This window comes from Cellulomonas cellasea (assembly GCF_006538745.1).
GTDB classification, from domain to species: Bacteria; Actinomycetota; Actinomycetes; order Actinomycetales; family Cellulomonadaceae; genus Cellulomonas_A; species Cellulomonas_A cellasea.
Window position 1 is genome coordinate 1 of sequence record NZ_BJLR01000017.1, and the last position, 55,497, is coordinate 55,497.

Consider the following 55,497-nt stretch of genomic DNA (forward strand, 5'->3'; position numbering starts at 1 on the left):
CCGGCTCCCGAACTGCGACTGCCCTCCGCCGCCGGGCTGCCCGCCGAACTGCGACTGTCCGCCGAGCTGGGACTGTCCGCCGAACTGCGACTGCGCGCCGAGTCCCGGCTGCGCGCCGAACTGCGACTGCCCGCCGGGGGCTGGCTGGTCACCGAAGCCGGGCTGCCTGCCGAAGCCAGGCTGCCCGCTGAGCTGCGAGTGCCCACCCGGCGCACCCGTCGCGCCGCTGCCCGAGCCGGAGGACCTCCGCGCGGCGGGGTCGTCGAGAGGGGCGAACCCGGGGTCGGGCGCGGTGACGCCCGCGGGCTCCGGCGGCGCGCTCACGTGCTCGGTCCACCCGTGGCCGTCCCACCACCGGACGCCGCTGCCGGCGGGGTCGGGGTCGGGGTACCAGCCGGGCTCGGGCGTGGTGACGCTCGCCGCGCTTTCCGTGCCGTGCATCGACATCCCTGAGCCCTCCGCCGCCGTCCTGCGTACGCAGGTTCTTCGGCGCGTGCGGCTCCCCGCTTGAGCATCGCCCGGAGGGTGAGTGCAGGACGGCGCCCGCGGGCCCCCGACCGAGGTGCTCGGGCGGGGGCCTGCCGGTGCGCCGAGTCAGAGCGGCCGGACCGACCCCGTGAGGTGCACCTTGCCGCTCCGCGGGTGCCAGCCCGCGTACGTCCAGCCGCCGCCGGGTCCGTCGTCCGCGGCGACCCGCACCGCGACCGAGCCCGGCAGCAGCACGGGCTTGGCGAACTCGACGGACCAGGTGAAGGCGTCGCCCCGCTCGGCACCGACCGTCGCGAGCGCGCGCGCCGCGGTGTCCATCCCGTGGGCGATCGCGCGCGGGAAGCCGAGCGCCTTCGCGGAGACCGCGGAGAGGTGGATCGGGTTGCGGTCCCCCGAGACGGCCGCATACCGGCGCCCGGTGCCGGCGTCGAGCTCCCAGCGGGCGGTCGGCACCGGCGCCACGAACGCCGGCCGGGCACCGGACCCGCTGCCGCTACGCCCGTCGGCCCCGCCGGTCCCCTCGACCCCGTCGGCCACTCCCGCGCCGCCGTCGTCCCCCGCGCCCCCGCGCACGAGGTGCGTGCCCTTCGCGAGGTACGTCGAGACCCCACGCCACGCGACCGGACCCTCGCGCAGCTCGCGCGCCGGGCCGGCGAGCCGGACCTCGGTCACGAGCTCGACGGTCGTCCCGGTGCGGTGCGCCGCGAGCCCCTGGGCCCACGCCCGCACGTCGACGGCCTGCCCGAGCCGCAGCGGCACGTGCTGGGTGATCTCGTTCGCGAGGTGCACGAGCCCGGCGAGCGGCAGCGGGAAGTCGGGCCGGGCCATGACCGCGGTCGCGACGGGGAACGCGAGCACGTGCACGAACCCGGCCGGCAGCACGTCCGACGCGGTCTCGCCGAGCAGGTGCTGGTAGGCGGTGAGGTGCGCCGCGTCGGCCTGGACTCCGGCGACGACGTACGCGACCTCGGGCAGGTCGACCGGGCCGCGCCCGAACCGCCGCGCGAGCACGAGCCGCCCGGACGCCGCGGCGCCGCGCGCGTAGAGCCGCCCGAGCGACGGCACCCCCGGGAGCACGACCTCCTCGCGGCGCAGGTCCGCGACGCCCGGGGAGGTCCCGCCCGCAGCGGTCACTGGCCCACCAGGTTCTGCCCGCACACCCGCAGGGTGCGCCCGACGACCCCGCCGGCCTGCGGCGACGCGAGGAACGCGACGGTCTCCGCGACGTCGACGGGCTGGCCGCCCTGCTGCAGCGAGTTGAGCCGCCGCGCGACCTGCCGCGTGACGGCCGGGATCTTCGCCGTCATGTCCGTCTCGATGAACCCGGGTGCGACGGCGTTGGCCGTCCCCCCGAACGCCGTCAGCAGGGGAGCGGTGGCGCGGACCATGCCGACGACGCCGCCCTTGGACGCCGCGTAGTTCGTCTGGCCGCGGTTGCCCGCGATGCCGGACGTCGACGCGAGCGCGACGATCCGCGGCTCGGCCGTGAAGTCGCCGGACGTGAGCAGCTGCTCGTTGATCCGCAGCTGCGCGGCGATGTTGACCGCGATGATCGGGTCCCACCGGTCGGGCGTCATGTTGACCAGGAGCTTGTCGCGCGTGATGCCGGCGTTGTGGACGACGATGTCGAGCCGCCCGTGCCGGGCCTGCGCGTGCTCGAGGATGCGCGTCCCGGCGTCCTCGGCGGTCACGTCGAGCTGCAGCGCGGTGCCGCGGACCTTGTTGGCGACGGCCGCGAGCTGCTCGCCCGCCGCGGGGATGTCGACCGCGACGACGGTCGCGCCGTCACGCGCGAGAGTCTCGGCGATGGCCGCGCCGATGCCGCGCGCGGCGCCGGTCACGACCGCGACCTTGCCGTCGAGCGGCCGGTCCCAGTCGAGCGGCAGCGACCCGCCGTCGCTGTCGACGGCGAGCAGCTGGCCGTCGACGAACGCCGAGCGGGCCGACAGAAAGAAGCGCAGCGCGCCGAGGACGCTCGGTGCGGTGACCGGGACGCCGTCCGCGACCACCACGCCGTTGCCCGTCGCCCCGGTGCGGAGCTCCTTGGCGACCGAGCGCAGGATCCCGTCGACGCCCTGGCGCGCGGCGGCGACCGCGGGGCCGTCGTCGGGCGTCGCGGGCCGCGAGACCGTGACGACGCGCGCGTGCGGCGCGAGGGCCTTGAGCGTCGACCCGAGCGCGAGCACGGGTGCGGCGAGCTCGTCGGGGTGCGTGAGCTCGGTCAGCACGAGCACGACGGCGGCGTACCGCTCGCCCTGCGCGGCGTGGCGGCGCACGTCGAGGTCCCAGCCGGGCGCGAGCAGCGTCGCGTCGGCTGCCCTGGCGTCCGTTGCGGCGGAGGACGCCGTGCCCGCGAGCACGTGCGCGACCGTGTCGGCGTCCTGCCCGGTGCCGAGCACGAGGACCGGGCCGTCGACGAGCGGTCGGCCGGGCTGGTGGCGCCGCAGCGGCACGGGCCGGGGCAGCCCGAGCTGCTTCGCGATCTTCTTCGTGAACCCCGAGTTGACGAGGTTCAGGTAGGTGTCGGTCACGCTGCCTCCAGGATCGCGGTCACGCCGATGCCGCCCGCGGCGCACACCGAGATGAGGGCCCGCACGGGCCGGTCGTCGCCGTTCGCGGCCTTGCGACGCGCGAGCTCCTTGGAGACCGTCGCGACGATGCGGCCGCCGGTCGCGGCGAACGGGTGCCCGGCGGCGAGCGACGACCCGTGCACGTTGACGCGGCTGCGGTCGACCTTGCCGAGCGGGCCGTCGAGGCCCAGGCGGGTGCGGCAGAACTCGTCGGACTCCCACGCACCGAGCGTCACCGCGACGGTCGCGGCGAACGCCTCGTGGATCTCGACGTAGTCCATGTCGTCGAGCGTGAGCCCGTGGCGCGCCAGCAGTCGCGGCGCGGCGAACACCCCGGCGGTGAGCAGCCCGTCGACGCCGTGCACGAAGTCGACGGCCGCGGTCTCGGCGTCGACGACGCTCGCGAGCGGCGTGAGGTCGTGCGCGTCGGCCCACTCCTGCGAGCCGAGCAGCACGGTCGACGCGCCGTCGGTCAGCGGCGTGGAGTTGCCGGCGGTCATGGTCGCGGGCGTGTCGAGCGTCAGCCCGAACGTCGGCTTCAGCGTCGCGAGCTTCTCGAGCGAGGTGTCGGCGCGCAGGTTCGCGTCGCGCGTGAGCCCGCGGTACGGGGTCACGAGGTCGTCGAAGAACCCGGCGTCCCACGCGGCGGCGAGGCGCTGGTGGCTGAGCAGCGCGATCTCGTCCTGCGCCTCGCGCGTGATGCCCCACTCGGCGGTCGTGAGCGCCTGGTGCTCGCCCATCGACAGCCCGGTGCGCGGCTCGGACGTGCGGGGGACCGACGGCGCGAGGTCGCCGGGGCGCAGCCGGGCGAGCGCCGCGAGCTTCTGCTGGGGGCTCTTGGCGCGCGACAGGTCGAGCAGCACGCGGCGCAGGCGGTCGCTCACGGCGATCGGGGCGTCCGACGTGGAGTCGACGCCGCCGGCGATCCCGGACTCGATCTGCCCGAGGCGGATCTTGTTGGCGAGCAGCACCACGGTCTCGAGCCCCGTCGCGCACGCCTGCTGGAGGTCGAACGCCGGGGTCTCGTTGGACAGCGCGGAGCCGAGCACCGACTCGCGCGTGAGGTTGAAGTCGCGGCTGTGCTTGAGCACGGCGCCCGCGGCGACCTCGCCGACGCGCTCGCCCTGCAGCCCGTACCGGGCGACGAGCCCGTCGAGCGCGGCCGTGAGCATGTCCTGGTTGCTCGCGCGGACGTACTTGCCGCCGGCCCGCGCGAACGGGATGCGGTTGCCGCCGAGCACGAGCGCGCGGCGGGGGGAGGCGTCGGTCCTGGGGGTGGGGGCCGGGGAGCCGGTGGCTGCCATGGCGTTCCTCTCGCGTCGTCGCTGAGTCGGTCTCGGGTCGTGCGGTCGTGCGGTCGTGCGTCGAGCCGCGTGCGGAGCTGCGTGGTGCAGCGCTCCGGTTGCAGTACCTCGGTGCCGTGCCCCGCGCCCCGTGAGGCCCGCGGGACGTCGGTCCCGGGTCCCGCGGGACGCGCCGTGCTATGTCCAGAACCCACAGTACCTGATACCGTCGGTTTCGTGAGCCCGGTCACACCCGACCCGTCGACGCCGACGGACCGCCGCGCACCGTCGTCCCCGACGGTGCGCGAGCCGCGTCCCCTCGGCGCGAACCCCCTGCGCACCGTCCGCCCCGGCCAGCAGCCGCAGCGCCCCGCGTCGGCCCCGCCCGAGGCCGACCGCTACCGCCGCGCCGACGAGTCCGTGCGCCCGGTCCTCGGCGGCGAGCCCGCGCCCGACGGTCGCTCGACCCGCTGGGCCGACCACCGCGAGGCCCGCCGCGCGGAGCTCGTGCGCGTCGCGCGCCGCACCGTCCACCACCAGGGGCCCGACGTCTCGATGGAGGAGATCGCTGCCGCCGCGGGCACCTCGAAGTCGATCGTCTACCGCTACTTCAGCGACAAGACCGGGCTGCAGATCGCCGTCGCCGAGGCCGTCGTTCTGCAGATCCAGGGCGCGCTCGAGGCCGTGCTGCGGATCGCCCCGACCCCGCGCGACGGGCTGCGCGGCATGGTCGCCGTCTACCTCGAGATGATCGAGCACTCCCCGCACGTCTACGCGTTCGTGACGCGCGACGGCTCGGTCGAGTCCGGCGGCCCGCTGGGGCACTTCCTCGACTCCGTGACCGCGCTCGTCGCCGCCCCGTTCGCCCGGGCGCTCGCGGACGACGACGGCGGCCCCGACCCCGCGCAGCTCGCGCTCGCCGAGGCGTGGGCCGCGGGTGCCGTCGGGTTCGTGCGCGGCGCGGGCGAGCGCTGGCTCGCGCACCGCGGCACGCCGGGCTCCCCGACGCGCGAGGTGCTCACCGCGTCCGTCGCCGCGTGGCTGTGGGCCGGTCCCGTCGGCCTGCTCGCCCGGGAGCGGACGCGCGCCCCCGACCGCCCGTCCGCCGCCGAGCCCGCCCCCGACCCCGACGGCCCGACGGCGCCCGACGGCACCGCAGCACCCGACGGCACCACAGCGCCCGACAGCACCACCGCAACGAGCACCCCAGCGCCCGACGCCACCATCCCCGACGCCGGCCCCGCGCCCGCACCTCACACCCCGACCGAGGAGTCCCGATGACCGCCACGACCGACCGCCCGGCCGCCCGCCCCGCCCGCCCGGCCGGCCCTCAGCCCGCCGCCACGCCGGCCGTCGACGTCGCCGCGCTCGGCGAGCAGCTCCTGGGCCGGTACGCCGAGCTGCGCCGTGGTGCGCGCGCGGTCGCCGCCGACCCGCGGTTCCACCGCATCGAGGGCCAGTCGATGGCCGAGCACCGCGAGCGGGTCCTGGGCCAGCTCAGGCTGCTCGCGGCCGAGGCGGACGTGCTGCGCGCGTTCCCCGAGGTGCTCGGCGGCCGGTCGGACCACGGCGGGAGCCTGTCGCGGTTCGAGGAGCTCGTGGTCGCGGACCCGTCGCTGCAGATCAAGGCCGGCGTCCAGTGGGGGCTGTTCGCGTCCGCGATCATGCACCTGGGCACGGCCGACCACCACGCGCGCCTGCTGCCCGGCGCCATGTCGGTCGACGTCCCGGGCGCGTTCGCGATGACCGAGACGGGGCACGGCTCGGACGTCGCCTCGATCGGCACGACGGCGACGTACGACCCGGCCACGCAGGAGTTCGACCTGCACACCCCGTTCCGCGCGGCGTGGAAGGACTACCTGGGCAACGCCGCGCAGCACGGCACCGCGGCGGTCGTGTTCGCGCAGCTGATCACGCCCGACGGCGAGGGTGGCCGGCCCGTGAACCGCGGCGTGCACGCGCTGTACGTGCCGATCCGCGACCCGCAGACCGGTGAGTTCCTGCCGGGCGTCGGGGGCGAGGACGACGGGCTCAAGGGCGGCCTCAACGGCATCGACAACGGGCGCCTGCACTTCACGCACGTGCGCGTCCCGCGCGCGAACCTGCTCAACCGCTACGGCGACGTCGCGGAGGACGGCACCTACTCCTCGCCGATCGCGAGCCCCGGCCGCCGGTTCTTCACGATGCTCGGCACGCTCGTGCAGGGGCGCGTGTCGCTCGACGGCGCGGCGGTCAACGTCGCGAAGGTCGCCCTGATCACCGCGGTCACGTACGGCAACCAGCGCCGGCAGTTCACGGGGGCCTCGGACACCGAGGAGACCGTGCTGCTCGACTACGCGGAGCACCAGCGCCGGCTGCTGCCGCTGCTCGCGGAGACGTACGCGTCGGCGTTCGCGCACGAGCACCTGCTGAGCGCGTTCGACGACGTGTTCTCGGGTCGCGAGGACACCGAGGAGAAGCGCCAGGACCTCGAGACCCTCGCGGCGGCGCTCAAGCCGAAGTCGACGTGGCTCGCGCTCGACGCGCTGCAGACGGCGCGCGAGGCGTGCGGCGGTGCGGGCTTCCTCACCGAGAACCGGCTCGTGTCGCTGCGCGCCGACATGGACGTCTACGTGACGTTCGAGGGCGACAACACGGTCCTGCTCCAGCTCGTCGCGAAGCGCCTGCTCGCGGACTACGCCAAGGCGTTCAAGGACGTCGACGCGAGCGCCGTCGCCCGGTACGTCGCGGGCCGCGCCGCCGACGCCGCGCTGCACCGCACGCCGCTGCTGCGCGCGGTCCAGACGCTGACCGACGCCGGCGACGCCCGCCGGTCCGCGGGGCAGCTGCGCGAGACCGCGACGCAGCGCGAGCTGCTCACGGACCGCGTCGAGACGATGGTGGCGGACCTCGCGCAGGCGCTGCGCCCCGCGTCGCGCTCGTCGCGCCAGGACGCTGCGGCGCTGTTCAACGCCCACCAGCACGAGCTCATCGAGACCGCGCGGGCGCACGCCGAGCTCATCCAGTGGGAGGCGTTCACGACGGCGGTCGCGCGCACGCAGGACCCGGGCACGCGCCAGGTGCTCACGTGGCTGCGCGACCTGTTCGGGCTGAGCCTCGTCGAGCGCAACCTCGCCTGGTACCTCATCAACGGCCGGATGTCGGCCGGCCGGGCGCGGACCGTGACGTCGTACATCGACCGCCTGCTCGCGCGGCTCCGGCCGCACGCGCAGGACCTCGTCGACGCGTTCGGGTACGGGCCGGAGCACGTGCGCGCGGCGATCGCGTCGGGCGCCGAGCGGGAGCGGCAGGACGAGGCGCGCGCGCACTACCGGGTCCAGCGCGCGTCGGGCGACGCCCCCGTGCCGGAGAAGCAGCTGCCCGCGGGCTCGGTCGCCCGCCAGACGCCGACGACCGGGCCGGTCACGGGCGACCCGGCCGCGGGCGACGAGCCGGCACCGACCGAGGACTCGGGCGTCGCGGCGGTCGGCTCGCCCGCCTGACGCACCCCCGGACACCGACCCGCAGCGCGGTCGCCCCCAGCCCGGGCGGCCGCGCTGCGGCGCGTCACGGCCGCGACGGCGGCGCGTCACGGGCCCGACGGCCGGGTGGCACAGGCCCGACGGCCGGGTGGCACGGGTGAGATCGCCGCTTCACCCCCGACCCGGGACGTCGAGCCCTTGAACTTCCCCGGCCGGGGCCGATGGGCCTGGCGCGATGGAGACCACCGGAGAGCGCGAGACGTCAGGCGGGACGACGACCCTGCTGTTCCGGCACGTCCGCGCGCAGGGCGGTGACGCCGCGGTGCAGGAGGTCCTCGAGCGCGCGGGCGTCCCCGAGCTCGCGGCGCACGTCGGCGACATGGGGCACTGGATCAGCTACGAGACGCGGATCCGGCTGTTCCACGCCGCGGTCGACGTGCTCGGCGACCCGCGCACGATGTTCGACGTCGGCGCCACGGCCATCGCCAACGGCCTCGACCACGCGCTCGTGCTGCTCCTGCGCACGCTCGGCAGCCCGCGCGAGGTGTACCGCCAGCTGCCCCGCGCCGTCTCGAAGTTCACGTCGACCTCGACGATGCGGATCGTCCGTCTCGACGCGACGTCCGCCACGGTCCACTACCGGCTGCACGACGGCTACGCGCACTCGCGCCTCGACTGCGACTACGCGCGGGGGCTCATCTCGTCGGTGCCGCGCCTGTTCGACCTGCCCGCGGCCGCCGTCGGGCACCCCGCGTGCCAGTCGGACGGGCACCCGCACTGCGTCTACACGATCCGCTGGCCCCGCTACCGGCGGTTCGCGCCGCTCCGGCGGCGCGGTCAGGAGAGCGTCGAGCTCGGCGCGCTGCGGGCCCAGCTCGAGGACCTCCAGCTCGCGGCGTCGGACCTCGTCAGCAGCGACGACGTCGGCGCGGTGCTCGAGCGGATCACGGACCGGGCCGCGAGCGCGCTGCTCGCGCCGGCGTACCTCCTTGTCGTCGAGGGGCGGGACGGCGACGAGCCGGTGGTGCGCTCGAGCGGCCTCGACCCGGACGAGGCGCGGGACCTCGCGGAGGCGATGCGCCGCGGGGACGACCTCGGGGCGCGGGCGGTCGTCGTCGACGTCGCCTCGACGCGCCACGCGCACGGGAAGCTCGCGGCGGTGTTCGGGCCCGGGCAGCGCGCGCTCGACCAGGACCGGCACCTGCTCGAGGCCTACGCCCGGCACGCCGCCGCGGCGCTCGACCTGCTGACCGCGCTCGAGGACAGCCGCCGGGAGGCCAGGCGCGCCACCGCGCTGCTGGCCCTGGCGCACGCGCTCGCCGGCGCCCGGGACACCCTCGCCGCCGCGACGGTCGTCGCGCAGGCGATGCCGGGCATCGTGGGGTGCCGGGGTGCGGGCGTCATGCTGTGGGACGCCGCGACCGGGTCGCTGCGATCCGTCGCCTCGCACGGGCACGAGCCGCACGAGTCCCAGGTGCTCGCGAACGCCACGATCCACATGGACAACGTCCCGGAGCTCGCCGGCCTCATCACGCGCCGCGAGCCGATGGTGCTCGACGTCGCCACCGCGAGCCCCGTCGTCGCGGGCCTGCTGCGCGGCGTCGGCGCCCGGTCCGCGATCGTCGTGCCGCTGCTCGCGGGCGACTCGCTCATGGGCATCGCGACCGCGAGCTGGCCGCGGTCCATGGTCGGGACGCCCGGGCTCGCCGAGGCGCTGACCCGGCTCGAGGGCCTGAGCGACCAGGCGGCGACCGCGCTCGAGAACGCCCGGCTGCTCGCGACCGTGCACCACCAGTCGCAGCACGACGCGCTCACGGGCCTGCCGAACCGCGTGCTGTTCGCCCGTGCGCTGGACGACTGCCTGCGCGCGACCCCCGAGGACCGGACCGTCGCGGTGCTGTTCTGCGACCTCGACCGGTTCAAGTACGTCAACGACGGGTTCGGCCACGCCGCGGGCGACGAGCTCCTGCGGCAGGTCGGCGCGCGGCTGCGCGAGCGGGTGCGCGACGGCGACGTGCTCGGGCGGCTGAGCGGCGACGAGTTCGCCGTCGTCCTCCCGAGCGTCTCGGGCGAGGACCACGCGGTCGGGATCGCGCTCGACATCATCGAGTCGCTCGACAAGCCGTTCCGCATCGACGGCCGGGAGCTGCGGATCACCGCGAGCATCGGCATCTCGCTGCACACCGGGCCCGACGGGCGCGGCGACAAGCTCCTCGCGTCCGCCGACTCCGCGATGTACCAGGCGAAGCAGCGCGGGCGGAACCAGGTCGCGGTCGCCGGGGGGCTGGTCAAGCGCGGCGTCGTCCCCTCGCTCGAGGCCGAGCTGTCCAGCGCGATCACCAACGACCAGCTCCGGCTGTTCTTCCAGCCCGTCGTCGACGTGTCGGGGCCGTCCGAGGCGGGCGACGTCGTCGGCGGCGAGGCGCTGCTGCGGTGGGCCCACCCGCGCCTCGGGCTGCTCGCGCCCGGTGCGTTCCTGCCGCTCGCGGAGGAGGCCGGCCTCGTGACCGACCTGGACCTGTGGGCGCTCGGCGCCGCGTGCCGCACGCTCGCGGGCTGGTGCGAGGAGTCGGGCCGCCCGATGCACGTCGCGGTGAACCTCGCCGGGGCGACCCTCGTCGACCCGCGCCTCCTGCCTGCGGTGCGCAGCGCGCTGACCGCGAACGAGATCACCCCGGACCAGCTCCACCTCGAGATCGTCGAGAGCCGCTCGCTCGTCGACATCCCCGGCGCGGTCGAGCGGCTCGGCGAGCTGCGGCAGATGGGCGTGAAGATCTCCCTGGACGACTTCGGCACCGGCTACTCGACGCTCGCGTGGATCCAGGCGCTGCCCGTCGACCAGATCAAGATCGACCGCACGTTCATCATGGCGCTGCCCGACGACGACGCGTCGCTCGCCGTCGTGCGCGCGGTCCTCTCGCTCGCGAGCGACCTGGGGATCGGCGTCGTCGCGGAGGGCGTCGAGGAGATCGAGCAGCTCGCGGCGCTGCGCGAGGTCGGCTGCGGGCTCGTGCAGGGCTACCTGCTCGGGCGTCCGCAGCCCGAGCTCGAGATGGGTCTCTGACCCCACGGTCGCCCTCGTCCCGCCCCGGTTCGCGCCGGCGGCCGGACCAGGGGCGGCGCCGGGGGTCGGTGCCGCCGCCGGTACCCTGGCGGTCATGGCCAGAGCAGCTGTTCCCGCACGCGGCATGCGTGACGTCCTGCCCGCGGAGAAGGAGAAGCGGGAGCGCGTCCTCGGCTCGATCCGCTCGACGTACCGCCGGTTCGGGTTCACCGAGATCGAGACCCCCGCGGTCGAGCCCATCGAGCGGCTGCGCTCGAACCAGGGCGGCGAGAACGAGTCGATGCTCTTCCAGATCATGAAGCGCGGCCTCGAGCCCGGCACCCCCGTGAACCCCGCCGAGGCGGTCGACCTCGCTCTGCGCTACGACCTCACCGTGCCGCTGACCCGGTTCTACGCGTCGCACGCCGCCGAGCTGCCAGCCGTGTTCCGCGCGCTGCAGACCGGCCCGGTGTGGCGCGCCGAGCGCCCGCAGAAGGGCCGCTACCGCCAGTTCACGCAGGTCGACATCGACATCATCGGCGAGCCCGGCACGATCGCCGAGATGGACCTCATCGTCGCGACGCTCGCCGCGTTCGAGGACCTCGGGCTCGCCGAGGGCATCACGCTGCGCATCAACGACCGGCGCATCCTGCTCGACCTGCTCGCGGCCGTCGGCATCGCGCCCGAGCGGTCCGCCGAGACGCTCATCGCGCTCGACAAGCTCGACAAGATCGGGGCCTCGGGCGTCGCCGCCGAGATCGAGGGCCGCGGGCTCGCCTCCGGGGAGACCGTCGAGCGGCTCCTCGCGTCGGTCACCGCGCTGCAGGCCCAGACCGGGCTCGACGACGCCCCGCTGCGCGACGGCACGTTCACGGTCGACGGCACCGACGTCCAGGTCAGCCTCTACGACCTCCCGGAGATCGTGGCGACCGTCGCGAAGCTCGCGCCGTGGGCCGACGTCGCGTTCGACGTCTCGCTCGTGCGCGGCATGGGCTACTACACCGGGCCCATCTTCGAGATGACGCACCCCTCTTCCGCCGGTTCCGTCGCGGGCGGCGGGCGGTACGACTCGGTCGTCGGCAAGTGGCTCGGGCGCGACGTCCCGGCGTGCGGGTTCTCGATCGGCTTCGAGCGGATCATCGACCTCGTGCCCGACGCGCCGAGCACGAGCCGCCGCGTCGCCGTCCTCTACGCCGAGGGCACGCCCGCCGCCGACGTGCTCACCGCGCGCCAGCAGCACCAGGCCGACGGCAGCGACGTCGCGCTCGTCCGCGCACCTCGCAAGCTCAGCGGCCGGTTCCTCGACGGCCTGACCGCCGAGGGGTTCACGCACGTCGACAGCGGGGCGGTCTCGGGCGATGGGCCCGGCACCGTGCGGGAGCTGCGCCGGGGGTGACCACGCGCGGCGCGCGTCCGCGGGCACCCGCCGTTCCGCACCACGCCGGTGACGACGCGGTGACGGGCGGACGAACTCTCGGCGCGCAGGCGGTCCCCGGCGCGCGGCTGGCGCCGCCCGACGACATCGTGGGAGGCATGTCGATGGCTGCGCCGTTCCTGCCCCACGGAGAACCCGAGCCCGGTGTCCCTGCGGCCGATCCGGGCGCCGGTGCGCCCCCGGCGGCCGAGGGCTTCGGCGTCGAGGCCGAGGAGCCCGACCGCGTGCCGGACGGCGACGCGGAGGCAGCGGACGCGGGGACGGACGTAGCGACGGCGGACGCGGACGCGCTCCGCCCGGGGACGCTCGACGACCCGCCGTTCCGCACCCCCGACCCGGGCGAGCTGCAGGGCCGCTGAGGTCAGCGGAGCCGCTCGTCCAGGTGCACGTGGACCTCGTCGCCCGGTCCCTTCCGGATCGCGCGCAGGGTCCGGGCCGTGACGGGCAGCTTGTGGGTCCCGTCGCCCAGCGCCATGAACGAGCTGCGGAACCCCTCGCCGTCCACGGTCCCGCGGACCTTGACGATCCCGCGCGTGCCGAAGATCTCGGCGGACCCGGGCAGCACGACGTAGATCCAGCCGCCCGTGCTCGGGCTCTTCTGCACGGTCGCCGTGAAGTCGCGGTCGAGCGGCTCGGTCTGCTGGGGCGAGGCGGCGGGCGAGCCGCCAGCCGCCGGCTCGGTTCCGGTCATCGCGGTCTCCTCCGGTCGGGGCGCCGGGCGGCGGGGGCGGTGCGGCCCGTGCGGGCCTCGCCGGGGTAGACGTCCGTCGTCGCCGGAACTCACCGGCCCGACGCCCGCGGCCGCGCCCCGATGAGTTCCCGCCCGCCCGCCGGTCTGCCGGGGTGACGGACGACCGGCGGACGAGCGGAGCACGTGATGGACGGCATCGAGATCCTCCCGGTCCTCGTGGCGACGGTGGCGGCGTTCGTCGCCGCGTTCGCGTACTACGCGGTCCTCGGGTCGCAGCTCGCGCGGCTCGGCAGCGCCGCGGGCGACGGCCGGCCGCCGGGCTGGATGATGCCCGTCGAGCTGCTGCGCACGCTCGCGGTGACGAGCGTCGTGGCCGTGGTCGTCGCGCTCGGGGACGTCGAGGGCTGGCTCGCGGGCGCCGCGCTCGGGGCCGTGCTGTGGGTCGGCTTCCCGGTCGTGCTGCTCAGCGGGTCCGTGGTGCACGAGAAGGTGCCGTGGCGGCTCGCCGCCCTGCACGCCGGCGACTGGCTCGTGAAGCTCGTGCTGGTCTCGGTGGTCCTGAGCGCGTGGTCCTGAGCGCGTCGTCCCGGGCGCCTGGTCCTGAGTGCTCGGACCGGCTCAGCGGCCCGCGGGCGGCAGGTACCCCGTCGAGACGGCCTCGTCGTGCTCGGCGTGCGCCCGCTGCAGGAGCTCCATGAGCTCGCGCTCCGAGCGGATGCGGGCCCGCTGCTTCTCGGGCAGCGCCTTGAGCTGCTCCTCCTCGCGGAGCAGGCGGGCGAACAGCTCCTCCTCGTAGGCCGGGTCGTTCTCGGTCTCGAGGTACTCGGTCGCGTGCCGCCGGGCCGCCGCCACGGAGTTCTGCGCCCGGCCCTTCGCGCTCGTGAGGGACGCGACGACGGTCACGAGCAGGGTGCCGATGATGACGCTGAGCGAGAGCGGCGTGCTGATCTCGACGACCGGCACGTGCTCGCCCTCGTTGATGAACGGGACGTTGTTCTCGTGCAGCGCGTGCAGGATCAGCTTGACGCCGATGAACGCGAGGATCGCCGCGAGCCCGTACGACAGGTACACGAGCCGGTCGAGCAGGCCGTCGATCAGGAAGTACAGCTGCCGCAGGCCGAGCAGCGAGAACGCGGTCGCCGTGAAGACGAGGAACACGTTCTGCGTGAGCCCGAAGATCGCGGGGATCGAGTCGAGGGCGAACAGGATGTCCGTGCCGCCGATCGCGACCATGACGAGCAGCATCGGCGTGAGTGCGCGCTTGCCGTCCTTGACGGTGAACATCTTGTCGTCGTCGTAGTAGTCGGTCGTGTGGAACAGCCGGCGCGCCAGCCGGACCATGATGTTGTCGGCCGTGTGGCTGTCCTCGGACTCCGGCTTGAGCAGGTTCCCGGCCGTGATGAGCAGGATCAGGCCGAAGACGTAGAACACCGCGGCGAACCGGTTGATGAGCGCGGCGCCGACGAAGATGAACCCGGCCCTCGCGATCAGCGAGAACACGATCCCGAACAGCAGCACCTTCTGCTGGTCGGCGCGGGGGACCTTGAAGCTCTGCATGATGATGAGGAAGACGAACAGGTTGTCGACCGAGAGCGCCTTCTCGGTGACGTACCCCGCGAAGTACTCGGCGCCCATCGTGTGCCCGCCGAGGACCCACACGCCCACGCCGAACAGCAGCGCGATCCCCACGTAGATCGCCGACCACCGCGCGGCCTCGGCGAGCGTCGGGACGTGGGCCTTGCGCACGTGGAAGACGAAGTCGAACGCGAGCAGCGCGACGATGAAGACGATGGTCGCGATCCACACCGGGGTCGACACGTCCATGGCGGGGCTCCCGTACGGTCGGGTCAGCGGTCCGGCCTCGTGGTGCGGCCTGCTGCTCAGCGTAGGTGCGGTCCCCGGGCGCCGCCCGGCCGCAGGACGTCTCAGGAGGCTCGCATGGCAGCGGCGGACGACGGCTCGGGTGCGGCAGGTGCGGCAGGTGCGGCAGGTGCGGCAGGTGCGGCAGGTGCGGCGCGGGGGCCGACGGGTGGGGCGCGGGCCGTGCGCGCCGTGCTGGTCGCGGTCCTGGCCGCCGCGTGCTGGTTCGCGTGGCTCGCGTGGGACACGACCTACCAGGTCGACCCGGCGACGGGAGCCGCGTCCGGGCCGTACGAGGCGTGGCAGGTGCTCGGCTGCGCGCTGAGCCTGGCGGTCGTGGTGGTGCTCGGGACGGTGGCGCTCGGGGCCCGCGCGACGGTGGTCGTCACGACGCTCGCGTTCGCGGTCGCGTGGTCGGTCACGGCGAGCACCGACGAGACCGGGCTGTGGATGGTCGGTGCGCTGCTCGTGCTCGTCGGGGTCGCGGTCGGCAGCACCGCGGTCGCCGCGGTCACGGCCGCGGTGCTGCGGCGGCGCGGCACGCGGGCGGCCTAGGGGACCGGCCGGCGCGACGTCGCCGGGCCGGGGTGCCGTCAGGCCGTCAGCGCCGCGGTGAGCGTGGCCGTGTGGTCCTCGATCCACTCGGCGTCGCGCCGCCAATAGCCCCCGTGCCCCTCGTCCCACAGCCGGGCCCACGGCTGCGTCCCCGTCCGGTGCCCGTGCTCGAGCAGCGTGTGCATGCTCCACGTGCGGGGCGCGAGCGTGCGGGCGAGGCGCTCCCGGCCGGCGTCGTCGAGCCCGTACCCGTCGGCGAGCGCGCGCAGACCGGCCCCCGCCGCCTCGACGCCCGGGCCACCGGCGTCGGCAGGGGCGAGCGGCACGAACGCGTGCGCCGCGTAGGCGAGGTCCCACGTGCGGGTCCCCGGCCCGCAGCCGTCCCAGTCGACGAGCACGAGGCGGTCGTCGGCGATGACGAGGTTCCACGGCGCGAGGTCGTGGTGGATCACGAAGTCCTCGCCGTCGGGCGGGATGACGCGCTGGAAGCGGGCGTCGGGCGGCGGCGTCCAGCCGTCGAGCGCGTCGTGCAGGGCCCGGGCGAGCCGCCCGACGTCCTCGACGCGCGGCGGCGCGGCGCCGTCGGGCAGCGGGTGCGCCATGACCCCCGGGACGAACTCGACGACGTGCCGGCCCTGCGCGTCGAGCCCGAACGAACGCGGCGCGTGCCGGAAGCCCACGTCCCCGAGCCGGGTCAGCACGGCGTGGACCGCGGGCGTCCACGGCCCCGCCGGTCGCCGCACGGTGTCGCCGACCCGCACGACGCCCGCGCTGACGTTGCCACCCGCGAGCGGCTCCTCGGGGGCACCGGGCCGGTCGTCGGTCACGCGCGGCAGCCCGGGCGCGCCGGGTACGCCCGTCACGCGCCCGCCCGGTGTGCGGTGAGCGTCACCTCGGCGAGCGCGGCGTCGACCTCGGGCGCGGGGACGACGGGCGGCAGCCGGTCGGCGGGCATCATGCCCCGAGCGTCGCGCAGCGGGCCGGTGCTGCGCCAGCCGTCTGCCCGGCCGTCACTCCGGGTTGCAGCGCGCCGCGAGGGTCGCGAGCGAGCCGGCGTCGGGCCGCCACGGCTCGAGGTTCCACGTGTCCTTGTCGGGCGCGCCGACCGCGTGGCACAGGAACTGGTCGCGCATCGTCGTGCTGTCGGCCTCGGGCTCCTGCGCGACGACGGCCGCCCACGTCCCGTCCTGGGCCGCGAGCCCGCCGGCGCGCGCCCACGGCGTCGGGTCGACCGCGAGCGACCGCCCGCCCTCGCGCTCGCCCCACTCGGCGCTCTCGAGCACCGCGGTGCCGAACCACACCCGCGCGGACGCCGGGGCGTCGAAGGTCCCGCCGGGGAGCCCGGGGGAGACGGACACCGTCAGCAGGTCGGGCGCGACGACGTCGAACGTCGCGCGCAGCCGGGCATCGTCCTCGCTCGTGGCCGTCACGGGTGCGAGGCCGCCGACGAACGCCCCTCCGGCGTCGCGCAGCACGACCGACCCGTCGACCTGGGGCTCGAACGTCGTCCCCTCGGGCGCCGCCACGGACGCGGCCAGGGCGGGCGGGGTCGTGCGGGCCCAGACCGGCACGGTCGCGGCGACCGACCCGTCAGGCTGCGGCTCGACCGCCACGGTCCCGGTCTCGAGGTCGGCCCGCACCACGAGCGTGAGCGCGCCGGACGGCACCGGGGTGCCTGTCGCGCGGACCTCGGCCGCGGTCGGGGGGGCCGGGGTCTCGGCCACCTCGGGTTCGCCCTCCGGGGCGGTCCCGCCGGTCGGCGACGAGGGCGTCGGGCCGGGGCCGGCCGCGGGCGAGCACGCCGTGAGCAGCGCGGTCAGGACCAGCCCCGCGACCACGAGCCGGGGCGTCGTCCGCTGCATGCCCGAACCGTAGCCCGGGTCGCGGCCCGTTCGGCACCGTGCCGCGCGACCCGGGTCGCGGCCCGACCGGCACCGTGCCGCGCGACCCGGGTCGCGGCCGGACCGGCACCGTGCCGAGCGGCCCTGGGCGCGAGCGCTCGCCCCGGGCCGGCGCGCCCGGGACCGACGCCGGCGTCAGACGAACGCGCACGCCCGGTTGTTGAGCGAGATCTCCGCGGGCCGCTGCGGCGACCCCGTGGCGCGGAACCGCACGGTAACGCTCCCGCCGGGCTCGATGTGCGCGTTGCGCGGCAGGTTCTCGACGAACACGCCCTGCTCGAGCTGGACCACCGCCGCGCCCCACACCCGCGTCGCCTGCTCGCCGTTCACGAACGCCCACCCGAGCCGCCAGCTCTCGACGGCCGTGGCGGTGCCGTTCCGCACGGTCACGCGCCCGACGAAACCACCGGGCCGCCGGTGCGTGCGGTACTCGACCGTGCACGTGGGCGGCGTCGCCGCGCCGGTCGTGAACCGCGTCGCGGGCGAGCGGGGCGCCGAGTTGCCCGCCATGTCCTGCGCGGTCACGTACACGGCGTACTCGGTGTGCGGGGCGAGGTCGACGAGCTGCGTCATGGGCGCGTACGTGCGGTGGAGGAACGCCCCGCTGATCTCGTCGTACAGCGTGTAGGTGACCTCCCACTCGTCGTCCGAGCCGGGCCACCGCAGCTCGACCGACGTGCCGTCGACGCGCACGACCTCGGGTGCGCCCGGCGCGGTCGGCGGTGTCGTGTCCCCCTCCCAGGGGAGCGTCGGGGTGGGCGACGGGGTCGGCGGCAGCGCGGTCGCGTGCCGCGCCTCCCGGGTGCCGGAGGCCTCCCGCGTGCCGGCCTGGGCCGGTGCGGTGCCCGCGACGGCGGCGAGCGCCGCGACGACGACGAGCGTTCCGAGGACGGGCGGTCGGGGGGACGGGCGCTGGTGCACGGGGGCTCCTCGTCGTCGTCGACGTCGTGACCGGTCGGGGCTCCGCCGGGTCCGGCGCCGGGCAGACCCCGCCGCGCTCCCGGACGGCGTCGTGCGACGCGCCCCTCGGCCGAGCGTGCCACCGCGACGGCCGACGGGGGGCGCCCGGAGGTGCGGGCGAATGGATTCACCCTGGCGCGGGCCACGGCCGCCCGTCGCGGGACCGCAGCGCCCGCGGACGCCCGCACCCGCCCGCTCCCGCCGCCGGTAACCTGGGCACGTCTGCCGACGGACGCCCGCGGGCTCACGCCCGGGCCGGGCCACCAGCCGAGGGAATCGATGACCACCGCGCCCCAGCACGTCCAGCACCAGTCCGACACCGTGGACCACGCGGCCTCGACCCCGGACCAGGAGCAGCCGTTCGCCGAGCTCGGCCTCAAGCCCGACGAGTACCAGCGCATCCGCGACATCCTCGGCCGTCGGCCCACGGCCGCCGAGCTCGCGATGTACTCCGTGATGTGGTCCGAGCACTGCTCGTACAAGTCGAGCAAGAACCACCTGCGCCAGTTCGGCGAGAAGACGACCGACGAGATGAAGAAGCACCTGCTCGTCGGGATCGGCGAGAACGCGGGCGTCGTCGACATCGGCGACGGCTGGGCGGTCACGTTCAAGGTCGAGTCGCACAACCACCCGAGCTACGTCGAGCCGTACCAGGGCGCGGCGACGGGCGTCGGCGGCATCGTGCGCGACATCATCTCGATGGGCGCGCGGCCCGTCGCGGTCATGGACCAGCTGCGGTTCGGCGCGGTCGACCACCCGGACACCGCGCGCGTCGTGCACGGCGTCGTGTCCGGCGTCGGCGGCTACGGCAACTCGCTCGGCCTGCCGAACATCGGCGGCGAGCTCGTGTTCGACCCGTCGTACCAGGGCAACCCGCTGGTCAACGCGCTGTGCCTGGGCGTGCTGCGCCACGAGGACATCCACCTCGCGAACGCGTCGGGCGTCGGCAACAAGGTCGTGCTGTTCGGGGCCCGCACGGGCGGCGACGGCATCGGCGGCGCGTCGATCCTCGCGAGCGAGACGTTCGACGACGCGAAGCCCTCCAAGCGCCCGTCGGTGCAGGTCGGCGACCCGTTCATGGAGAAGGTGCTCATCGAGTGCTGCCTCGAGCTGTACGCGGCGCGCGTCGTCGAGGGCATCCAGGACCTCGGCGCGGCCGGCATCTCGTGCGCGACGAGCGAGCTCGCGAGCAACGGCGACGGCGGCATGCACGTGGACCTCGAGAACGTGCTGCTGCGCGACCCGTCCCTGACGGCCGGCGAGATCCTCATGTCGGAGTCGCAGGAGCGCATGATGGCGGTCGTCACGCCGGAGAAGCTCGACGCGTTCCTCGCGATCACGTCGAAGTGGGACGTCGAGACCGCGGTCATCGGCGAGGTCACCGGCACGGGCCGTCTGACGATCGACCACCACGGGCAGCGCATCGTCGACGTCGACCCCAAGACGGTCGCGCACGAGGGCCCGGTCTACGACCGCCCGTACGCGCGCCCGGCGTGGCAGGACGCCCTCAACGCCGACACCGTCTCGGGCCCCGAGGGCGCCGGGCGCGTGGCCCGCCCGAGCACGCCCGACGAGCTCCGCGCGACCGTGCTGCAGCTGCTCGCGTCGCCCAACCTCGCGTCGAAGTCGTGGGTCACCGACCAGTACGACCGCTTCGTGCAGGGGAACACCGCGCTCGCGCAGCCCGACGACGGCGGCGTCGTCCGCGTCGACGAGACCACCGGCCTCGGGGTCGCGCTCGCGACCGACGCGAACGGCCGCTACGCGAAGCTCGACCCGTATACGGGCGCCCAGCTCGCGCTCGCGGAGGCCTACCGCAACGTCGCCACGACCGGCGCGCGCCCGCTCGCGGTGACCGACTGCCTCAACTTCGGCAGCCCCGAGCACCCCGACTCGATGTGGCAGCTCGTCGAGGCCATCCGCGGTCTGGCGGACGCGTGCCAGGCCCTCGGCGTGCCCGTGACCGGCGGCAACGTCTCGCTCTACAACGGCACGGGTGAGCCCGGGCACATCGACTCCGCGATCCACCCGACCCCCGTCGTCGGCGTGCTCGGCGTGCTCGACGACGTCGCCTCGGCGACCGCGTCCGGCTGGACCCAGCCGGGTCAGGGCGTCTACCTGCTCGGCACGACCCGCGGCGAGCTCGACGGCTCCGCGTGGGACGACGTCGCGAACACCCACCTCGGCGGCCTGCCGCCCGCGGTCGACCTCGAGGCCGAGCGCCGGCTCGCCGAGGTCCTCATCCGCGCGAGCCGCGACGACCTCGTCGACGCGGCGCACGACCTCTCCGAGGGCGGTCTCGCGCAGGCGCTCGTCGAGGCGAGCCTGCGCTTCGACGTCGGGGTGCAGGTCGACCTCGAGCCGCTGTGCCGGCGCGACGGCGTGACCCCGTTCGAGGCGCTGTTCTCCGAGTCGACGGCCCGCGCGATCGTCGCGGTCCCGCGCAGCGAGGAGGTCCGGTTCACGGACCTGTGCACCGCGCGCGGCGTCCCGGTGCTGCGCCTCGGCGTGACCGACGACGCGTGCGCCCCGGGTGCCGGCGTCGCGACGGGCGGCTCCGACGCCGTCACGGAGCACGAGCACACCCCGTCGGTCGAGGTCGCCGGGCTGTTCACGCTGCCGCTCGCCGAGGCCCGCGCCGCCCACGAGGGGACGCTGCCGCGGTACTTCGCCTGAGCTGGCGCGCGGGGCGCGGTCCGGACGGACGGCGGCCGTGCGTGAGCTGACGCGCCCGCTGACGCCCGCGTAAATCCGTGGCCCGCAGCGCCGGGCCCGGCCTAGCGTCGCCCGCATGAGCGAGCAGCAGGACGGCCCGGTGGTCCGGGTGGTGCGTGTCGACCGGCACGCCGTCCTGGTGCTGCCCACGGACGCCGCGGGCACGGTCGAGCCCGTGCAGGGGGACGGCCCGGCCGTGCCCGACGCGCTCGGCCCACCCACCCCGCGGCGCGTCGAGCTCGACCGCGACGGCCTCGTCCCGACCGGCGACGGCACGCGCCTCGCCCCCACGGTCGGCGACGTCCTCGTGCTCGACGAGCGCCCCGGCGTCCCCCCGCGCGTCCACCGTCTCGTGCCCCGCCGCACCGCGCTCGTGCGCGACTCCGCGGACCGCACCTCCCTCACGCAGGCGCTCGCGGCCAACGTCGACGTCGTGCTCGTCGCCGAGCACCTCGACCCGGAGCCGGACCTCGGGCGCGTCGAGCGGCTCCTCACGCTCGCGTGGCGCTCGGGAGCGCAGCCCGTCGTGGTCCTCACCAAGGCGGACCTGGCACCGGACGCCGACGCGATCGCCGCCGAGGTCGCGGACGCCGCGATCGGCGTCGAGGTGCACGTCGTGAGCGCGACTGACGGCACCGGGCTGGAGCCGCTGCGCGCGCTTCTGACGCCGGGCACGACGATCGTCGTCGTCGGCCCCTCGGGTGCCGGGAAGTCGACGCTCGTGAACGCGCTCGCCGGGCGCGAGGTGATGGCCACGGGGGAGCGCCGGGCCGACGGGCGCGGCCGGCACACGACCGTGCACCGCGAGCTCGTCGCGCTCGGCGGCGGGGCGATGCTCATCGACACCCCGGGCGTGCGCGGCGTGGGACTGGTCGCGGACGCCGACGCGCTGAGCACGACCTTCCCCGATGTCGAGGAGCTCGCGGCGCGGTGCCGGTTCCGCGACTGCGCCCACGCGAGCGAGCCGGGCTGCGCGGTGCGCGACGCGCTCGACTCGGGCGAGCTGCCGCAGCGGCGGTTCGCGAGCTGGCAGCGTCTGGCCCGCGAGGCGGCGTTCCAGGCGCGGCGGGCCGACGCACGCCTGGCCGCAGAGGCGAAGGCCCAGCACAAGCGGGCTACGGCCGACCACCACCGCCACCAGCGGGCGACCGCGCCGCGCCGCTGAGCACCGCGGGCCGGTCGGTGGTGCGGGTCCTCTCAGGCGCACTGCCCGGAGCGGGTGCCCCGGATCGAGGCCGTGCGGAGGACGACGACTCCCGCGGGGCCCGTGTTGCCCGTGCAGGTCAGGTCGCCCTTGACGAACAGGCGTCCGATCGTGACGTCGCCGTCGTTGCCCGTCAGGTGCACGGAGCCGGCGACGGTCGAGGAGCAGCGAACCTGGTACTGGTCGACGGCGAGGCGGACGGTTCCCGCGGACGCGGAGCCGGAGCCGGGGCCGGGACTGTGGCCGGACCCTGGATCGGTCGCGGAGCCGGACCCGGAGCCGGAGACGGACAGGTCGCCGCCCACGGTGCTCGTGCACAGCCCCAAGGAGTGCGTGGTGGGGCCGGCGAGGGTGAGGTCGCCGGTGACGGTGCTCCACGCGACATCGATGTCGTTCTCGGCCCGCACGGTGAGCGAGGCGCCGAGGTGAGCGTGGACGACGGACACGAAGTACGTCGCCGTCACGTCGACCGGTCCCGCCACCGACGTCCCGTAGAGGGCGTACGCCCCGCTCGAGCCTGACAGCCCGCCCTTGACGTTCGTCTCCTCCAGGTCCACGTAGCCGGGTGCATCTGAGGGCCAGCTCGTGGTGATGTCGCCGTCGACGGTGCTGGCGGACGTGCTGAGCACCCCGGAGGACGCGATGTCGCCGTGGATCGAGGTGCGGGAGATGCCGAGCCGGCCTCCGGGCGGGATCGTGACGTCGCCGTGGACACCGACGTCGACGAGGTAGCAGGTCTCGTCGTCGACGAGCAGGTCGGCGTCGATCCGCTGCCACCTGACCGCCCCACCGGAGTTCGCGGTGAGATCGCTGCACCGGACGGTCGGCACCGCCGCGGAGGTGGGTGTCGCCGGGGCGAGCGCTGCGGCCACGGCGAGAGCCAGTGCCGCCGCGACGGCGCGTCGACGTCCTCGTCCGTGCATCGGCTTTCCCCCCGAAGAGCCCTGGTGTGGCTCCTCGAGTGTGCGCCGGGCAGCCCCGTCCCACCAGACGACCGCTCCGCGCGACCGCTCCGCGCCGCTGGCCCCCGCCGTGGGCCGCCGCCGGTGCGAGTTGCCGGTCGAGTGATGAAACGTTTCTCATGCCGGAACGCGTGCGCTCCCGCACCCTCGGAAGGCACCCTGAAGACCCCGCTCGCGTGACCCCCGCGCGGGCCCGGACCGCGCGCACCCCTCGTGCCGGCGGACCGGGCCGGTGGACGGGCGTCCGCACGCACGTGCTCACGACGAGGAGATGCATGTTCCAGCGCAGGAAGGCAGCCGCGTGGCTGTCCGCGACGGTCCTGGCAGTCACAGGGATCGGCGCGTTCACCGCGACCACCGCCCAGGCGGCCGTCGGCTGCTCGGTCGAGTACAAGATCACCAACCAGTGGGGCGGCGGCTTCGGTGCCGACGTCAAGGTCACGAACCTCGGCGACCCGGTCGGCTCGTGGGACGTCCAGTGGACGTTCGCCGGCGGCCAGCAGGTCACCCAGCTGTGGAACGGCGTCGCGTCGCAGTCCGGCGCGGTCGTGACGGTCCGCAACCACACGTGGAACGGCTCGCTCGCCAAGGGCGCCAGCGCGGGCTTCGGCTTCAACGGCTCGTGGAGCGGCAGCAACCCGGTCCCGACGACGTTCCGCCTCAACGGCACCACGTGCACGGGAGGCACCACGACGACGCCCACGCCGACCCCGACGACGACCTCGACCCCGCGTCCGACGGCGACGCCGACCGCGACGGCCACCCCTCGGCCCACCGCGACCCCGACTCCCACGGCCACCACGACGCCGCCGCCCACCGGCGGCGGCAAGGGCCCGGTCGGCTCGCCGGCGCAGGTCAACGGCCAGCTCCACGTGTGCGGCGTGAACCTGTGCAACCGGTTCAACCAGCCGATCCAGCTCCGCGGCGTCAGCACGCACGGCATCCAGTGGTTCGCGTCGTGCTACACCGACGCCACGTGGGACGCGCTCGCGACCGACTGGCGGGCCGACGTCGCGCGGGTCGCGATGTACGTCCAGGAGCAGGGCTACGAGACGAACCCGTCGCTCTTCACGGACCGGGTCAACACGTACGTCGACGAGATCTCCGAGCGGGGCATGTACGCGATCATCGACTTCCACCTGCTGAACCCGGGTGACCCGAACTACAACCTCGACCGGGCCAAGACGTTCTTCGCCTCGGTCGCCAAGCGCAACGCGGCGAACCCGAACGTGATCTACGAGATCGCGAACGAGCCGAACGGCGTGAGCTGGGCCGGCATCAAGTCCTACGCCGAGCAGGTCATCCCGGTCATCCGCGCGGCCGACCCCGACGCCGTGATCCTCGTCGGGACGCGCGCCTGGTCGTCGCTGGGCGTGTCCGAGGGCTCCAACGAGGCCGAGGTCGTGAACAACCCGGTCAACGCGACGAACATCATGTACACATTCCACTTCTACGCGGGCTCGCACCAGCAGAGCTACCGGGACGTGCTCTCGCGCGCGGCCGGCCGGATCCCGATGTTCGTGACGGAGTTCGGCACGCCGAGCGCGTCGGGCGACGGGCCGAACGACCTGGCCAGCACGGCGGCGTGGCTCGACCTGCTCGACAGCAAGAAGATCAGCTGGGTCGCGTGGAACTGGTCCGACAAGAGCGAGTCGAGCGGCCTGCTCAAGCAGGGCGCATGCAGCGGCGGCTCGCAGTCGGGCACCGGCGTGCTGAAGGAGGGCGGCGTGTTCCTGCGCGAGCGCACCCGCACGGCGGACGTCTTCCCGACGGCCTGACCCTGCGGTCCCGGACGGCTCGACCGTCCGATCCCGTCTGAACCGTGGTCACGCGCGGCGTCCGGTCCCCCGGGCGCCGCGCGTGCGTCCGGGGGTGCCGCCCTCGGCTCTCCACCGGTGCAGATGACGTTTGCCAAAACGATTAATGATCCGCGGAATGCGCTTGCCGCCTGGCGTCGGAGGCTTCGCTGGGCTTGTCTCGTCTCCTGACGAGGCGACCCCGCACGGCCTCTCGACACCGACGTCGACGTCCCGCGGGCGCGCGCACACCCTGACGAACGGGAGAAGCATGTCTCAGCGCACGAAGGCAGCGGCGTTGCTGTCCGCGAGCCTGCTGGCGGTGACGGGGATCGGTGCGATCACCGCGACCTCCGCCCAGGCGGCCGCCGGCTGCAAGGTCGACTACGCGGTGACCAACCAGTGGGGCGGCGGCTTCGGTGCCAACGTCACCGTGACCAACCTCGGCGACCCCGTGAGCTCGTGGACCGTGGACTGGGCGTTCCCGTCCGGCCAGTCGATCCAGCAGCTCTGGAACGGCGTCCCGAGCCAGAGCGGCGCCGCCGTCTCCGTGAAGAACACGACCTGGAACGGCAGCGTCGCCACGGGCGGCACCGCGAGCTTCGGCTTCAACGGCTCGTGGAACGGCGCCAACGCCGTGCCCACCGGCTTCCGGCTCAACGGCGTCGCCTGCACGGGCGCCCCGGTCAGCACCCCGCGCCCCACGCAGACGAGCACCCCGACGCCGACACCCACCGTGACCACCACCCCGACCCCGACGCCGACCGTCACCCCGACGACGACGCCGGTCCCCTCCGGCACGTTCTGGGTCAACCCGAACACGCAGGCGGCCACCGCCGCGGCGGCCGCCAGCGGGGAGACCCGCCGGCTGCTCGAGAAGATCTCGACGAACGCCGCGGGCTCGTGGATCGGCAACTGGAACAGCGGCACGACGTCGCAGCAGGAGGTCCGCACCGTCACCTCGGCCGCCGCGGCCAAGGGCCAGACGGCGCTGCTCATCATCTACGCCATCCCGGGCCGTGACTGCGGCAACCACTCGGCGGGCGGCGTCGCGACGAGCGAGTACGCCGGCTGGATCGACCAGGTCGCGGCGGGCATCGTCGGCAAGCCGTGGATCATCCTCGAGCCCGACGCCCTCGCCCAGCTCGGCGACTGCGACGGCCAGGGTGACCGCGTCGGCTACCTGAAGTACGCCGCGCAGAAGCTCACCCAGGCGGGCGGCCGCGTCTACATCGACGCCGGCAACTCGGCGTGGCTCTCCCCGTCGGTCGCCGCGCAGCGGCTCAACCAGATCGGCTGGGACCACGCGGTCGGCTTCGCGCTGAACACGTCGAACTACCGGACGACGGCCGAGTCGCGGTCCTACGGCCAGCAGATCTCGCAGCTGACCGGCGGCAAGACGTTCGTCATCGACACCTCGCGCAACGGCAACGGCGCCAACGGGACCGAGTGGTGCAACCCGAGCGGCCGCGCCCTCGGCGAGCGGCCGACGCTCGTCAACAGCGGCGGGCTCGACGCACTGGTCTGGGCCAAGCTGCCCGGCGAGAGCGACGGCGCGTGCAACGGCGGCCCCGCGGCCGGCCAGTGGTTCCAGGCGCAGGCCCTGGAGCTCGCGCGCAACGCCAAGTGGTGACGTCGGCGCCTGACGCCGTCTGACCGACCGACGCCGGCCGGGTGGACCCCTCCTCGGGGGCCGCCCGGCCGGCGTCGTCGTGCGCGGGGGCGACGGAGCCGGACCGCCGACGTCGCCGACAGGAGGGCACCCGAGCCGCCCCGCGCCCGGGCGAGCGGCGCGCGCGTCCCGCCCGTGCGTCCGGCAGGATCGGGACGTGCCCCCTCGCCGCCGCACCGAGCCTGCCGACGGGCGTGCCGCGCTCGCCGTCTGGCGCGCCGACCCGTCCGCCGTCCCCGTCCCCGCCCGCCGGACCGCGGTGCGATTCACGCTCGAGGAGCTCGCCGACGTCGCACCCGGGCATGCCGTCGAGGTGCGCGTCCCGCCCGACGGCGCCGTCCAGGCGCTCGAGGGGCCGCGGCACACGCGGGGCACCCCGCCGAACGTCGTCGAGACCGACGCGGCGACGTGGCTGGCGCTCGCGACGGGGGAGCTGACGTGGCACGACGCGCTCGCCGCGGGCCGCGTCCGGGCGTCCGGGGAGCGCGCGGACCTCTCGGCGTACCTGCCCCTGCACGCCGCCCGGAGCCGCTGAGCGCGGACGGGGCGCGGTTCCCGCCTACGCTGGTCCGATGCCCGACGAGTCGCACGAGCCGCCCCCGAGCCGCCCCGACGCCCCGCCGAGCGACCCTGGCGTCGCCGTGCCCGCGACGGCCGACGACCGCCTCGCGCCCCGGCAGGACCCCGCCACGCCCGGCTCCGCGCGCGCGTCCGCCCCCGTGCCCGACGAGGCGGAGCTCGCCCGCGTCGCCGAGCCCGCGACCGTGCGCCGCGCACCGAAGTTCGGGGCGTTCGTGACCGCCGGCGTCCTGCTCGGCGCCGTGCTGGGCTTCGTGGTCGCCCTGATCACGGGCACCGCGGTCGAGGGCGACGGCGGCACGGGGTTCATCTCGTTCCTCGACGGGCAGGGCTCCGCTCGTCTGCTCGTCGCGCTCGCGGGGGCCACGCTGGGGGCGCTCGTCGCCGGGCTCGCCGCGGTCGTGGCCGACCGCCGGAGCGTGCGGCGGCGCTGACCGCGGTGCGGTCCTCGGTGCCGTCCGCGGGGCCCGTTGTGCGACCATGGGGGCGTGGCCCTTCGCGGAGACGGACTTCTGAACCACGACCTCCTACCCCACGAGAAGGGACCCCAGGACGCTTGCGGCGTCATGGGGATCTGGGCTCCGGGTGAAGAGGTCGCCAAGCTCGCCTACTTCGGGCTGTACGCGCTGCAGCACCGCGGCCAGGAGTCGGCGGGCATCGCCACGTCCAACGGCGAGCAGCTGCTGGTCTACAAGGACATGGGCCTCGTCTCGCAGGTGTTCGACGAGACGGCGCTGAACGCGCTGCAGGGGCACATCGCCGTCGGGCACACGCGGTACTCGACCACGGGCGGCAGCACGTGGGAGAACGCGCAGCCGACGCTCGGGGCCACCGCGGGCGGTACCGTCGCGCTCGGCCACAACGGCAACCTCACGAACTCCGCCGAGCTCGTCGACCTCGTCGCCGAGCGGTACGGCTCGCAGCGCCGCGGGGAGCTCGCGCGCGGCAACACGACCGACACGGCGCTCATCACCGCGCTGCTCGCGGGCGACCCCGACCACACGCTCGAGGCCACGGCGCTCGAGGTGCTCCCGCGCCTCAAGGGCGCGTTCTGCCTCGTCTTCATGGACGAGCACACGCTCTACGCCGCGCGCGACCCGCAGGGCGTCCGCCCGCTCGTGCTCGGCCGGCTCGAGCGCGGCTGGGTCGTCGCGAGCGAGACCCCGGCGCTCGACATCGTCGGGGCGTCGTTCGTCCGGGAGATCGAGCCGGGCGAGCTCGTCGCGATCGACGCCGACGGCCTGCGCTCCACGCGCTTCGCCGAGATCAAGCGCGCCGGGTGCGCCTTCGAGTACGTCTACCTGGCGCGCCCCGACACGTCGATCGCCGGCCGGTCGGTGCACGCCGCGCGCGTCGCGATGGGCCGCCGCCTCGCGCAGGAGCACCCGGTCGAGGCCGACCTCGTGATCCCCGTCCCGGAGTCCGGCACGCCCGCGGCCGTCGGGTACGCCGCCGAGTCGGGCATCCGGTTCGGCCAGGGTCTGACGAAGAACGCCTACGTCGGCCGCACGTTCATCCAGCCGTCGCAGACGCTGCGCCAGCTCGGCATCCGGCTCAAGCTCAACCCGCTCAAGGACGTCATCCGCGGGCAGCGCCTCGTGGTGGTCGACGACTCGATCGTGCGCGGCAACACCCAGCGCGCGCTCGTGCGGATGCTGCGCGAGGCCGGCGCCGCCGAGGTGCACATCCGGATCAGCTCGCCGCCGGTCAAGTGGCCCTGCTTCTACGGGATCGACTTCGCCTCGCGCGCCGAGCTCATCGCGAACGGGCTCGCCGTCGAGGAGATCGGGGCCTCCCTCGGGGCCGACTCGCTCGGCTACATCTCCCCGGAGGGGATGATCGCCGCGACCGAGCAGCCCGCGACGCAGCTGTGCACCGCGTGCTTCAGCGGCAAGTACCCGATCGAGCTGCCGCCCGCGGACCGGCTCGGCAAGCACCTGCTCGAGCAGAACGAGCTGCCCCTCGGCGCGCCCGAGGACGGCCTCGCGACGCTGCTGCACGGCGCCGGCGGCGCGACCGCGCTGGACCACCCGTGAGCGCCGCGGTCCCGGGCGCCGGCACCGGCGCGCCCGCCGTCACGTACGCCGACGCCGGGGTCGACACCCACGCGGGCGACAAGGCCGTCGAGCTCATGAAGGACGCCGTGCGCGCGACGCACGGCCCGCAGGTGCTCGGCGGTGTCGGCGGCTTCGCCGGGCTCTACGACGCCTCGGCGCTGCTGCGCTACCGCCGCCCGCTGCTCGCGACGTCGACCGACGGGGTCGGCACCAAGGTCGCGATCGCGCAGGCGCTCGACATCCACGACACCATCGGCTTCGACCTCGTCGGCATGGTCGTCGACGACATCGTCGTGGTCGGTGCGACGCCGCTGTTCATGACCGACTACATCGCGTGCGGCCGGGTCGTCCCCGAGCGGATCGCCGGGATCGTGCGCGGCATCGCCGCGGCGTGCGAGGTCGCCGGGACGGCGCTCGTCGGCGGCGAGACCGCCGAGCACCCCGGCCTGCTCGGGCCCGACGACTACGACGTGGCCGGCGCCGCGACCGGCCTGGTCGAGGCCGACGAGCTCCTGGGCCCCGAGCGCGTGCGGACCGGCGACGTGCTGGTCGCGCTCGGCTCGTCCGGCCTGCACTCCAACGGCTACTCCCTCGTCCGCAAGGTCGTCGAGGTCGCCGGGTGGGGCCTCGAGCGGCACGTGCCCGAGCTGGGCCGCACGCTCGGCGAGGAGCTGCTGACCCCGACGCGCGTCTACGCGGCCGACTGCCTGGCGCTCGTCGCGCGAGCCGCCGGCGGCGTGCACGCGTTCAGCCACGTGACCGGGGGAGGGCTCGCCGCCAACGTCGCGCGCGTGCTCCCCGCCGGTGTCGTCGCGGACGTCGACCGCTCCGGCTGGACGCTGCCGCCGGTCTTCTCGCTCGTGCAGGGGCTCGGGAACGTCCCGTGGGGCGACCTCGAGAACACGCTGAACCTCGGGGTCGGCATGGTCGCGATCGTGGCCGCCGACGCCGTGGACGGCGTGCTGGCCCACGCCGGGGAGCTCGGGCTGCCCGCGTGGGTGCTCGGCGCGGTGCGCGAGCTGGACCCGGTGCGGGACGTCGCGGGCGACAGCGAGCTCGTCACGGGGACCAAGGGCGTGCACGCGGGGGCCGTGCGCCTGTCCGGCGCGTACCGGGTCGGCTGACGCCGGGCCGGACGGCTCGCAGGGCGATGAGGACTCGCACGCGGTCCAGGGGGCGGGCGCCGTCGTCGACGGAGGGCCCCGCCGTCGACCGAGGAACCGGCGCCAGTCGTCGTACCGTCGCCGACCTCGCATGCCGGCGCAGGGCCGGGCGAGGTCGGCGTCAGCCGGTGCGGTGCGGGCCCGTGCGCGGCACGGCCGAGCGGCCGCGATCGCTCGCGGACCGTCTCGGCGGGTGCTTCAGCGCTCGGTGAGCCAGGAGGGGAGGTCGTCCCCGTCCGGGTCGTCGTCGGTGTCCACAGCGCGGCGGCTGTCGGTCACGACATCGTTGCGGCCGTGCGACGTGAGCTCCTGCTCGAGAGCTCGGTAGTTCGTCTCCGGGCTGAAGTACTTCAGCTCCCGAGCGACCTTCGTCTGCTTAGCCTTCTGACGGCCGCGCCCCATGGCATCGACCCCCTCTTACGTGGATGCGGGGCGGCTACGTGCTGACACGTGCGGCCCCGGGGTGCTGAATCGTCTCTTCGTGGGGCAACGGTACATGCTCCGTCGCTATTCCGACCACTCGCGGCGAGCTCTCACCCGGGCGATCACGTCACACGGGAGACCGAGAACTCAAAGCTACCGTTTGGTCGGGATCGCCCCGATGTGTATCGTTGCAGAACCGTTCCAGAGTACGCCGTGAGTGGCCGGTGTGACCAACACGTGCTACGAAATGCGGCTTTGGGACGGGTACGTCATGCTAGGTGAAGCGGCGCGTGGGGGGCTGCCCCAGGTGTCGTGTGCGTGCCGGTCAGCAGAATTCGTACACCAGCACGGTCGGGGTGGGGGCGCCTGTGAGGTCCTGCCTCGTCGGTGCACCATCGGGAGGCAGTCCATGTCCGCACACCCCGCAGAGTCCGAGGCACTGCTGACCCCGTCCGAGGTCGCGAGCCTGTTCCGCGTCGACCCCAAGACGGTCACGCGCTGGGCCAAGGCCGGCAAGCTCACCTCGATCCGCACGCTCGGTGGACACCGCCGGTACCGCGAGGCGGAGGTCCGCGAGCTGCTCGACGGCATCCCGCGTCAGCGCGCCACCACCGCCTGACCCGGCCGCACGCACTGCCCTCCCCTCGGGCGTGGCGCGTGCTGTCCCCACGCGCGACGCTGCCCCGTCCGATTTCCGCGCGTGAGCTGTCGGTGTCCCGGGAGACACTCGGGACGTGACGCTCACCGCGACCGGTGCGACCGGCCCCCACGGCGACGACGCCCTGGAGGCGCCCGGCGCACCCTGGCTCGACCCGGCTGCCGCCTACCGCGCGATCAGCGGTCGAGACCCCCGGTTCGACGGCCGGCTCTACGTCGGCGTCGTGTCCACCGGCGTGTACTGCCGGCCCTCGTGCCCCGCGCGCACCCCGCGGCCGGAGAACTGCCGGTTCTACCCCGCCGCCGCGGCCGCCGTCGCCGCAGGGTTCCGCGCGTGCCGACGCTGCCGCCCCGACGCCCTGCCCGGCTCGCGCGACTGGGACGTGCGCGGTGACCTCGCGGCGCGCGCGGTCCGGGCCATCGCCGACGGCGCGGTCGACGACGTCGGGGTCGACGGGCTCGCGGCACGCCTGCACGTCAGCGTGCGGCACCTGCACCGGGTGCTCGTCGCCGAGGTCGGCGCGTCGCCCCTCCAGCTCGCGCGCACCCGACGCGCGCAGCTCGCGCGGATGCTGCTCGACCAGACCGACCTCTCGATGGCCGATGTCGCGTTCGGCGCGGGCTTCGCGAGCGTGCGGCAGTTCAACGACGTCGTGCGAGAGCACTTCGGCGCACCGCCCAGCGAGCTGCGCCGGGCGCGACGGCGGGGCTCCCTCGCACCGGTCGCCGCGGGCGCGTCCGACCGGCTGCCCGTGAGCGGTGCGCGGCTCAGCCTGCGGCTGCGGTTCACGCCGCCGTTCGACGCGGGCTCGTGGTTCCGGCACGTCGCCGCGCGTGCCGTGCCGGGGCTCGAGCGCGCGACGTCCGGCGCGGGTGCGGGGACGGCCGCAGGCATGGCCGACGACGCCGCAGTCCCGGGGCTCGACGCGGCCAGCCTTGGTGCCGGGGCGCTCGGAGCTGCCGACGCGGGGACCGGGACCCGGCGGGCCGACGACGCGGGAACCGGGACGCGGCGGGCCGGCGGCGACGCGCGCGCCGGGGTGCCCGAGGTGTCGGTCACGCGGCTGCTGCGCGGGGGCGAGGGGCCCGTGCACGTGACCGTCGTGCTCGCGGCCGACGGGAGCGCCGTCCACGCGCACCTCGAGCTCACGTCGCTCGCGGACCTCGCGCCGACCGTGACGCGGCTGCGGCGGTGGCTCGACCTCGACGCCGACCCGGGCCTCGTCGCGGGCGCGCTCGGCGGCGACCCGCTCCTCGCGCCGCTGCTCGCCGTGCGCCCGGGGCTGCGCGTCCCCGGCACGACCGACCCGTTCGAGCTCGCGGTGCGGGCGGTGCTCGGTCAGCAGGTCTCGACCGCCGCGGCCCGCACGATCGCCGGGCGGCTCGTCGCCGAGCACGGCGAGCCGGGTGCGGACGGCCTGTCCTTCTTCCCGTCGGCCACCACGCTCGCGGAGGTCGGGACGCCCGCCCTGCGCGCGCTCGGGCTCAACGAGGGCCGGGCATCGACGATCGGCGTCGTCGCGCGCGCGGTCGCGGACGGGCTACGGCTCGACCCGGGCGCCGACCGCGAGCGCGTGCGCGCGGACCTGCTCGCGCTGCCCGGCGTCGGGCCGTGGACCGCCGACTACGTGGCGTTGCGAGCGCTCGGGGACCCCGACGTCTTCCCCGCCGGCGACCTGATCCTGCGGCGTGCGCTCGCCGAGCTCCCCGGGGGTGCGGGGAAGCCGGTCGACGTGCGCGCCGCGATCCTGCGTGCGGCGGCGTGGAGCCCGTGGCGCGGCTACGCGGCGCAGCACCTCTGGTCGGCGTGGTCGCACCGGGTGGAGCTCGCCGCCGCCGAGCCGCGGCGTCCGAAAACCGCCAGAAGGGTCCGCCGCGTGGCGCGATGATGGACGCATGACGACGTTGCTCGCGACCATCCTCGACACCCCGGCCGGGCCCCTCACGGTGGTCCTCGAACCCGACGGGGTCGTCCGCGTCTCCGGCTTCGGGCCGTTCGACGAGACCGTCCAGCGCCTGCCCGCCGAGGCCCGCGCGGACGGCGTCCGCCTCCTGGAACCCGACGAGCTCGCCGCCGTCGGGGACGGTCCCGCCGACGTCGTCGACGCCGTGCGTGCCTACGCCGCCGGGCACGTCGGAGCGCTCGACACCGTGCCCGTCGCGCAGCCCGGGGGCCCGTTCCAGCAGGAGCTGTGGCGCGCGATGCGGGCGATCCCGCCGGGGGCGACGGTCAGCTACACCGCGCTCGCCGCGGCGGCGGGGCGGCCGGCGGCGGTCCGGGCCGCGGGCGGGGCGTGCGCGCGGAACCTCGTCGCGCCGTTCGTGCCGTGCCACCGCATCGTGCGCACGGGCGGGCAGATCGGCGGGTACTACTTCGGGCCCGGGCCCAAGCGGGCGCTGCTCGCGCACGAGGAGGCAGCGCGGGGCGGGACGCTCGAGTCGGCGGCGGCGTCCGCCTGAGCGGACGACCCCGCCCGGGCCGCGTCGACCGACAGGGGACGCGCCTCGGCCGCCGGGCGCGGACGTGCCGCGGGCCCGACGGCCGAGGGAGGACCTACTTGCGGATCGCGCCGGTGACGAGCAGCGCGAGGACCGCCGCCGCACCGCCGACGATCGCCCGGGCCTTGTTCCGGTTCGTCGGGTCGGCCGTGGGGTCGGTGCCGAGCGCGTCCCGCCAGAGGCGCTTGCCGGCATCGACGACGTTGTTCACCTGGGTGCGGGGGTCGAGGCGCGTCGAGAGCTCGTCGACCGTCGCGGCGAGCTCGGCGCGGGTCGCGGCCAGCTGGGCCTCGATCTCGGTGAGCTTGGGGTCGGTGGTCATCAGTGGAGGCCTTCCTTGACGGCGTCGACGTCGAGCTTCACGTTCTCCACGGCCCGCTCGGGCGTGGGCGGGGCTCCGTCGTCGAGGCGCTTCTTGCCGAGCAGCGCGAGCACGACCGTGAGGACGAGCAGGACGACGGCGACGAGGAGCGCCGCGAGCCACAGCGCCATCTGCCCCGACAGGGCGATGATCGCCGTCGCGAGCAGCACCGCGAACGCGAAGAAGCCGAAGAACGCGGCGCCGGCGAGCAGCCCGGCGCCGATGCCCACCTTCTTGACGCTGGTCGAGATCTCGGCCTTGGCGAGCTCGATCTCGGAGCGCACGAGCTTCGAGCTCTGCTCGCTCAGCCGGCCGAGCAGCTGCCCGATCGACTGCTGGTCGGTCGGCGGAACCGTCCCGTGTGACGCGGTCACCATCTCTTCACCCTCCGTCCGGCGGTCCGTGCAGACCTCAGGGACCCCAGTGTGGCCTCACCTGCGGTGTTGTGCGCGTCAACCTGCACGCTCGGGCGGTGCGTCATCGCTGGTGACGGCGTGTCGGGGCGGCGCGTCGAGCGGACGAGCCGGGGTCGACGCAGTCAGGGGGCCGTCAGCCGGCGAAGGGCAGCACGGACCGCCCGGGGACGTCGACCCGCACGCGGAACAGCGCCCCGGCCTCGGGCTCGGGGTCGTCCAGGTTCTCGCGCGACGTCGTCACGTACAGGTCGCGCAGGTCCGGCCCGCCGAGCGTGCAGGCGGTCGTGAGCCGGACGGGCAGACGGACCTCCGAGAGCACATCACCGGCGGGGGACACGCACCGCACGCGTCCGGCACCGTTGAGCGCGACCCAGACGTTCCCCGCGGAGTCGACCGTCAGGCCGTCGGGGTGGCCGTCGTCGGGCACGTGGAACGGGCGCCGGGCGGTCAGCTCGCCGTCGACCACGTCGAACACGTCCGTCCGGCCCGTCGCCGTGTCGTCGTAGTAGGCGAGCGACCCGTCGGGGGAGAAGTCGAGGCCGTTGGAGACGGTGACGCTCGACAGGACGGTGCGCGCGGTGCCGTCGGGGGCGATGCGGTAGAGCGTCGAGGCGCCCTCGGTCTTGTCGTAGGCCATCGACCCGGCGTAGAGGTTCCCCGCGGGGTCGCAGCCGCCCTCGTTCATCCGGACGCCGGGGTCGGACCACAGCGTCTCGAGCGGGGTCGGGAGCTCGTCGGGCCCGTCGGCCAGGCCGATCCCGCGCTCGAGCCCGACGACGTACCCGCCGCGCGTCCGGGGCCGGACGAACGCCGCGACGGACCCGACGTGCAGGCGGTCGACGGAGCCGTCGTCGCGCAGCGTGAGGACGTCGCCCGCGAGCATGTCGACCCAGCGCAGACCGCCCCACACGGGCGACCACACCGGGCCCTCGCCGTGGTACGTGATCGCGTCGGTGACCTGCTCGGGCGTCGGGCTCATGGATCCTCCGGGGGTGCGGACGGTGCACCCCCAGGCTGACCCGGCGCGTGGCGGTCCGCCATCGGTGCGCGGTCCTGCGGCCGGGTCCCGCGGTCGCCGCGACCGAGGGGCCGGTGCCGCGGCGACACCCCGGAACGACGAAGCCCCGCACCGGGGATCCGGGCGGGGCTCGTGCTGTGCTGTGGCCACTGGCAGGGTCGAACTGCCGACCTTTCGATTTTCAGTCGAACGCTCTACCAACTGAGCTAAGTGGCCGAACCGACAACGCCCGGCCAGATGACCGGGCGTTGATCGAGCGACCCCGACGGGACTTGAACCCGCGACCTCCGCCGTGACAGGGCGGCGCGCTAACCAACTGCGCTACGGGGCCTCGTGGTGAGACAAGACCTTCATGCTGAACTGCTCGTACCCCCAACGGGATTCGAACCCGTGCTACCGCCGTGAAAGGGCGGGGTCCTGGGCCGCTAGACGATGGGGGCGACTCGCCCCGGACGTCGAGGCGTCTCTAGACCGGGATTGAGCATACGGGTTCCGGGGCGGAACTCCAAAGTCGATCCCGTCCGGCCGGCCAGCATGGCCCTGACCTGCGGTTCTGTCCCCGGCGAGCCGTCGTGGCCGCCGGTCGGGCCGTCCCGCGGCACCCGCTCGTCGGGCTGGGGGAGGATGGACCCCATGGTGAAGATGTCGCTCGAGGAGTTCGAGGACGCCGTCCGCGACGCCCTCGACGAGATCCCCGAGGAGCTCGCGGCGCAGATGGACAACGTCGTGGTGCTGGTCGAGGACGACCCGCCCGAGGGCGACCCGGACCTGCTCGGCCTGTACGACGGCACGCCGCTGACCGAGCGCGGCGAGTTCTGGGCGACGGGCGCCCTGCCGGACCGCATCACGATCTTCCGCAACCCGACGCTCGCGCTGTGCGACGACCGCGACGAGGTCGTCGAGGAGGTCGCCGTCACGGTCGTGCACGAGATCGCGCACCACTTCGGCATCGACGACGAGACGCTGCACCGGCTCGGCTGGGGCTGAGGGAGCGGGGCCGCGCCGGACCGACCCCGCGAGTTCGACCGTGCGACCGGTCGGCGACCTGCCCGAGGGTCCGGAGCAGGCGTACGCGTCGGCGGCCGTCGGTAGCCTGACCGGCATGGACGCGCTGCGCGAGGACGGGACCGGGGCCGGGGCGGCCGAGGGCATGCGGATCGGCATCGTGCTGCTCCCGCAGGAGCGCTGGGCCGAGCAGCGCTCGAAGTGGCAGCGCGCCGAGGAGTACGGGTTCGACCACGCGTGGACCTACGACCACCTCGCGTGGCGCTCGCTCGTGGACGAGCCGTGGTTCGCGACCGTCCCGCTGCTGGCCGCCGCGGCCGCGGTCACCGAGCGCATCGAGCTCGGCACGTGGGTCGCGTCGCCCAACTTCCGCCACCCCGTGCCGTTCGCGAAGGACGTCATGGGGCTCGACGACATCAGCGGCGGGCGGTTCGTGCTCGGGCTCGGCGCGGGCGGGGAGGGGTTCGACGCGTCGGTGCTGGGTCCGCCCCCGACGCGACCCGAGCGCACGCGGCGGTTCACCGAGTTCGTCGAGGTGCTCGACGAGCTGCTCACGCACCCCGTGACCCACCATGCGGGGGAGTTCTACGTCGCGGACGCGGCCCGGATGATCCCCGGGACGCATCGGCGCCCCCGCACGCCGTTCGTCGTGGCGGCCAACGGCCCCCGGGCGATGGCGGTCGCCGCGCGGCACGGGCAGGGCTGGGCGACCTTCGGGCCGACGTTCGAGCCGGGCGAGCTCGACGACGCGACGCCCGCGCAGGCGCAGGAGCGCTGGTGGGAGGGGCTCGCGGCGCTGACGGACGTGTTCGACGGCGTGCTCGCGGCCACGCCCCCGGGCGGCTCGGCGGCCGGGGACGGCACCGGTGCCGACGCGGGTGTGCCCCGGGAGCCGCTGCGCCGCTACCTCAGCATCGACGGCGCGCCGGTGTTCGCCCTGGACTCCGTCGACGTGCTGGTCGAGGGCGTCGAGCGGGCGGCCGCGCTCGGCTTCACCGACCTCGTCCTGCACTGGCCGCGCGCCGAGGGCATCTACGCCGGGTCGGAGGCGGTGCTCGAGGAGGCCGCGTCCCGGCTCCCGGAGCTGCGCCGGGTCCCGGTCGTCGCTCGCTGAAGCCGGGCCGCGCGGGCAGGCGGCTCGGCGGCAGGCACGCGCAACCGCACGTCCGGGCGAGTCCCGCGGGCGGGCACGGCGGCCCCGGCGACGGACCGGCCGCCTCGCGCCGACCCGTGCGCGGCGTGCGACGACCGCTGCCGTCAGTGCGCCTGGCGGGCCACCCACGCGCTCGCGACCATGTCGGTCAGCGAGTGGCGCATCTCCCAGTCGAGGTCGCGCGCGGCGAGCTCGCCCGAGGCGACGATGCGCGCCGGGTCGCCCGCGCGGCGCGGTGCGCGCTCGGGCTCGAACGCGATGCCGGTGACCTCGGCCATCGCGGACATGATCTCCGCGACGGACACCCCGTCGCCGCTGCCCAGGTTGTAGACCCGCTCGAGCTCGCGGCCGTCGGCGAGGGCCTGCGCGGCGGCGACGTGCGACGTCGCGAGGTCGGCCACGTGGATGTAGTCGCGCACGCACGTGCCGTCGGGCGTCGGGTAGTCGGTCCCGTTGATGCGCGGGGTGCGGCCGGCGACGAGCGCGTCGAGCACGAGCGGGAAGAGGTTGTGCGGGCTCGTGTCGTAGAGGTCGGGCGTCGCGGAGCCGACCACGTTGAAGTAGCGCAGCGACGTGTGCCGGAGCCCGGTCGCACGGCCCTGGTCGCGCAGCAGCCACTCGCCGATGAGCTTCGACTCGCCGTAGGGCGACTCGGGGGAGGTCGGGGTGGCCTCGGTGACGAGGTCGGTGTCCGGCGTCCCGTAGACAGCCGCGCTCGAGGAGAAGACGATCTTCTCGACGCCCTGTGACGCCATCGCGGCGAGGAGGTGGGCCGTGCCGGTGACGTTCTGCGCGTACGTGTGCAGGGGCCGCTCGACGGAGATGCCCGCGTACTTGAAGCCCGCGAGGTGCACCACGCCGACGACGCCGTGCACCGCGAGGGCGTCGGCGACGAGGTCGGTGTCGAGGATCGAGCCGAGCACGAGGGGGACGTCGTCGGGCACGAACTCCGCGTGGCCGCTCGACAGGTCGTCCAGGACGACGGCGGGGAGGCCGGCCTCCCGGAAGGCGCGGACGACGTGCGAACCGATGTAGCCGGCGCCGCCGGTCACGAGCCAGGTCATGCTCCTGACCCTACCGAGCCGCCCCGGCCGGCGCGTACCGGCGCGGGGCCGCTCAGGTGGCGGGCCCGGAGATGCTCAGTATGCTGAGCAACTTCCCGAGAGAGGGGGCTCGCGTGGGCGAGACCGGCATCGACTCGCACGTGCACGCGCGCGAGTCGTTCCGTGACGTGCACGCCGACGCGCACCCCGGTGCGCACCCCCAGACGGCCCCCGCGCCGAGCCGGGCGCGCGACGACGAGCGCACCCAGCCCCACCTCCGGGTCCTCACCGCGCCGCCCGACGACGCCACGCTCCGCGCTCAGGTCGACGCCGGCCTCACGGCCACGAGCGAGACGCTGCGCCGCTACCTCACGGACCGGCGCGACCAGGCCGGGCACGTCGCGCACGAGTACCTCGTGCTGTGGGAGACCGTCGCGGCGCAGGTCGGCGGCAAGATGCTGCGCCCGCGCCTGACCGTCGCCGCGTACCTCGGGCTCGGCGGGACCGACCTCGACGCGGTCGCCCCGGTCGCGGCCGCCCAGGAGCTGCTGCACACCGCGATGCTCGTGCACGACGACGTGCTCGACGGCGACGAGGTGCGCCGCGGGGTCCCCAACGTCGCCGGCACGTACCGCGCGCGCCTGCGCGACCGCGGCGTGGTCGGCCGGGCCGCCGACCACCAGGTGCTCGGGTCCGCGCTGCTCGGCGGCGACCTCGCGCTCTCGGGCGCGTTCGACCTCGTCGCGACCGCCCCCGTGGGCCCCGAGGTGCGGGTCCAGGCGATGCGGCTGCTCGCGACGACGCTCGCCACGACGGTCGCGGGCGAGCTGCTCGACGTCGGCGGCGAGCTGCTCGCGCCGTCGGACGTCGACCCGCTGCTCGTGGCCGAGCTCAAGACCGCCGCCTACACGTGCTGCGCCCCGCTCCAGGCCGGTGCGCTCCTCGCGCACGCGCCCGCGGCGACGCACGCGACGCTCGACCGGGTCGGCACCGCGCTCGGCATCGCGTTCCAGCTCGCGGACGACGACCTCGGCGTGTTCGGCGACCCGGCCGTGACCGGCAAGTCGGTGCACTCCGACCTGCGCGCCGGGACCCGCACCGAGCTGCTGCGCTACGCGTACCTGCTCGCGGACGACGCCGGTCGCGCGGTGCTGGACCGGCACGTCGGCGACCCCGCGCTCGACGACGCGGGCGCCGCCGCCGTGCGGGACGTCATGGTCGGCTCCGGCGCGCGCGACCACGTGCTCGCGCTCGCGGCGGGTGCGGCGCGGTCCGCGCGGGAGACCGCCGCCCGGCACCTGCCGCCGGTCCTCGCCGGTTACCTTGGGGGCGTCGTCGACGAGCTGGCCGAGCGGGGGAAGTGATGCAGCACGCAGCACCCACCGCCGACGAGCGCGCGCACCGCCTCTACGACGCCACCGCGCAGCGGGCGAGCCGGGCCGTGCTCGCGGGGTACTCGACGTCGTTCGGGCTCGGCGCGCGGCTGCTCGGCGAGCGTGCGCGCAAGGACATCGAGGCGGTCTACGCGCTCGTGCGGATCGCCGACGAGATCGTCGACACGCACCGCGGCCCCGACGCCGGCGAGCTGCTCGACGAGCTCGAGGCGCAGACGGCGCGGGCGCTCGTCACCGGGTACTCGACGAACCTCGTCGTGCACGCGTTCGCCCGGACGGCGCGGCGCACGGGGATCGGTGCGCGCGAGCTCGACCCGTTCTTCGGGTCGATGCGCACGGACCTGACCGTGCACGTCCACGACCGGGCAAGCTACGAGCGCTACGTGCACGGCTCCGCGGAGGTCGTCGGGCTCATGTGCCTGGCCGTCTTCCTCAACGCCGACCGCCGCCCCGGGGACCCCGTGCGGCGGGCGGACGCGGACACCGAGGCGGGCGCGCAGGCGCTCGGTGCGGCGTTCCAGAAGATCAACTTCCTGCGCGACCTGGGCGACGACTCGGCGGAACTCGGCCGCAGCTACTTCCCGGGCGTCGAGCCGGGCCGCCTCACGCAGGCGCAGCTCGACGCGATCCTCGACGAGATCGGCGCCGACGTGCGCCGCGCGCGCGAGTCGCTGCCCGGCCTCCCGCGGCGCGCGCGGTGCGCGGTCGCCGCGACCCTCGGGCTGTACGAGCGGCTCCTCGACCAGCTCGCGCACACCCCGCCCGCCGAGGTGCTCGGGCGCCGGGTGCGGGTCACGACACCGCGCAAGCTCGCGGTCGTCGCGCAGGCGGTCGCGACCGAGCTCCGCGGGACCGCATGACGCAGGGCGGGACGGCCCCGGCGGACGGGGTGACGTGGGCAGGACCGACCGCGCGGGGCGCGGGTGCACGAGCGGGCGGGACGACGGACCGCGCGGCGCGCGGGTGCACGGACGAGCAGGCCGACGAGCGGAGCGGGACGGTGCGGGCGTGAGCGGTGCAGGTGCGAGCAGTGCGGGTGTGAGCGGTGCGGGTGTGAGCGGTGCAGGCGTGAGCGGCGCCGGTGTGACGGGGCCGGGCGTGAACCGGGTGTCGGCGACGGGCGGCTCGCCGGTCGCGGGTGCGGGGGCCCACGCGACGCCGGGGGCGGCGCCGTCGGGGGCTGCGACGGCGAGGACCCGAGGGTCCCGGGCCGCACGCGCGCGACGCTCCGGCGAGCTCCCCACGGGCGGGCGCGTCGTCGTCGTCGGGGGCGGCATCGGAGGGCTCGCGACCGCGGCGCTGCTCGCGCGGGGCGGGGCCGAGGTCACGCTGCTCGAGCGCCACGACCAGGTCGGCGGACGCACGGGGACCACGACGATCGACGGCTTCCGTTTCGACACCGGGCCGTCCTGGTACTTCATGCCCGAGGTGTTCGAGCACCTGTTCGCGCTGCTCGGCGAGCGCATCGAGGACCACGTCGACCTCGTGCGGCTCGACCCGGCGTACCGGCTGTTCCCCGAGCCGGAGGACGGCGGCCCGGCGGAGCCGATCGAGGTCGTCGGCGACGCGGAGACGAACTGGCGCACGTTCGACGCGCTGGAGCCGGGCGCGGGCGAGGCGATGCGCCGCTACGTCGAGGAGTCCGGCGACGCGTACCGGACGGCGCTCGACCACTTCCTGTACACGACGTTCGAGCGGCCCGACCGGGCGATCTCGCTCGACGTCGTCAAGCGGTCCGGCACGCTGGGCCAGCTGCTCACGCAGACCCTCGCGCAGCGCGTCGAGCGGACCGTGACGCACCCCGTGCTGCGCCAGGTGCTCGGGTACCACGCGGTGTTCCTCGGCTCGTCGCCGTACCGCGTGCCCGCGCTGTACTCGCTCATGAGCCACCTCGACCTCGGCGAGGGCGTGCGGTTCCCCCGCGGCGGGATGTACACGCTCATCGAGGCGCTCGAGAAGGTCGCGCGCGCGTCCGGCGTGACGATCCGGACCGGCGCCGACGTGGTCGCGATCGACGTGGACGACGCCGGCCGCAGCCTGCGGCACCCGCGCCGGACCGGCGTCGCGCGCGGGGTCCGGCTCGCGAGCGGCGAGGTCGTCGGGGCGGACGTCGTCGTCTCCGCGGCCGACCGCCACCACACCGAGACCGCGCTGCTCGACGAGCCACACCGCAGCCTGCCCGCGTCGTGGTGGACCGGCCGCGGCCCCGGCATCTCGGCGCTGCTCGTCATGGCGGGCGTGCGCGGCGAGCTGCCCGAGCTCGCGCACCACTCGCTGTTCTTCACGCGCGACTGGCCGACCAACTTCGAGGACATCCTCGGGCCCGGGACCGGCGGCGGCTCCGACCCCGACGCGCTGCGCGTCCCCGAGGTCGCGTCGCTGTACGTCTCGAAGACGACGGCGACCGACCCCGACGCGGCACCCGAGGGGCACGAGAACCTGTTCGTGCTCGTGCCGTTCCCCGCCGACGAGCGGCTCGGTGCCGCGGACGACGACGGCCCGGCCTCGCGGGCGGCGCTCGAGGCGCACGCCGACCGGTTCCTCGACCAGGTCGGCGCGTGGGCCGGCGTCCCGGACCTGCGCTCGCGCGTCGTGACCCGGCGCGTCGTCGGGCCCGCGGACTTCCACCGCGAGTTCTCCTCGTGGCGCGGGTCCGCGCTCGGCATGGAGCACACGCTGCGGCAGAGCGCGATGTTCCGGCCCGGCGACGCGTCGGCGCGCGTGCCGAACCTGCTGCACGTCGGCGGCGGGACGATCCCCGGCGTCGGGCTGCCGATGTGCCTGATCAGCGCCGAGCTCGTCGTCAAGCGCCTGCTCGGCGAGACGTCCTCGCGACCGCTCCCGACGCCGCTGCGGCCCGGGTACCTCGACGCGGCGCGCCCGCGCGGGGTGTGGCGCGACGCGCTCGGCACCGGGCGCACGGGCACCGTCGGCTCCGGCCCGGACGCGTCCGGCCACCCCGCTCCTGGGCCCGCCCGCGAGGAGGACCGGCCCGCGTGATCGGACTGGCCTACCTCGGTGCCCTGCTCGTCTCGCTCGGGGGCATCGCGCTCCTCGACCGCGCCCACCGGCTCGCGTTCTGGTCCGACTGGCGGCTCTCCGCCGCGTGCGTCGGGATCGGCGTCGCGGCGTTCCTCGCGTGGGACCTCGCCGGGCTCGCGCTCGGCATCTTCGCGCGCGGCGACAGCCCGCACATGACGGGGATCCTGCTCGCGCCCGAGCTCCCGATCGAGGAGGTCGGGTTCCTCACGCTGCTCTGCTACACCGCGCTCGCGGCGTGGCGGGCGTTCGACCGGTGGGTCGCGGAGCGCCGGGGCGGGGCGCGCGGTGCGTCGCGTCCGTCGGGCAGTGCGGCCGGATCGTCGGGCACCGGGGTCACCGGCCGGACCGGACCGACGCCCGACGCGCCAGGAGCGGCCGGTACGGCCGGGGGTGCGCGGTGACGAACGCGATCCTCAACGCCGGCGTCCTCGTCGTGCTGCTCGCGGTGTCCGCGCCGGTGCTGCGCCGCCTGCGCGGCGTGGCGATCCTCGCGACCGTGCTGCTGCTCTGCGTGCTGACCGCGGTCTTCGACACGATCATGATCGACGTCGGGCTCTACGAGTTCGACCCCGCCAAGATCCTCGGACTGCACGTCTGGGGCGCGCCGGTCGAGGACTTCGCGTACGCGATCGCCGCCGCCGTCGGGATGCCCGTGCTGTGGACGGTGCTGAGCCGGCGACGCGAGCGGCGGGCCGGGCGGACCTCGTCCGGCCACGGCACGGGAGACGGGACGACCCACGCGTGAAGCAGATCCTCGCGGCCTCGCGGCCGTTCTCGTGGGTCAACACCGCCTACCCGTTCGCCGCGGCGTACCTCATGGCGACCGGCGGGCGCCTCGACGCGACCCTGGTGGTCGGCACGCTGTTCTTCCTCGTGCCGTACAACCTGCTGATGTACGGCATCAACGACGTGTTCGACTACGAGTCCGACCTGCGCAACCCGCGCAAGGGCGGCATCGAGGGCGGCCTCGTCGAGCGCTCGCAGGCCCGCGTCGTGCACCGCCGGATCCTCGTCGCGTGCGCCGTGAGCGTCCTGCCGTTCCTGGTGTGGCTGCTCGTCGTGGGCTCGCTCGCGGCGAACCTCACGCTGCTGCTCGTCGTGTTCCTCGTCGTCGCGTACTCCGCGCCGCGCCTGCGGTTCAAGGAGCGGCCGGTCCTCGACTCCGCGACGTCCGCGATGCACTTCGTCGGGCCCGCGCTCTACGCGCTCATGCTGGTCGGGGCCGACCTCGGGGCGCGGACGGTGTGGCCCGTGCTGGTCGCGTTCGTGCTGTGGGGCATGGCGTCGCACGCGTTCGGGGCCGTGCAGGACGTGCGCGCCGACCGCGAGGCCGGGATCGGCTCCGTCGCGACCGTGCTCGGGGCGCACCCGACCGTCGTCGCCTCGACGGCCGCATACGTCGTCGCCGCCGCGGCGCTGCTCGCGGTGCCGTGGCCCGGGTGGCTCGCCGCCGTGCTCCCGCTGCCCTACGCGGTCAACGCGGCGAGCTTCTGGTCGGTGCGGGACGACGACTGCGAGCGCGCCAACCGGGGCTGGCGGCGGTTCCTGTGGCTCAACCTCGTGACGGGGTTCCTCGTGACGATGCTGCTGATCGCGGTCGCGCGGAGCTGACCGGGTGGCCGGCGGCGTGGCCCGCGGCCGCGTTCGTGCGTTCGGGGGCGGGCGGGGAGCCGACCGAGGTGCCCCGACCCGGCGGCGTGCTGACTGACGTGTGACGGGTGGTGAGGAGATGAGGTTCACGGTGGACGACAACGCCGTTCCGGGGGGTGCGGCTCGCGCGCTGCTCGACGCCGGCTCCGACGCGTACGCCGCTCTGCCGGCCGACGACCTGCGGGAGGGCGTCGTGGAGCTCGTCGTCGAGCAGGAGGCCGCGTACCCCGAGCACGGGAGCCTTGACATCGAGGGGGCTCTGACCCGGGTGCTCGCGCTCGGCGTGCCCGACGTCGACGTCCGGCTCGTCGAGCGGCTCGCGGACGGCCCGTCGGCCGCGCGTCTCGGGGTGACGTGCCAGGCCCTGCGGCAGCTGTGGTCCCCGGCGCACCCGCACCCGGCGCCCGACCCCGTCGTCGTGGGGCGGCTCGTCGGCTCGGCCGCGCGCGTGGCCCTCGGGCCTGACGAGCTCGTGGCCTACCGCGCGGCGCTCGAGCTCGCTGCGGCGCGGGTCGGCTCGCCCGGGGTCGCGGCGGCGATCGAGAGGGAGATCACGCGGCTGGACGCCGCGGCGAGCGGCGGCTGAGGGGACGAGGCACCCGGAGGCTGGGCGGACGCGGCGCCTGGCGGCTGAGCGGAAGCGGGAGCGGCGGCTGAGCGGCGGCCCCGTCCGGCAGGTCCGGGAACGCCGACGCCCACCCGGTCACGGCGTGGGCCGTGCGCCGGGTGGGCGTCGGGACGTGCGAGAGGTGCTGCGCGTCAGTGCGCGCGGCGACCGAGCAGACGCGCGGCGAGGACGACGCCGATCGCCGCGAGGACGATCTGGATGAGGACCTCGATGAAGTCGATCCCGTCGGTCGTGGCGACGCCGAGCCCACGCGCGATGGCGGAGCCGAGCAGCGCGGCGATGATGCCGACGATGACCGTGACGACGAGCGAGATGTTCTGCTTGCCGGGGGCGAACAGGCGCCCGAGCAGGCCGAGAATCGCGCCGATGACAATGGCCCCGATGATGCTTGCGGCGGTCATGAGGATCCCTTCCTAGCTGTCAGGTGCACGTCTGGCGTGCTTCGCCCCGGACGCTATTGCAGGTCAGAAGGCCCCGCATCTTGAAGCGGGTGTGACGTCACCCAGTCGGGTCGGCGGATGTCAAGGGTGTCGCGCAGTCGGGCTAACCTGAACGGACGTCCGGGGAGAAATCCGTCAACGAGGCAGGTGCACCGTGATCGTGACCGTCCTGGCCGTCGTGGCAGGCATCGTCGCGGCCTTCGTGGTCGCGGGGATCGTCAGCGCGATCGTCCGCTCCGCAGGCCGCCGCAGCGCCGTCGCCTCCGACCTGTCGCGTCGCGCGCGCAAGCCCCTGCGCGCGGTGCTCGTCGTCGTGGCGGTCTGGGTCGCCCTCGTCGTGACGACCGACGCCTCCGACACCTGGGTGCCGACCGTGCGGCACGTGCTCGTGATCGCGCTCATCGCGTGCGTCGCCTGGCTCATCGGGGCGCTCGCGTTCGTCGTGGAGGACATCGCGCTCGCCCGCTACCGCATCGACGTGCCCGACAACCGGCACGCCCGACGGGTCCGCACGCAGGTCACGGTCCTGCGCCGGGTCACGGTCGCGATCCTGGTCGTCGCCGCGGTCGCCGCGATCCTCATGACGTTCGAGGCGGCGCGGGCCTTCGGCACCGGGCTCCTCGCGTCGGCCGGTCTGCTGTCGATCGTCGCCGGCCTCGCCGCGCAGAGCTCGCTCGCGAACCTGTTCGCCGGGCTGCAGCTCGCGTTCACGGACGCGATCCGCGTGGACGACGTCGTCGTGGTGGACGACGAGTGGGGCCGGATCGAGGAGATCACGCTGACCTACATCGTCGTCCACGTGTGGGACGACCGGCGCCTCATCCTGCCGTCGACGTACTTCACGACCACGCCGTTCGAGAACTGGACGCGGCGCGCCGCGGACCTGCTCGGGACCGTCGAGCTCGACCTCGACTGGTCCGTGCCCGTCGAGGAGATGCGCGCCGAGCTCGCGCGCCTGCTCGACGAGACCGAGCTGTGGGACCACCGCGTCGGGATCCTGCAGGTCACGGAGGCGACCGGCGGGTACGTGCGGGTCCGGGCGCTCGCGAGCGCCGTCGACGCCCCGACCCTGTTCGACCTGCGCTGCTACGTCCGCGAAGGGCTCGTCGGGTGGCTCCAGCAGTCCGCGCCGCACGGTGTGCCGCGCACGCGTCTCGAGACGGTGCAGGACCTGCCGGGCGCACGGACCGGCTCCGCGGGCGCTGCGGCGGGGTCGCTCGGACGGCGTAGCGGCCGCCCGACCGTCGAGCCCGCGCCGCAGGGCCAGCCGGGTGACACCCAGCGGCTCCAGCTCACGCAGACCGACGCCCGGCTGTTCACCGGCAGCATCGACGCGCTCGAGCGTTCCCGTGCGTTCAGCGGCCCCGGCTCCGAGGTCATCGCGGAGCGCGAGCAGGCCGCCGACCGCACCGACTCGCGCGGGACGCCGCGGGTCAGCGGCCCGGTGACCGTCGTCGGGCCGCCCCTGCCCGAGCCGCAGCCGGCCGACGCCGGTGACGCGCATGACGAGGCGGCACGGCACGGCTCGGCCGGTCGCGCCGCAGGGGACGACGGCGACGCCGCACGAGCGCGCGAGGCCGAGCGGGCGCACGAGGCGGACCGGGTGCGCGCCGAGGCCGAGCGTGCGCGGGCGGAGTCCGAGCGGGCGCGCCGGGATGCCGAGCGCGCGCGGGTCGACGCCGAGCGGGCGCGGGAGGCCGAGCGCGCACGCCTCGACGCCGAGCGCGCCGCCGAGCAGGAGCGCACCCGCCTCGGTGGTGGGCGTCCCGACCGCGGCGCCGACCCGTACGGCGACGCGGACGCCCGCACCACGACGGTCATGCGCCCGACCCCGGGGGAGCCGAGCCGCACGCCCAGCCGCACCTCGGTGCTCCCGGCCGAGCCGGACGCGTCGGGCTGGCGGGCGACGTGGAACCTCCCGGGCAGCGAGCACCTGACGGCGCTGCCGGGGCACGGCGACCGTCCGACGGCTCCGCCCCCGGCGCCCGAGCGCACCTCGGCGTTCCCCCGCGACACCGCGGGTGGCCGCCCCGCGGAGCCGACGGCACCCGCGCAGCCGCAGTCGCCGCCGCTCGGGACGCGGCGGCAGCGCCAGGCGCAGGCGGACGAGACCGCGGTCTTCGGCGCGGACGACGTCCAGGGCTACGGCGACAGCCGGCGCCGGGGAGCCGACCGGGACGAGGGGTCCGACGGGCCCCCGACCGCCCGGTACGACTGGCGCGGGGGCGAGTAGCGGCTCGACGGGCTGCGGCGCTCGCTCGAGCCGGCCCCCGCGCGCGCGGTGTGCCTCCCGCCGACTCGGGCGACGACGCACGCCCGGCTGTCGGTGCTCGCGAGGGCTACCGGGGCTGGGGTGATGGCGACGGCCTGGGCCGTGCTCCGCGCTGACGCGCGGTAGACGAGCGCCGGGCAGTCCTCCGTGGTGCGAGGTCGAGGGTCGGAGCCTCCGCGCTAGTGCGACGTCGACGAGCGCAGCATCTTGGCGTGCAGCTCGACGAACTCGTCGACCTGCAGCGCACGCAGCGCCGCACGCGTCCACGCGGGCACGAGCCGGGCGCCGGTGTCGCCGTGCAGCCGCACCGGGTCCGTCAGCCGGTAGACGACCCTCCGTCGCACGAGTCGGGCCTCGCCCGCCTCGAGGTTGCGCAGCCACTGCACGTCCGGACCGTAGGTCAGCGCGACGACGAACCCGCGCGCCGTCGGGAAGGCGAGGATCGGGGTCCGGTGCCGTCGGCCCGTGCGCCGCCCGACGTGGTGCAGCGTCGCGAGCGGTGGCACGTCGTCGGACAGCGCCATCATCAGCGGGTTCGTGACGCGCCGGTTCACTCGCGTGACCCACATCGGGATCGGCATGGTGCTCCCGTCGTCATCGCCGCGTCCATGACTTCCTTCGGAAGCTCGGTGAGCTTTCGAAGGATCTGTTGATAACCTTCCAAAGGTGCGCGACCTTCGGAAGGAAGAGACACGGCGGTCCGCCGGGCGCGCCCATGCGGGGCAGGACCAGGATGTCGCCGCATGGCCACCCCTGGGAAGTGAGCAGCGGGAGTGGATGTCGTCCGTCGCCCCCGGCCACCTCACCGTGTGGGAGCGGCATCGGATCGAGCAGCCGTACCGCTCGGCGGTCGTCCCCGCCATCGCCGACGCGAGCGTGCAGCTGCCGGTGCGCCTCCAAGCGCTTCAGCAGGACGCCGCAGCGGAGGTCGCGCGGTTCGACACCGAGGTCGCGCACCTACCTGTACCGATGCCCGCCGTCCTGCTGCGTACCGAGTCCGCGTCCTCCTCGCAGATCGAGCACCTGACCAGCTCTTCCCGCAACATCGCACTGGCGGAGCTCGGCGCGACCGACAAGGCCAACGCCGCACTCATCGTCGCCAACACCCGCGCGATGCAGCTCGCCCTCGCGGCGGGTGACGAGGTCAACGCCGACGTCATCCTGAGAGCGCATGATGCACTCCTGGCGGCCACCGACCCCGACGTCGCGGGCCGATGGCGCACCGAGGCCGTCTGGGTCGGCGCGTCTGCGCTGTCGCCGCACGGGGCCGACTTCGTTGCACCGCACCACGAGCACGTCCCTGGTCTGATCGAGGACCTGACCCGCTTCGCGGCGCGGCGCGACGTGCCGTCATGGGCCCACGCTGCGCTGGTCCACGCCCAGTTCGAGACGATCCACCCGTTCGTCGACGGCAACGGCCGCACCGGGCGAGTTCTCGTGCACACGATGATGCGGCGGCACGGCGTGGCCGAGCACACCACGGTCCCCGTCTCCGCAGGCCTGCTCCGGGACCCGAGCGCCTACTTCGACGCGCTGACCGCGTACCGGACCGGTGACGCCGCGCCGATCGTCGAGCGCATGTCTCACGCCGCGCTTGCCGCCGTGGCGAACGGGCGCGAGCTCGCGCGTGACTCCGTCCAGCTGCGAGAGCGGTGGGCGGAACAGATCAAGGCGCGGCGCGGAGCGGCCGCTTGGCGGTTGGCGGACGGGCTCTTCGCCCATCCCGTGGTCGACGTACGCGCCGCGGCCCGCATCACCGGGACGTCCGAGCGCGCCGCGCTGACGGCCGTCGACACGTTGGCGGAGGCCGGCGTCCTGTCCCTCGTGGCTGGCGTCCGCTGGGGTCGGGTGTGGCAGGCCCGGGAGGTCCTGGACACCGCGGACGCGTTCGCACGGCGCGCGGGGCGGCGCCGACCCGGGCGCTGACGAGCACCATTCCTCGGGCTCTCGCTGCCGCGCCGGGCTGCGTCCCGCTGATCGCGCCGCGGTACCACGTGGCTGCCTCCTCGCGTCGTTCGTCGTTCGTCGTCCGTGTCGGGGTGCGGGTCAGCAGCCGGGGCCGTGGGGGTTCTGGTGGCAGTTGTCGGCGACGAGGTGGCTGGTGGCGTCGTGGATGGTGACGGTGGGCAGGGCGGTGGTGGTGGTGGCGGTGCCGTCGATGGGGCGCCAGTCGGTGGTGCCGGCGATGAGGTACTGGCCGGTCCAGGTGGTGGTGAGGGTGGGGGTGTAGGTGCCCAGGCTGGGGTAGGGGTGGCCGATGACGCCGTGGGGGTAGACGGGGTCGCCGGGGAGGTGGTCGTGGCCGGCCGGGTAGGGGGCGCCGGGGTGGGTGGTGGTGGTGCGGGTGCCGTCGCCGAAGTCCCAGGTGTAGCCGGTGGGGGTGGCGCGGACGGTGATGGGGAAGTCGAGCAGGGTGGTGGGGTGGTCCTGGGGGTCGGCGGTGGTGTGCACGACCAGGCCCAGGCCGGTGAGCAGGTTCGGGTTCGAGGGTTGCGGGGTCACCGGGGACGGTGTCAGGGGCAGGCGGCGGAAGTCCTCGGCGGTGAACTCGGGCAGGACGTCCTGGGGGCAGTAGTAGTCGCTGATCCGGTCCCAGCGGGTCCAGGGTTCGTTCTCTGCGATGCGGTATCGAGCCCACAGCGGGAGTGCCGGGGCGATACCCAGACCGCAGTCGGGTGGTGTGATCGCGCCATCAGCGGGGTCACACGCTCCGTCGAGGGTCGAGGTGAGGAACTGGGAGGAGACATCGCAGAGTTCCGCACGGGCGTACTCGACCAGCCTCGCTGCAGGCGTGCTGGATGCCTTCGCCGCGAGCCAGCCTTGCTCCGTCTCGTGCGCAAGGCGGGCGCGTACGAAGACAGTGTCTTTCTCTGCCTCGGCGTCGGATTCGAAGCCTGCGAGCGCCGGCGTCGAAACGAGGATGGCGACGGCTGCCATGATCCCTACGCTGGTCACGCGTCGAGCGGCCCCCATCAGGGCTCCCGAACTCGTGTGTCGACGTCTTCGATGAACCACGAGTTCTCGCGCCGTAGGACGTTGATGAAGTACTCGAAGTCGAGCGATTCCTCCCGCCCGTCCACTACAGCGCCAGTCCCGTCGAGCTCTTGCCAAGGGTGTTGGGTGACGACGGCGTTCACGCCGTAGAACTCGCCCGGCGTGATCTCCGTTGCGTCGATGGACTGGATCTCGAGGACCGGGCCGATCTGGCGGTGTCCGAGTGCTGACATCCGCGAGACTTCGTCGGAGACGCTCTTGCAAAACACGCAACTAGAGCTGCTCAGCGCAAGCCATTCGTCGGCGTCTCCACCACCGACGTAGCCGAACAGTTCGAGGAAATACGTCGCCGCAGCGACCGCTCCCTCGACGCCGGGGTCCTCCATCGCCGTCGGCCGCTCGGGCTCCGGAGTCGTCGTCGGCGTCGGGGTCGGTGTCGAATCGGTCGTCGGGCTCGCGCTCGCCGTCCGCGTCGGCGTGGGCTCAGCGGCCGGCTCGCCGGAGCACCCGGTCAGCATGACCAGCACGAGTGCACCGATCACGGCGCCGTACGACGGGCTAGCGCCGCGTCGTCGTCGAACTGGGCGGCGGGCGTCGTCGGCCGCACGAGGCAGAGGCATGCCCGCGAACCTAGCGAAACCGGGTTCAGTCGGGCAGTGCCGTGTCGCGATCTGTGGACAGGCGGGGTGCCCCGGCGCAGGACGCCCGGCGCGCCCTCCCGGACACGCCGCGAGGGGCCGGCGTCGTGACGGACGCGGGCCCCTCGCGGGAGGTGCTGAGTGCGGTCAGCGGCGACGGCCGCGGCGACCGGTCGCCGCACCGTAGATGAGGAACACGATGATCGCGCCGCCGATGGCGAGCAGCCACGTCTGGATGTCGAAGAACGTGCCGAGGGTCCTGCCGAACAGGACGCTCCCGAGCCAGCCACCGAGAACCGCGCCCAGGACACCGAGCACGAGCGTGATGAGCCAGCCGGTGCTCTGACGCCCAGGAAGGAGAGCCTTGGCGATCACACCAGCGAGCAGGCCGAGGAGGAGGAACGCGAGAAAGCTCATGGGAGAACAGCTCCTGTGGGAAGAGTTCGAACCGGACGGGACAGAACCTCCCACACCGGGACGAAAGCCGCATCCGGAACCGGACACGCGTCCAGCCGCGCTCCTCGCGCCGGGCCCGTGTCAGCCCGCGGAGAGCGCCGCCTTCACGCGCTGCGACAGCACCTTCCCGTCGACGCGCCCACGCGATGCGGCCGCGGCCTGGGCGGCGCGCATGACGGCACCCATGTCGCGCATGCTCGTCGCGCCGGTCTCGGCGATCACGGCGGCGACGACCTCGTCGAGGTCGGCCTCGCTCAGGGCGGTCGGCAGGTACGACTCGATGAGGTCGGCCTCGCCGGTCTCGGTCGTCGCGCGGTCGGTCGCCCCGGCGCTCGTGTAGATCTCCGCGGACTCACGGCGCTTCTTCACCTCGGACGCCAGGACGGCCTGCACCTGCTCGTCGTCGAGCTCGACGACCGACGGCCCAGCCTTCTCCGCCGCACGCACGGCGCCGATGACCTGGCGGATCGTGTTGGTGCGGAAGGCGTCACGGGCCTTCATGGAGGTCGTCAGGTCGGCGGTCAGTCGTGCGAGCGTGGTCATGGACCCATCGTGCCCGGTCCGGGGGAGTGCGCGGCCACCGATTTCCGGGAGCGCACGGCGCGGGACCGTGACGGTCCCGCGCCGTGCGCCTCGCTGGCTGAGCGGTCGCGTCAGGCGCCCGGGAGCGACCAGCGCTGCGCGGTGTTGCCGAAGCAGTCCCAGATCTGGGTGCGCTGGCGGTCGACGGCGCGGCCGTCGGGGTTGTCCAGGCACCGGCCGGAGGCGGGGTTCCGGTAGGAGTCCCCGGAGCGCACCCAGGTCTGGTTCGACTGTCCGGGGTTGCAGTCCCAGAGCTGCACCTTCGAGCCGTTGGCGGTGCCGTAGCCCGTGACGTCCAGGCACTTGCCGAGGGCGCGGAGCGTGCCGTCCGCCCCGAACGTCCAGCGCTGGGCGGCCGTGCCGTTGCACGTGTAGAGCTGCACCGCCGTGCCGTTGGCGCTGTTGGCGTTGTCGACGTCGAGGCACTTGCCTGCCGCGCCGGACACCACCGCGCCGGTCGACGTCCCGGTGGTGGGCGGCGTCGTCGGGGTGCAGGTCCCGCGGACGACCTTGTCGACGTGCGTGGTCCCCGCCGAGCGCAGGCCCGAGACGCGGGTCGCGACCTGGGCGGGCGTGAGCAGCTCGTCGGCGGAGTGGTAGACGTAGTCGACGTCCTGCTCGTACCGGCTCGTGCCGCCGGTGTGCGACTGCAGGTCGATGAACCAGATGTTGAACGCGAGCAGCATCGGCGTCTCCGGGTACACGTGCCCGCCGTGCTGGGCGACCTGCCGGCCGTCGAGGAAGTAGCGGACCGTGCCGGCGTCGACCTGCATCACGAGGTCGTGCCACCCGGCGATGCTCCCGACGACGGGCGTACTGATGTTGTCCGACCGCCACGGGTCCGGCCGGTACGTCTCCCACGTGGTGAGGAAGAGCGTCGGGGACGTCTGGCCCCAGCCGCCGTTCGGCAGGTACTCGACGTCGGCCTCGCCGTAGGCCGGGTCGTCGGGGAAGGCCAGCGGGGTGATGCCGTAGAACGTCTGCACCACGGGGTCGCCGTCGGCCCCCGCCACCGGGGCGTCGGTGAAGCGGACCCGGGCGGCGTACGTGCCCTCGAAGAACTTCCGCTGGTGGGAGACCTCGGCGCTGACCGTGCCGGCCGGCGTGCCGTCGGTCTGGGCCTGCAGCCGCATCGAGCGCGCCGTCCCCGAGCCCGTGAACGTGACGTTCGACGGGGACCAGGAGGCGCCGCCGACGCCCGGTCCGCCGCCACCGCCGCGGACGCTCCAGCCGCGGGCGGCGAGCTGCGCGTCGGTCGAGGAGGTGTACGAGAAGTCGTCGAAGAGCTGCCCGCACCCCCCGGGCACCGCAGCGGCCGCCGGCGTCGCAGCTGCGGTGACCGCGGCCGCGAGCAAGAGCGGGGCAAGGGCGGCCGCGGCCAGTGCCCTCCGGATCGTCGTCTGCCGATAGAGCGCTCTCTGAGTCACGCGTCGACCTCCTCGTCGGGAACCGGTGAAGCGGGCACGGTGTCACATATCGGGCACGGACCGCCAGGGGTCGACGACTCCGGCAGCGTGCGACGACGGTCGCCGGAAGTCCCGTCGCAGGCGTTGTGCTCGGCCGGGACTTGCGCCACGGTGGACCTGCTCGCGCGACCGGAGGAGAGTCAGCATGCCGTCCACCACCCGCCACCGCCGTGCTGCCGTCGGCCTCGCAGCCGCGGCGCTCGCCCTGCCCCTCGCGCTCGGCCCGGACGCCGGCGCACCGCACGCGACACCGCCGGGCGGGGCTGCCGTCGGGTCGGCATGGACCGCCGAGGACCCGACCGCGCTCTCCCGCGCCGTGCTCGCCGCCGCGGAGCAGGCCGCCGCCGGCCCGGTCGCCCCCGAGGCGCGGCGAGGCCCCCGGCCGACGGAACCGGCCACCCCGGGTGTCGACCGCGCCGCGCTGGACGCCGCCGTCCGCACGCTCGTCGACGACGGTGCCGTCGCCGTCACCGCGCGCGTCGAGACGCCCGCACTGCGCTGGGCCGAGGCCGAGGGCGTCCGTCGCCTCGACCACCGGGCGCCCGCGCGGACCACCGACCGCTTCCGGGTCGCGAGCCTGACCAAGCCGATGATCGCCACGCTCGCCATGCAGGCCGTCGACCGCGGCGACTGGTCGCTCGACACGCGCGTCGAGGACGTCCTGCCCGGCCTGCTCCCCGGGCAGCCCGACGTCACCGTCGAGCACCTCCTGAGCCACCGGTCCGGGATGCCGACCGGCACCGACTCCCTCCTGCTCGCCCGGATGACCGACCCGACCTCGATCGACGAGTTCATCGCGGTGCTGGGCCAGGACTACACCGACGCCGACCACGTCGCGGCCGCGCTCGCCACGCCGTGGAAGTTCGCGCCGGGCTCGGACTTCTCGTACTCGAACGCGGGCTACGTCGTCCTCGGCATGATGCTCGAGGAGGTCACGGGCCGGGACCTCGAGCACCTGCTGCGC

General features: G+C 74.9%; 52 protein-coding genes and 3 tRNA genes (1 of these 55 only partly in view). 30 read left to right on the forward strand and 25 right to left on the reverse strand.

Annotated features, from left to right (window positions below; translation table 11 throughout):
- The 4 genes from CCE01nite_RS22070 to CCE01nite_RS08850 all read right to left on the reverse strand — a co-directional run.
- The coding region (locus CCE01nite_RS22070; protein ID WP_170223957.1) for a DUF2510 domain-containing protein at window positions 1–441 on the reverse strand (441 nt) is incomplete at its 3' end.
- Between the two features lie 153 nt (window positions 442–594).
- Complete coding sequence (locus tag CCE01nite_RS08840; RefSeq protein ID WP_052104340.1) at window positions 595–1,623, reverse strand: MaoC/PaaZ C-terminal domain-containing protein; 1,029 nt, start codon at window positions 1,621–1,623, stop codon at window positions 595–597.
- Complete coding sequence (locus CCE01nite_RS08845) at window positions 1,620–3,020, reverse strand: 3-oxoacyl-ACP reductase (protein WP_034633208.1); 1,401 nt, start codon at window positions 3,018–3,020, stop codon at window positions 1,620–1,622. Before CCE01nite_RS08845 ends, CCE01nite_RS08840 begins: the two co-directional genes overlap by 4 nt.
- Window positions 3,017–4,363, reverse strand: a complete 1,347-nt coding sequence (locus tag CCE01nite_RS08850) for an acetyl-CoA C-acetyltransferase (protein ID WP_034633205.1) — start codon at window positions 4,361–4,363, stop codon at window positions 3,017–3,019. Before CCE01nite_RS08850 ends, CCE01nite_RS08845 begins: the two co-directional genes overlap by 4 nt.
- A gap of 216 nt (window positions 4,364–4,579) precedes the next feature.
- Here CCE01nite_RS08850 and CCE01nite_RS08855 point away from each other — a divergent pair, with 216 nt between their 5' ends.
- From CCE01nite_RS08855 to CCE01nite_RS08875, 5 genes are all read left to right on the forward strand, one after another.
- Complete coding sequence (locus CCE01nite_RS08855; protein WP_246056379.1) at window positions 4,580–5,623, forward strand: TetR/AcrR family transcriptional regulator; 1,044 nt, start codon at window positions 4,580–4,582, stop codon at window positions 5,621–5,623.
- Window positions 5,620–7,824 carry an acyl-CoA dehydrogenase family protein gene (locus tag CCE01nite_RS08860; RefSeq protein WP_084142519.1) on the forward strand — a complete coding sequence of 735 codons (2,205 nt, stop codon included), beginning with the start codon at window positions 5,620–5,622 and terminating at the stop codon, window positions 7,822–7,824. The genes CCE01nite_RS08855 and CCE01nite_RS08860 overlap by 4 nt, the downstream gene beginning before the upstream one ends.
- A 214-nt stretch (window positions 7,825–8,038) precedes the next feature.
- On the forward strand, window positions 8,039–10,867 hold the full coding sequence (locus tag CCE01nite_RS08865; protein ID WP_169743986.1) for a putative bifunctional diguanylate cyclase/phosphodiesterase: 2,829 nt from the start codon (window positions 8,039–8,041) through the stop codon (window positions 10,865–10,867).
- A 94-nt stretch (window positions 10,868–10,961) separates the two neighbouring features.
- The gene (locus tag CCE01nite_RS08870; RefSeq protein WP_052103705.1) at window positions 10,962–12,242 is read left to right on the forward strand and encodes a histidine--tRNA ligase; all 1,281 of its coding nucleotides are present in this window, start codon (window positions 10,962–10,964) and stop codon (window positions 12,240–12,242) included.
- Between the two features lie 137 nt (window positions 12,243–12,379).
- Window positions 12,380–12,640 carry a hypothetical protein gene (locus CCE01nite_RS08875; RefSeq protein ID WP_034626677.1) on the forward strand — a complete coding sequence of 87 codons (261 nt, stop codon included), beginning with the start codon at window positions 12,380–12,382 and terminating at the stop codon, window positions 12,638–12,640.
- Between the two features lie 2 nt (window positions 12,641–12,642).
- On the opposite strand, the gene CCE01nite_RS08880 is transcribed toward CCE01nite_RS08875, so the two are convergent.
- On the reverse strand, window positions 12,643–12,972 hold the full coding sequence (locus CCE01nite_RS08880) for a DUF1905 domain-containing protein (protein ID WP_141372209.1): 330 nt from the start codon (window positions 12,970–12,972) through the stop codon (window positions 12,643–12,645).
- 186 nt (window positions 12,973–13,158) lie between these two features.
- On the opposite strand from CCE01nite_RS08880, the gene CCE01nite_RS08890 reads away from it, so the two are divergent.
- Window positions 13,159–13,548, forward strand: a complete 390-nt coding sequence (locus CCE01nite_RS08890; RefSeq protein WP_034626643.1) for a DUF1761 domain-containing protein — start codon at window positions 13,159–13,161, stop codon at window positions 13,546–13,548.
- Window positions 13,549–13,590: 42 nt separating this feature from the next.
- On the opposite strand, the gene CCE01nite_RS08895 is transcribed toward CCE01nite_RS08890, so the two are convergent.
- Complete coding sequence (locus CCE01nite_RS08895) at window positions 13,591–14,796, reverse strand: TerC family protein (protein ID WP_034626645.1); 1,206 nt, start codon at window positions 14,794–14,796, stop codon at window positions 13,591–13,593.
- A gap of 114 nt (window positions 14,797–14,910) precedes the next feature.
- Here CCE01nite_RS08895 and CCE01nite_RS08905 point away from each other — a divergent pair, with 114 nt between their 5' ends.
- On the forward strand, window positions 14,911–15,387 hold the full coding sequence (locus CCE01nite_RS08905; protein WP_246056380.1) for a hypothetical protein: 477 nt from the start codon (window positions 14,911–14,913) through the stop codon (window positions 15,385–15,387).
- Window positions 15,388–15,425: 38 nt separating this feature from the next.
- Here the strand turns inward: CCE01nite_RS08905 and CCE01nite_RS08910 are convergent, their stop codons facing one another.
- The 3 genes from CCE01nite_RS08910 to CCE01nite_RS08920 form a co-directional block, all read right to left on the reverse strand.
- Window positions 15,426–16,214, reverse strand: a complete 789-nt coding sequence (locus tag CCE01nite_RS08910) for a phosphotransferase (RefSeq protein WP_034626681.1) — start codon at window positions 16,212–16,214, stop codon at window positions 15,426–15,428.
- 183 nt (window positions 16,215–16,397) lie between these two features.
- Entirely contained in the window at window positions 16,398–17,249 is an 852-nt protein-coding gene (locus tag CCE01nite_RS22075; protein ID WP_052103709.1) for a DUF2599 domain-containing protein, read from the reverse strand.
- A 174-nt stretch (window positions 17,250–17,423) separates the two neighbouring features.
- Complete coding sequence (locus tag CCE01nite_RS08920; protein ID WP_034626649.1) at window positions 17,424–18,209, reverse strand: cellulose binding domain-containing protein; 786 nt, start codon at window positions 18,207–18,209, stop codon at window positions 17,424–17,426.
- Between the two features lie 318 nt (window positions 18,210–18,527).
- Here CCE01nite_RS08920 and purL point away from each other — a divergent pair, with 318 nt between their 5' ends.
- Together purL and rsgA are read left to right on the forward strand one after the other, a co-directional pair.
- The gene (purL, locus tag CCE01nite_RS08925) at window positions 18,528–20,924 is read left to right on the forward strand and encodes a phosphoribosylformylglycinamidine synthase subunit PurL (protein WP_034626650.1); all 2,397 of its coding nucleotides are present in this window, start codon (window positions 18,528–18,530) and stop codon (window positions 20,922–20,924) included.
- Window positions 20,925–21,039: 115 nt separating this feature from the next.
- Window positions 21,040–22,128: a ribosome small subunit-dependent GTPase A gene (rsgA, locus tag CCE01nite_RS08930; protein WP_052103711.1), complete on the forward strand. Its 1,089-nt coding sequence runs from the start codon at window positions 21,040–21,042 to the stop codon at window positions 22,126–22,128.
- Between the two features lie 32 nt (window positions 22,129–22,160).
- Here rsgA and CCE01nite_RS08935 read toward each other — a convergent pair whose 3' ends face one another.
- The gene (locus CCE01nite_RS08935) at window positions 22,161–23,039 is read right to left on the reverse strand and encodes a hypothetical protein (RefSeq protein WP_034626652.1); all 879 of its coding nucleotides are present in this window, start codon (window positions 23,037–23,039) and stop codon (window positions 22,161–22,163) included.
- Window positions 23,040–23,404: 365 nt separating this feature from the next.
- On the opposite strand from CCE01nite_RS08935, the gene CCE01nite_RS22080 reads away from it, so the two are divergent.
- The 6 genes from CCE01nite_RS22080 to purM all read left to right on the forward strand — a co-directional run bounded on the left by CCE01nite_RS22080 (window position 23,405) and on the right by purM (window position 30,357).
- Window positions 23,405–24,907 carry a cellulase family glycosylhydrolase gene (locus tag CCE01nite_RS22080; protein ID WP_034626654.1) on the forward strand — a complete coding sequence of 501 codons (1,503 nt, stop codon included), beginning with the start codon at window positions 23,405–23,407 and terminating at the stop codon, window positions 24,905–24,907.
- 289 nt (window positions 24,908–25,196) lie between these two features.
- A complete protein-coding gene (locus CCE01nite_RS08945; protein ID WP_034626656.1) occupies window positions 25,197–26,558 on the forward strand; it encodes a glycoside hydrolase family 6 protein in 1,362 nt (453 codons plus the stop codon).
- Window positions 26,559–26,754: 196 nt separating this feature from the next.
- Window positions 26,755–27,132, forward strand: coding sequence for a sterol carrier family protein (locus tag CCE01nite_RS08950; RefSeq protein WP_034626658.1), 378 nt, complete (start codon window positions 26,755–26,757; stop codon window positions 27,130–27,132).
- Between the two features lie 37 nt (window positions 27,133–27,169).
- On the forward strand, window positions 27,170–27,610 hold the full coding sequence (locus CCE01nite_RS08955; RefSeq protein WP_246056381.1) for a histidine kinase: 441 nt from the start codon (window positions 27,170–27,172) through the stop codon (window positions 27,608–27,610).
- 54 nt (window positions 27,611–27,664) lie between these two features.
- Window positions 27,665–29,212, forward strand: a complete 1,548-nt coding sequence (gene purF, locus CCE01nite_RS08960) for an amidophosphoribosyltransferase (RefSeq protein WP_034626660.1) — start codon at window positions 27,665–27,667, stop codon at window positions 29,210–29,212.
- Window positions 29,209–30,357: a phosphoribosylformylglycinamidine cyclo-ligase gene (gene purM, locus CCE01nite_RS08965; protein ID WP_034626662.1), complete on the forward strand. Its 1,149-nt coding sequence runs from the start codon at window positions 29,209–29,211 to the stop codon at window positions 30,355–30,357. The genes purF and purM overlap by 4 nt, the downstream gene beginning before the upstream one ends.
- Window positions 30,358–30,594: 237 nt before the next feature.
- Here purM and CCE01nite_RS08970 read toward each other — a convergent pair whose 3' ends face one another.
- Complete coding sequence (locus CCE01nite_RS08970) at window positions 30,595–30,798, reverse strand: DUF3073 domain-containing protein (protein ID WP_034626664.1); 204 nt, start codon at window positions 30,796–30,798, stop codon at window positions 30,595–30,597.
- A 430-nt stretch (window positions 30,799–31,228) separates the two neighbouring features.
- Here CCE01nite_RS08970 and CCE01nite_RS08975 point away from each other — a divergent pair, with 430 nt between their 5' ends.
- The 3 genes from CCE01nite_RS08975 (at window position 31,229) to CCE01nite_RS08985 (ending at window position 33,936) form a co-directional block, all read left to right on the forward strand.
- Window positions 31,229–31,438, forward strand: a complete 210-nt coding sequence (locus CCE01nite_RS08975; RefSeq protein ID WP_034626666.1) for a BldC family transcriptional regulator — start codon at window positions 31,229–31,231, stop codon at window positions 31,436–31,438.
- A gap of 115 nt (window positions 31,439–31,553) precedes the next feature.
- Entirely contained in the window at window positions 31,554–33,365 is a 1,812-nt protein-coding gene (locus CCE01nite_RS22380; protein ID WP_307722732.1) for a DNA-3-methyladenine glycosylase 2 family protein, read from the forward strand.
- A 7-nt stretch (window positions 33,366–33,372) separates the two neighbouring features.
- Window positions 33,373–33,936: a methylated-DNA--[protein]-cysteine S-methyltransferase gene (locus CCE01nite_RS08985; protein ID WP_034626697.1), complete on the forward strand. Its 564-nt coding sequence runs from the start codon at window positions 33,373–33,375 to the stop codon at window positions 33,934–33,936.
- A gap of 94 nt (window positions 33,937–34,030) precedes the next feature.
- On the opposite strand, the gene CCE01nite_RS08990 is transcribed toward CCE01nite_RS08985, so the two are convergent.
- From CCE01nite_RS08990 to CCE01nite_RS09015, 6 genes are all read right to left on the reverse strand, one after another.
- The gene (locus CCE01nite_RS08990; RefSeq protein ID WP_052103717.1) at window positions 34,031–34,297 is read right to left on the reverse strand and encodes a DUF3618 domain-containing protein; all 267 of its coding nucleotides are present in this window, start codon (window positions 34,295–34,297) and stop codon (window positions 34,031–34,033) included.
- Window positions 34,297–34,713, reverse strand: a complete 417-nt coding sequence (locus CCE01nite_RS08995) for a phage holin family protein (RefSeq protein ID WP_034626701.1) — start codon at window positions 34,711–34,713, stop codon at window positions 34,297–34,299. The genes CCE01nite_RS08990 and CCE01nite_RS08995 overlap by 1 nt, the downstream gene beginning before the upstream one ends.
- Before the next feature lie 172 nt (window positions 34,714–34,885).
- Window positions 34,886–35,731, reverse strand: a complete 846-nt coding sequence (locus CCE01nite_RS09000) for an SMP-30/gluconolactonase/LRE family protein (RefSeq protein WP_034626704.1) — start codon at window positions 35,729–35,731, stop codon at window positions 34,886–34,888.
- Between the two features lie 182 nt (window positions 35,732–35,913).
- A tRNA-Phe gene (locus tag CCE01nite_RS09005) sits at window positions 35,914–35,986 on the reverse strand.
- Between the two features lie 41 nt (window positions 35,987–36,027).
- Window positions 36,028–36,101 (reverse strand) — tRNA-Asp (locus tag CCE01nite_RS09010).
- Window positions 36,102–36,137: 36 nt separating this feature from the next.
- Window positions 36,138–36,210, reverse strand: a tRNA-Glu gene (locus tag CCE01nite_RS09015).
- 193 nt (window positions 36,211–36,403) lie between these two features.
- Between CCE01nite_RS09015 and CCE01nite_RS09020 the strand changes: the two genes are divergently transcribed.
- Window positions 36,404–36,757: a metallopeptidase family protein gene (locus CCE01nite_RS09020; protein ID WP_034626707.1), complete on the forward strand. Its 354-nt coding sequence runs from the start codon at window positions 36,404–36,406 to the stop codon at window positions 36,755–36,757.
- 163 nt (window positions 36,758–36,920) lie between these two features.
- Window positions 36,921–37,889, forward strand: coding sequence for an LLM class flavin-dependent oxidoreductase (locus CCE01nite_RS09025; protein WP_034626722.1), 969 nt, complete (start codon window positions 36,921–36,923; stop codon window positions 37,887–37,889).
- 143 nt (window positions 37,890–38,032) lie between these two features.
- On the opposite strand, the gene galE is transcribed toward CCE01nite_RS09025, so the two are convergent.
- Window positions 38,033–38,992, reverse strand: a complete 960-nt coding sequence (gene galE, locus CCE01nite_RS09030) for a UDP-glucose 4-epimerase GalE (protein WP_034626709.1) — start codon at window positions 38,990–38,992, stop codon at window positions 38,033–38,035.
- Window positions 38,993–39,105: 113 nt separating this feature from the next.
- Between galE and CCE01nite_RS09035 the strand changes: the two genes are divergently transcribed.
- From CCE01nite_RS09035 to CCE01nite_RS09065, 7 genes are all read left to right on the forward strand, one after another.
- On the forward strand, window positions 39,106–40,335 hold the full coding sequence (locus CCE01nite_RS09035; RefSeq protein ID WP_052103718.1) for a polyprenyl synthetase family protein: 1,230 nt from the start codon (window positions 39,106–39,108) through the stop codon (window positions 40,333–40,335).
- Entirely contained in the window at window positions 40,335–41,225 is an 891-nt protein-coding gene (locus CCE01nite_RS09040; RefSeq protein ID WP_034626728.1) for a phytoene/squalene synthase family protein, read from the forward strand. Before CCE01nite_RS09035 ends, CCE01nite_RS09040 begins: the two co-directional genes overlap by 1 nt.
- Window positions 41,226–41,433: 208 nt before the next feature.
- Window positions 41,434–43,365: a phytoene desaturase family protein gene (gene crtI / locus CCE01nite_RS09045; protein ID WP_281282376.1), complete on the forward strand. Its 1,932-nt coding sequence runs from the start codon at window positions 41,434–41,436 to the stop codon at window positions 43,363–43,365.
- Complete coding sequence (locus CCE01nite_RS09050) at window positions 43,362–43,808, forward strand: lycopene cyclase domain-containing protein (protein WP_052103720.1); 447 nt, start codon at window positions 43,362–43,364, stop codon at window positions 43,806–43,808. Before crtI ends, CCE01nite_RS09050 begins: the two co-directional genes overlap by 4 nt.
- Window positions 43,805–44,152, forward strand: a complete 348-nt coding sequence (locus CCE01nite_RS09055) for a lycopene cyclase domain-containing protein (RefSeq protein ID WP_052103722.1) — start codon at window positions 43,805–43,807, stop codon at window positions 44,150–44,152. Before CCE01nite_RS09050 ends, CCE01nite_RS09055 begins: the two co-directional genes overlap by 4 nt.
- Window positions 44,149–45,018 (forward strand): prenyltransferase, encoded by an 870-nt coding sequence (locus tag CCE01nite_RS09060; protein WP_034626711.1) that lies wholly within the window; start codon window positions 44,149–44,151, stop codon window positions 45,016–45,018. The genes CCE01nite_RS09055 and CCE01nite_RS09060 overlap by 4 nt, the downstream gene beginning before the upstream one ends.
- 118 nt (window positions 45,019–45,136) lie before the next feature.
- On the forward strand, window positions 45,137–45,643 hold the full coding sequence (locus CCE01nite_RS09065) for a hypothetical protein (RefSeq protein WP_034626713.1): 507 nt from the start codon (window positions 45,137–45,139) through the stop codon (window positions 45,641–45,643).
- Between the two features lie 173 nt (window positions 45,644–45,816).
- Here the strand turns inward: CCE01nite_RS09065 and CCE01nite_RS09070 are convergent, their stop codons facing one another.
- A complete protein-coding gene (locus CCE01nite_RS09070; RefSeq protein ID WP_034626715.1) occupies window positions 45,817–46,086 on the reverse strand; it encodes a GlsB/YeaQ/YmgE family stress response membrane protein in 270 nt (89 codons plus the stop codon).
- A 193-nt stretch (window positions 46,087–46,279) separates the two neighbouring features.
- Here CCE01nite_RS09070 and CCE01nite_RS22505 point away from each other — a divergent pair, with 193 nt between their 5' ends.
- Window positions 46,280–48,358, forward strand: a complete 2,079-nt coding sequence (locus CCE01nite_RS22505; protein WP_307722735.1) for a mechanosensitive ion channel domain-containing protein — start codon at window positions 46,280–46,282, stop codon at window positions 48,356–48,358.
- 218 nt (window positions 48,359–48,576) lie between these two features.
- Here the strand turns inward: CCE01nite_RS22505 and CCE01nite_RS09080 are convergent, their stop codons facing one another.
- Window positions 48,577–48,978, reverse strand: a complete 402-nt coding sequence (locus CCE01nite_RS09080) for a nitroreductase family deazaflavin-dependent oxidoreductase (protein ID WP_141372212.1) — start codon at window positions 48,976–48,978, stop codon at window positions 48,577–48,579.
- A 196-nt stretch (window positions 48,979–49,174) separates the two neighbouring features.
- Between CCE01nite_RS09080 and CCE01nite_RS09085 the strand changes: the two genes are divergently transcribed.
- Window positions 49,175–50,323 (forward strand): Fic family protein, encoded by a 1,149-nt coding sequence (locus tag CCE01nite_RS09085; RefSeq protein ID WP_170223958.1) that lies wholly within the window; start codon window positions 49,175–49,177, stop codon window positions 50,321–50,323.
- A 120-nt stretch (window positions 50,324–50,443) separates the two neighbouring features.
- Here the strand turns inward: CCE01nite_RS09085 and CCE01nite_RS09090 are convergent, their stop codons facing one another.
- The 5 genes from CCE01nite_RS09090 to CCE01nite_RS21800 form a co-directional block, all read right to left on the reverse strand.
- A complete protein-coding gene (locus CCE01nite_RS09090) occupies window positions 50,444–51,334 on the reverse strand; it encodes a PKD domain-containing protein (RefSeq protein ID WP_141372214.1) in 891 nt (296 codons plus the stop codon).
- 35 nt (window positions 51,335–51,369) lie between these two features.
- Complete coding sequence (locus CCE01nite_RS09095; RefSeq protein WP_170223959.1) at window positions 51,370–52,011, reverse strand: DUF6318 family protein; 642 nt, start codon at window positions 52,009–52,011, stop codon at window positions 51,370–51,372.
- Window positions 52,012–52,176: 165 nt separating this feature from the next.
- Window positions 52,177–52,446: a GlsB/YeaQ/YmgE family stress response membrane protein gene (locus CCE01nite_RS09100; protein WP_141372216.1), complete on the reverse strand. Its 270-nt coding sequence runs from the start codon at window positions 52,444–52,446 to the stop codon at window positions 52,177–52,179.
- A gap of 120 nt (window positions 52,447–52,566) precedes the next feature.
- The gene (locus tag CCE01nite_RS09105; RefSeq protein WP_141372217.1) at window positions 52,567–53,028 is read right to left on the reverse strand and encodes a GatB/YqeY domain-containing protein; all 462 of its coding nucleotides are present in this window, start codon (window positions 53,026–53,028) and stop codon (window positions 52,567–52,569) included.
- Window positions 53,029–53,138: 110 nt separating this feature from the next.
- On the reverse strand, window positions 53,139–54,494 hold the full coding sequence (locus CCE01nite_RS21800; RefSeq protein ID WP_141372218.1) for a ricin-type beta-trefoil lectin domain protein: 1,356 nt from the start codon (window positions 54,492–54,494) through the stop codon (window positions 53,139–53,141).
- Between the two features lie 184 nt (window positions 54,495–54,678).
- Here CCE01nite_RS21800 and CCE01nite_RS09115 point away from each other — a divergent pair, with 184 nt between their 5' ends.
- A protein-coding gene (locus CCE01nite_RS09115; protein WP_141372219.1) for a serine hydrolase domain-containing protein crosses the window boundary here: on the forward strand, window positions 54,679–55,497 show its 5' portion. 516 nt of this gene lie beyond the right edge of the window; only the first 819 of its 1,335 coding nucleotides appear in the window; its start codon is at window positions 54,679–54,681; its stop codon lies off the right edge, out of view.

Excerpts from the sequence above, each read along its gene's own strand:
- CCE01nite_RS08995 (WP_034626701.1), bottom strand. The coding sequence starts at position 34,713 with ATGGTGACCGCGTCACACGGGACGGTTCCGCCGACCGACCAGCAGTCG.
- CCE01nite_RS08850 (WP_034633205.1), bottom strand. The coding sequence starts at position 4,363 with ATGGCAGCCACCGGCTCCCCGGCCCCCACCCCCAGGACCGACGCCTCC.
- purL (WP_034626650.1), top strand. The coding sequence starts at position 18,528 with ATGACCACCGCGCCCCAGCACGTCCAGCACCAGTCCGACACCGTGGAC.
- CCE01nite_RS09070 (WP_034626715.1), bottom strand. The coding sequence starts at position 46,086 with ATGACCGCCGCAAGCATCATCGGGGCCATTGTCATCGGCGCGATTCTC.
- CCE01nite_RS08955 (WP_246056381.1), top strand. The coding sequence starts at position 27,170 with ATGCCCGACGAGTCGCACGAGCCGCCCCCGAGCCGCCCCGACGCCCCG.
- CCE01nite_RS08870 (WP_052103705.1), top strand. The coding sequence starts at position 10,962 with ATGGCCAGAGCAGCTGTTCCCGCACGCGGCATGCGTGACGTCCTGCCC.
- CCE01nite_RS08945 (WP_034626656.1), top strand. The coding sequence starts at position 25,197 with ATGTCTCAGCGCACGAAGGCAGCGGCGTTGCTGTCCGCGAGCCTGCTG.
- CCE01nite_RS09100 (WP_141372216.1), bottom strand. The coding sequence starts at position 52,446 with ATGAGCTTTCTCGCGTTCCTCCTCCTCGGCCTGCTCGCTGGTGTGATC.
- CCE01nite_RS08875 (WP_034626677.1), top strand. The coding sequence starts at position 12,380 with ATGTCGATGGCTGCGCCGTTCCTGCCCCACGGAGAACCCGAGCCCGGT.
- CCE01nite_RS08890 (WP_034626643.1), top strand. The coding sequence starts at position 13,159 with ATGGACGGCATCGAGATCCTCCCGGTCCTCGTGGCGACGGTGGCGGCG.
- CCE01nite_RS08990 (WP_052103717.1), bottom strand. The coding sequence starts at position 34,297 with ATGACCACCGACCCCAAGCTCACCGAGATCGAGGCCCAGCTGGCCGCG.
- CCE01nite_RS08860 (WP_084142519.1), top strand. The coding sequence starts at position 5,620 with ATGACCGCCACGACCGACCGCCCGGCCGCCCGCCCCGCCCGCCCGGCC.
- CCE01nite_RS22080 (WP_034626654.1), top strand. The coding sequence starts at position 23,405 with ATGTTCCAGCGCAGGAAGGCAGCCGCGTGGCTGTCCGCGACGGTCCTG.
- galE (WP_034626709.1), bottom strand. The coding sequence starts at position 38,992 with ATGACCTGGCTCGTGACCGGCGGCGCCGGCTACATCGGTTCGCACGTC.
- CCE01nite_RS09085 (WP_170223958.1), top strand. The coding sequence starts at position 49,175 with ATGTCGTCCGTCGCCCCCGGCCACCTCACCGTGTGGGAGCGGCATCGG.
- CCE01nite_RS09065 (WP_034626713.1), top strand. The coding sequence starts at position 45,137 with ATGAGGTTCACGGTGGACGACAACGCCGTTCCGGGGGGTGCGGCTCGC.
- CCE01nite_RS08905 (WP_246056380.1), top strand. The coding sequence starts at position 14,911 with ATGGCAGCGGCGGACGACGGCTCGGGTGCGGCAGGTGCGGCAGGTGCG.
- CCE01nite_RS08895 (WP_034626645.1), bottom strand. The coding sequence starts at position 14,796 with ATGGACGTGTCGACCCCGGTGTGGATCGCGACCATCGTCTTCATCGTC.
- CCE01nite_RS09000 (WP_034626704.1), bottom strand. The coding sequence starts at position 35,731 with ATGAGCCCGACGCCCGAGCAGGTCACCGACGCGATCACGTACCACGGC.
- CCE01nite_RS09090 (WP_141372214.1), bottom strand. The coding sequence starts at position 51,334 with ATGGCAGCCGTCGCCATCCTCGTTTCGACGCCGGCGCTCGCAGGCTTC.
- CCE01nite_RS09020 (WP_034626707.1), top strand. The coding sequence starts at position 36,404 with ATGGTGAAGATGTCGCTCGAGGAGTTCGAGGACGCCGTCCGCGACGCC.
- CCE01nite_RS09080 (WP_141372212.1), bottom strand. The coding sequence starts at position 48,978 with ATGCCGATCCCGATGTGGGTCACGCGAGTGAACCGGCGCGTCACGAAC.
- CCE01nite_RS09105 (WP_141372217.1), bottom strand. The coding sequence starts at position 53,028 with ATGACCACGCTCGCACGACTGACCGCCGACCTGACGACCTCCATGAAG.
- CCE01nite_RS08970 (WP_034626664.1), bottom strand. The coding sequence starts at position 30,798 with ATGGGGCGCGGCCGTCAGAAGGCTAAGCAGACGAAGGTCGCTCGGGAG.
- CCE01nite_RS09040 (WP_034626728.1), top strand. The coding sequence starts at position 40,335 with ATGCAGCACGCAGCACCCACCGCCGACGAGCGCGCGCACCGCCTCTAC.
- CCE01nite_RS09095 (WP_170223959.1), bottom strand. The coding sequence starts at position 52,011 with ATGCCTCTGCCTCGTGCGGCCGACGACGCCCGCCGCCCAGTTCGACGA.
- CCE01nite_RS08985 (WP_034626697.1), top strand. The coding sequence starts at position 33,373 with ATGACGACGTTGCTCGCGACCATCCTCGACACCCCGGCCGGGCCCCTC.
- CCE01nite_RS22075 (WP_052103709.1), bottom strand. The coding sequence starts at position 17,249 with ATGCAGCGGACGACGCCCCGGCTCGTGGTCGCGGGGCTGGTCCTGACC.
- rsgA (WP_052103711.1), top strand. The coding sequence starts at position 21,040 with ATGAGCGAGCAGCAGGACGGCCCGGTGGTCCGGGTGGTGCGTGTCGAC.
- CCE01nite_RS08865 (WP_169743986.1), top strand. The coding sequence starts at position 8,039 with ATGGAGACCACCGGAGAGCGCGAGACGTCAGGCGGGACGACGACCCTG.
- CCE01nite_RS08975 (WP_034626666.1), top strand. The coding sequence starts at position 31,229 with ATGTCCGCACACCCCGCAGAGTCCGAGGCACTGCTGACCCCGTCCGAG.
- CCE01nite_RS08880 (WP_141372209.1), bottom strand. The coding sequence starts at position 12,972 with ATGACCGGAACCGAGCCGGCGGCTGGCGGCTCGCCCGCCGCCTCGCCC.
- CCE01nite_RS09025 (WP_034626722.1), top strand. The coding sequence starts at position 36,921 with ATGCGGATCGGCATCGTGCTGCTCCCGCAGGAGCGCTGGGCCGAGCAG.